This is a genomic window from Limosilactobacillus sp. (genome assembly GCF_022651205.1).
Classification (GTDB): Bacteria; Bacillota; Bacilli; order Lactobacillales; family Lactobacillaceae; genus Limosilactobacillus.
On the sequence record NZ_JALCQI010000010.1, the window covers coordinates 1 to 42995 of the forward strand.

The 42995-nt window shown below is 41.6% G+C and carries 38 protein-coding genes and 2 tRNA genes; 19 read left to right on the forward strand and 21 right to left on the reverse strand.

Features of this window, described 5'->3' with window-relative positions; translation table 11 throughout:
- Positions 1-182: 182 nt before the first annotated feature.
- Together LKJ51_RS03500 and LKJ51_RS03505 are read right to left on the reverse strand one after the other, a co-directional pair.
- Positions 183-1115, reverse strand: coding sequence for an L-lactate dehydrogenase (locus LKJ51_RS03500; protein ID WP_291980102.1), 933 nt, complete (start codon positions 1113-1115; stop codon positions 183-185).
- A 96-nt stretch (positions 1116-1211) separates the two neighbouring features.
- A complete protein-coding gene (locus LKJ51_RS03505) occupies positions 1212-2060 on the reverse strand; it encodes a DUF3737 family protein (protein WP_291980103.1) in 849 nt (282 codons plus the stop codon).
- 118 nt (positions 2061-2178) lie between these two features.
- Between LKJ51_RS03505 and LKJ51_RS03510 the strand changes: the two genes are divergently transcribed.
- The gene (locus LKJ51_RS03510) at positions 2179-3339 is read left to right on the forward strand and encodes a MalY/PatB family protein (protein WP_291980104.1); all 1161 of its coding nucleotides are present in this window, start codon (positions 2179-2181) and stop codon (positions 3337-3339) included.
- A 118-nt stretch (positions 3340-3457) separates the two neighbouring features.
- A complete protein-coding gene (locus LKJ51_RS03515) occupies positions 3458-4480 on the forward strand; it encodes a cation diffusion facilitator family transporter (RefSeq protein ID WP_291980105.1) in 1023 nt (340 codons plus the stop codon).
- An 80-nt stretch (positions 4481-4560) separates the two neighbouring features.
- On the opposite strand, the gene LKJ51_RS03520 is transcribed toward LKJ51_RS03515, so the two are convergent.
- Positions 4561-4632 (reverse strand) — tRNA-Gln (locus LKJ51_RS03520).
- Positions 4633-4638: 6 nt separating this feature from the next.
- Positions 4639-4710: transfer RNA gene (locus LKJ51_RS03525), tRNA-Glu, on the reverse strand.
- A 186-nt stretch (positions 4711-4896) separates the two neighbouring features.
- Here LKJ51_RS03525 and LKJ51_RS03530 point away from each other — a divergent pair.
- Both LKJ51_RS03530 and LKJ51_RS03535 read left to right on the forward strand, forming a co-directional pair.
- Entirely contained in the window at positions 4897-5454 is a 558-nt protein-coding gene (locus LKJ51_RS03530; protein WP_291978477.1) for a PepSY domain-containing protein, read from the forward strand.
- Positions 5455-5595: 141 nt separating this feature from the next.
- Positions 5596-6516, forward strand: coding sequence for a prenyltransferase (locus LKJ51_RS03535; RefSeq protein ID WP_291978478.1), 921 nt, complete (start codon positions 5596-5598; stop codon positions 6514-6516).
- A gap of 60 nt (positions 6517-6576) precedes the next feature.
- On the opposite strand, the gene tpx is transcribed toward LKJ51_RS03535, so the two are convergent.
- The 13 genes from tpx to rpmH form a co-directional block, all read right to left on the reverse strand.
- Complete coding sequence (gene tpx / locus LKJ51_RS03540; protein WP_291978479.1) at positions 6577-7071, reverse strand: thiol peroxidase; 495 nt, start codon at positions 7069-7071, stop codon at positions 6577-6579.
- Positions 7072-7138: 67 nt separating this feature from the next.
- On the reverse strand, positions 7139-8500 hold the full coding sequence (gene brnQ / locus LKJ51_RS03545; RefSeq protein WP_291978480.1) for a branched-chain amino acid transport system II carrier protein: 1362 nt from the start codon (positions 8498-8500) through the stop codon (positions 7139-7141).
- A 358-nt stretch (positions 8501-8858) separates the two neighbouring features.
- A complete protein-coding gene (locus LKJ51_RS03550) occupies positions 8859-9863 on the reverse strand; it encodes a DUF1002 domain-containing protein (protein WP_291978481.1) in 1005 nt (334 codons plus the stop codon).
- A gap of 153 nt (positions 9864-10016) precedes the next feature.
- Positions 10017-10622: a signal peptidase I gene (gene lepB / locus LKJ51_RS03555; RefSeq protein WP_291978482.1), complete on the reverse strand. Its 606-nt coding sequence runs from the start codon at positions 10620-10622 to the stop codon at positions 10017-10019.
- An 87-nt stretch (positions 10623-10709) separates the two neighbouring features.
- Positions 10710-12248 carry a UDP-N-acetylmuramyl-tripeptide synthetase gene (gene murE / locus LKJ51_RS03560; protein WP_291978483.1) on the reverse strand — a complete coding sequence of 513 codons (1539 nt, stop codon included), beginning with the start codon at positions 12246-12248 and terminating at the stop codon, positions 10710-10712.
- Positions 12249-14156, reverse strand: a complete 1908-nt coding sequence (asnB, locus tag LKJ51_RS03565; RefSeq protein ID WP_291978484.1) for an asparagine synthase (glutamine-hydrolyzing) — start codon at positions 14154-14156, stop codon at positions 12249-12251.
- Positions 14157-14173: 17 nt separating this feature from the next.
- The gene (locus LKJ51_RS03570; RefSeq protein ID WP_291978485.1) at positions 14174-15415 is read right to left on the reverse strand and encodes a carboxylate--amine ligase; all 1242 of its coding nucleotides are present in this window, start codon (positions 15413-15415) and stop codon (positions 14174-14176) included.
- Positions 15416-15557: 142 nt separating this feature from the next.
- The gene (gene mnmG / locus LKJ51_RS03575; RefSeq protein WP_291978487.1) at positions 15558-17456 is read right to left on the reverse strand and encodes a tRNA uridine-5-carboxymethylaminomethyl(34) synthesis enzyme MnmG; all 1899 of its coding nucleotides are present in this window, start codon (positions 17454-17456) and stop codon (positions 15558-15560) included.
- Between the two features lie 10 nt (positions 17457-17466).
- Positions 17467-18855: a tRNA uridine-5-carboxymethylaminomethyl(34) synthesis GTPase MnmE gene (mnmE, locus tag LKJ51_RS03580; protein ID WP_291978488.1), complete on the reverse strand. Its 1389-nt coding sequence runs from the start codon at positions 18853-18855 to the stop codon at positions 17467-17469.
- A 186-nt stretch (positions 18856-19041) separates the two neighbouring features.
- The gene (jag, locus tag LKJ51_RS03585; RefSeq protein ID WP_291978489.1) at positions 19042-19848 is read right to left on the reverse strand and encodes an RNA-binding cell elongation regulator Jag/EloR; all 807 of its coding nucleotides are present in this window, start codon (positions 19846-19848) and stop codon (positions 19042-19044) included.
- A 138-nt stretch (positions 19849-19986) separates the two neighbouring features.
- Positions 19987-20817, reverse strand: a complete 831-nt coding sequence (locus tag LKJ51_RS03590; RefSeq protein WP_291978490.1) for a YidC/Oxa1 family membrane protein insertase — start codon at positions 20815-20817, stop codon at positions 19987-19989.
- 3 nt (positions 20818-20820) lie between these two features.
- Positions 20821-21177: a ribonuclease P protein component gene (rnpA, locus tag LKJ51_RS03595; protein ID WP_191683583.1), complete on the reverse strand. Its 357-nt coding sequence runs from the start codon at positions 21175-21177 to the stop codon at positions 20821-20823.
- 128 nt (positions 21178-21305) lie between these two features.
- Entirely contained in the window at positions 21306-21440 is a 135-nt protein-coding gene (gene rpmH, locus LKJ51_RS03600) for a 50S ribosomal protein L34 (RefSeq protein ID WP_003665227.1), read from the reverse strand.
- Positions 21441-21932: 492 nt separating this feature from the next.
- Between rpmH and dnaA the strand changes: the two genes are divergently transcribed.
- The 15 genes from dnaA (at position 21933) to LKJ51_RS03675 (ending at position 39579) form a co-directional block, all read left to right on the forward strand.
- The gene (gene dnaA / locus LKJ51_RS03605; RefSeq protein ID WP_291978491.1) at positions 21933-23252 is read left to right on the forward strand and encodes a chromosomal replication initiator protein DnaA; all 1320 of its coding nucleotides are present in this window, start codon (positions 21933-21935) and stop codon (positions 23250-23252) included.
- Positions 23253-23435: 183 nt separating this feature from the next.
- Complete coding sequence (dnaN, locus tag LKJ51_RS03610) at positions 23436-24575, forward strand: DNA polymerase III subunit beta (RefSeq protein ID WP_291978492.1); 1140 nt, start codon at positions 23436-23438, stop codon at positions 24573-24575.
- A 207-nt stretch (positions 24576-24782) separates the two neighbouring features.
- Positions 24783-25004 (forward strand): S4 domain-containing protein YaaA, encoded by a 222-nt coding sequence (gene yaaA / locus LKJ51_RS03615; RefSeq protein ID WP_291978493.1) that lies wholly within the window; start codon positions 24783-24785, stop codon positions 25002-25004.
- An 8-nt stretch (positions 25005-25012) separates the two neighbouring features.
- A complete protein-coding gene (gene recF, locus LKJ51_RS03620; RefSeq protein ID WP_291978495.1) occupies positions 25013-26137 on the forward strand; it encodes a DNA replication/repair protein RecF in 1125 nt (374 codons plus the stop codon).
- On the forward strand, positions 26134-28080 hold the full coding sequence (gene gyrB / locus LKJ51_RS03625; protein WP_291978496.1) for a DNA topoisomerase (ATP-hydrolyzing) subunit B: 1947 nt from the start codon (positions 26134-26136) through the stop codon (positions 28078-28080). The genes recF and gyrB overlap by 4 nt, the downstream gene beginning before the upstream one ends.
- A gap of 81 nt (positions 28081-28161) precedes the next feature.
- On the forward strand, positions 28162-30636 hold the full coding sequence (gyrA, locus tag LKJ51_RS03630; protein WP_434737674.1) for a DNA gyrase subunit A: 2475 nt from the start codon (positions 28162-28164) through the stop codon (positions 30634-30636).
- Between the two features lie 200 nt (positions 30637-30836).
- The gene (rpsF, locus tag LKJ51_RS03635) at positions 30837-31133 is read left to right on the forward strand and encodes a 30S ribosomal protein S6 (protein ID WP_291978498.1); all 297 of its coding nucleotides are present in this window, start codon (positions 30837-30839) and stop codon (positions 31131-31133) included.
- Positions 31134-31168: 35 nt separating this feature from the next.
- Positions 31169-31720 carry a single-stranded DNA-binding protein gene (ssb, locus tag LKJ51_RS03640; protein ID WP_291978499.1) on the forward strand — a complete coding sequence of 184 codons (552 nt, stop codon included), beginning with the start codon at positions 31169-31171 and terminating at the stop codon, positions 31718-31720.
- A 30-nt stretch (positions 31721-31750) separates the two neighbouring features.
- The gene (gene rpsR / locus LKJ51_RS03645) at positions 31751-31987 is read left to right on the forward strand and encodes a 30S ribosomal protein S18 (RefSeq protein WP_003716302.1); all 237 of its coding nucleotides are present in this window, start codon (positions 31751-31753) and stop codon (positions 31985-31987) included.
- Positions 31988-32167: 180 nt separating this feature from the next.
- Positions 32168-34192: a DHH family phosphoesterase gene (locus LKJ51_RS03650; RefSeq protein WP_291978500.1), complete on the forward strand. Its 2025-nt coding sequence runs from the start codon at positions 32168-32170 to the stop codon at positions 34190-34192.
- Positions 34193-34197: 5 nt separating this feature from the next.
- Positions 34198-34650 (forward strand): 50S ribosomal protein L9, encoded by a 453-nt coding sequence (gene rplI, locus LKJ51_RS03655; RefSeq protein WP_291978501.1) that lies wholly within the window; start codon positions 34198-34200, stop codon positions 34648-34650.
- Between the two features lie 27 nt (positions 34651-34677).
- The gene (gene dnaB, locus LKJ51_RS03660) at positions 34678-36078 is read left to right on the forward strand and encodes a replicative DNA helicase (RefSeq protein WP_291978502.1); all 1401 of its coding nucleotides are present in this window, start codon (positions 34678-34680) and stop codon (positions 36076-36078) included.
- A 158-nt stretch (positions 36079-36236) separates the two neighbouring features.
- The gene (locus LKJ51_RS03665; RefSeq protein WP_291978503.1) at positions 36237-37439 is read left to right on the forward strand and encodes an MDR family MFS transporter; all 1203 of its coding nucleotides are present in this window, start codon (positions 36237-36239) and stop codon (positions 37437-37439) included.
- Positions 37440-37568: 129 nt separating this feature from the next.
- Positions 37569-38558, forward strand: coding sequence for an asparaginase (locus LKJ51_RS03670; RefSeq protein ID WP_291978504.1), 990 nt, complete (start codon positions 37569-37571; stop codon positions 38556-38558).
- Between the two features lie 136 nt (positions 38559-38694).
- Positions 38695-39579, forward strand: a complete 885-nt coding sequence (locus LKJ51_RS03675) for a PPK2 family polyphosphate kinase (RefSeq protein ID WP_291978505.1) — start codon at positions 38695-38697, stop codon at positions 39577-39579.
- Positions 39580-39745: 166 nt separating this feature from the next.
- Here LKJ51_RS03675 and LKJ51_RS03680 read toward each other — a convergent pair whose 3' ends face one another.
- The 4 genes from LKJ51_RS03680 to LKJ51_RS03695 form a co-directional block, all read right to left on the reverse strand.
- Positions 39746-40381: a Crp/Fnr family transcriptional regulator gene (locus LKJ51_RS03680; RefSeq protein WP_291978506.1), complete on the reverse strand. Its 636-nt coding sequence runs from the start codon at positions 40379-40381 to the stop codon at positions 39746-39748.
- A gap of 11 nt (positions 40382-40392) precedes the next feature.
- Entirely contained in the window at positions 40393-40944 is a 552-nt protein-coding gene (locus LKJ51_RS03685) for a DNA-binding protein (protein ID WP_291978507.1), read from the reverse strand.
- Between the two features lies 1 nt (position 40945).
- The gene (locus tag LKJ51_RS03690) at positions 40946-41173 is read right to left on the reverse strand and encodes a heavy-metal-associated domain-containing protein (protein WP_291978508.1); all 228 of its coding nucleotides are present in this window, start codon (positions 41171-41173) and stop codon (positions 40946-40948) included.
- A gap of 63 nt (positions 41174-41236) precedes the next feature.
- A partial coding sequence (locus LKJ51_RS03695) for a heavy metal translocating P-type ATPase (protein ID WP_291980106.1) occupies positions 41237-42995 on the reverse strand: 1759 nt, incomplete at its 5' end.

The window sequence follows — 42995 nt, forward strand, 5'->3', positions numbered from 1 at the left end:
ACTTTGCCTTAGACTTCCTTCAGATTCCACCTCACAATGGACACCCTTGTCCTCAGCTCATGGTTCCGACTACTACGACCCATAGCGGACTTTCACCGCCTAGCTAATACCCATGCCGGGCGCACTACAAAAAATACGCCACAGGAGTACCTGGCCTCCTATGACGTACCATACTTTAAGAATTATTTCCCTGCTTCCTTGCTTTCCTCATACTTCTGCTTTATAAAGTTAGCGGAATTTTGGAGTTTTTGAAGCTCTTCATCGGTTAGGTCTAATTGACATTGCTTAACGATCCCTTGACGACCAACAATTGCTGGGTAAGAAAGGTAAACCCCGTATTCTTTTCGGAAATTAGATACAGGGAGTTCAGTTTGCGCATCACTTAAGATCACGTTAACTAAGCGAACCGCTGCTGTTGCGACTCCATAACTCGTGTACTTCTTTCCCTTAAAGACGTACCAACCACCGAGTTTTGATTCCTTATCAAGCTCTTGGAGATCGATATTTTGTTCTGCGGCCAACTTTGTAATCGGTTGGTCAAGAACCCGAACCGTTGACCAAGCGGTGAATTGAGAATTACCGTGTTCACCAAGGTTATAACCACTAACAGAACGTGGATCAACGTTAAATTCATCCGCGACAACCCGCTTCATTCGTGCTGAATCAAGCAGCGTTCCCGTTCCAATTACCTGGCCCTTTGGCAATCCAGTCAATTTCTGGTACAGGGATGTAATCACATCCACTGGATTTGAAATGACTACGATCTTCCCGGAGAAGCCACTTTCCTTAATCTTAGGGGCAACGTCATTAACCGCCTTCCAAGTGAATGGTAATTCAACGAACCTGTCCGCTTGGGGCTGATCCTGGAGCTTAATGTTCCCCACTGCGGAAACAATTACATCGGTGTCCTTTAATGCCGAATAATCATTTACCACAATATTCGTGTGAAATGGTAAGTTTGGCATTGCGTCCTTAAAATCAAGGGCATCAGCATTAACTTTGTCTTCGTTTGAATCAATTAATACCAAATCATCCGCAAAGCCATTTGCAACAATGTAGTGCGCAACCGTTGAGCCAACATGCCCCATTCCAATAACAGCAACTTTTCGTGACATTAAGAGGACTCCCTTCAAATATTAAAATAACATTAGAATTTTATTATATTAACAATATTACCTTTAATTGTTTCGATCTTCAATAATTATTCTTGTCTACTTTATATCCTTTTGAATAATTTTAATCTTACTTTGATCAATCTTTGGATCATCCATAATGATCTCATCGACGTGATCAACCTTAATTTGTCCACTGATCGGATTCTTAATACTCATAATTGATCCCTTAATTTCAGCATCGACGTTACTACATAATTCGAATGCTAGATCAGTCCGCAACGTCCGGCAATTTTTCATTGTTAAATGGTCGACATAACACAGGCCCTGATCACTTTCGATTGTACAATTAACAAAGGTAATATTTTTAGTATTCCAAGCAAGGTACTCACCACTGATTTTCGAATCATAGATCGTGACATTTTCACAGTTCCAGAAAGCGTCCTTTGAAACCAGCCGCGAGTTATGAACCTCAACGTTTTTAGCGCCATCAAAGAGGTAATTACCAACAAGATCCAGGTGATCGACATAGATATTTTCACTATTCATCCCTAAATAGTCGCCATTAGCATAGACATCATGCATCTTAATGTTCTTACAGTTCCACATTGTTTCAGCAGCATCAGAAAAATGAACATCATCAAGCGTAATCCCATCACACCGCCGGAATTCCTTTGGTGCCTGGATAGTGCTGTTAGTAATCTCAATATCATTGGTGTACCAAATGCCAGAACGTGACATCTCTTCAAAGATAGTATCCGTGACTTTAATGTGTTCTGAATACCAGAGCGGATATTTCCAAGTAAAGAGCACCCCGTTAAGATCCAAATTTGCGGTTTCCTTTAACGGCGACTCTCCCTTACCAAACGTTGTGTTAATTAGTTTTGCGTCATGAATGCCGTAAAGTGGCCGTTCACCATCATAATATCCGTCCTTGATTTCTTGCATGTTAATATTCCCCTTTACCGAAGCTCTATTTTCGTTTCCTCTTTATTAAAAATAATCCTAAAGATGTACAATCAAAGGTAAACAGCACATCGTTTAATAAGAAAAGGATGGTTACAACATGAAATACGATTTTGATACTATTCTCGATCGGCGTCACACTAATTCGGAGAAGTGGGATGTTAAGCCTAACGAATTACCGATGACTACCGCTGATATGGACTTCAAAACGGCACCTGAAATCATGCAGGCAATGAAGGATAAAATTAATTCTGGTACTTTTGGTTACGAATATCCAAGTCAAGAATATTTTGATGCGGTTGCTCATTGGTATCAAACTGAACATAATGCCAAGGCGGAAACTTCCTGGATGCAATTTTCAACTGGTGTTATCCCTTCAATTACCGCTAGCGTCAACCACCTCAGTCACGAAGGCGATAACGTTCTTTTAATGGAACCAATCTATAATACCTTCTACAACTCAATCTTAAATAGTGGTCGCCACGCCCTAGCTAGCCAAATGATTTACGATCGCTCCACTTATACCTATTCTGTTGACTGGAATGATCTTGAAGAGAAAATGAGTGATCCACTAACGACCTTGATGATCTTGTGCAACCCCCACAACCCAACCGGCTACGTTTGGACCCGTGATGAACTAATTAAGATCATTAAATTAGCCCAGAAGCACGGAATCATTGTGATTAGCGATGAAATTCATGGCGATCTGGTTCTTAAAGGTCACGACTATACCCCAACCTTCTCCCTACCAGAAGATTGTCGGCAAAACCTTGTAACTCTTGTTTCAACAAGTAAGACTTTTAATGTTGCTGCTCTTCATGCCGCTACTGGGATCGTCGCTAATCCAATCCTACGGGAACGCTTTACCCGAGCAATCAATAAGTACGAGGTTGCTGAACCAAACTTACTCGCAATCCCAGGAACCATTGCTGCTTACACTAAGGGTGCTGATTGGCTCCACCAGCTCAAGAATTACTTATTGGGTAATCGGGAATACCTCGAAAAGTTTATCAGTGATCAGCTTCCGCAACTCCATGTTGTACCAGGAACTGCAACTTACCTGGTCTGGATTGACGTTGGTGAAGTTACTGATGATAGTGCAGCTCTCGCACAACAAATTCGGGAAAAGACGGGGCTGATTATTAATCCGGGAACCTATTACCATGGGAACGGTAACCACTTTATCCGGATCAATATCGCCTATCCGCTTGCTCAAATTAAGGATGGCTTAAACCGATTAGCTAAGGCCATTAACGATTAAATATACGATAAGAGACGAAATAATAGGCGAATACTTATCATTTCGTCTCTTTATTCTCCATTAACCTAAATTAGCGTTATGATAGTAGCTAAACTGTAATTTTAGGGAGTATCACGAATTGAGTAAATTAAAAAAACATATTAATCGTGAAATGAACCTTTGGGAACATAACCAGGCAAATGAGTTAGCCAAAATTCGGGCATCACAGCGCCATTTAATTTTTAACCTGGTCGCTTATGTTTCAATTTCTATTATTGAATACTGGTTAGCCGAAGTTAGTAAATCACAAACTTTGCGGGCCGACGCCTTCAATAACCTCTCTGGAATCATCTCAACTTTTCTCTTGATGATGGGTCTGCACATTGCCCAAGATATTGATGATGATGACATTGCCGGTGTTGAAATGCCGGAAGAAAACGAAAATATCCTTGGTGGTGACCAGCGAATGCAATTCATTCGGTGGCGTTATGAAACGGTCTTTTCATTAGTAACGGCAGTCATCATGCTCGTAATCGCCTTTGACGTTGTGATCGATGGAATTAAGGCCCTACTTAATCCCGCAAGTCGGGTTGTCCCCCAACCAGTTGCCATTATCGGTGCTGGAATTGCATCGGTAATCATGATTGTCGTTTGGTACATGAACCGGCGAGCAGGACAACGATTGCAAAATGCCGCCCTCTTGGCATCTGCACAGGATAGCCTTGCTGATGCCTTTACCAGTATTGGAACCATGATTGCTATTTCCGGTGCTCTCCTATTTGATCTTGCCTGGCTTGATGGAGTCACCAGTATTATCGTTGGTTTCTTCATCCTTTATTCTGGACTGAAGATCTTCTTCCAAACTAGTTTGAATTTAGTTGATTACTTTGATCCCAAAGCTGAGAAAGAGTACCGTGATGCAATTTTAGGCGTAAAAAAAGTCAAAAATGTTGCCGAACTAAAAGCTCACTATAACGGGAATGTTGTTTCACTGGATGCTACCGTATTGGTCGATGCTAAAATGACGATTCTTGAGAGTTACCAACTTTCAGAGAAGATCGAACGGGCACTCAGAAAGAAATTTGGAATTGTCGATACTGATATTTCCTTTATTCCTGATCCCAAAAGCTTTTCTGATAAAGATGTTAAGGGTCACTTTTAACGTGTGTTTCATATGAAACATTTGAATTTACAAAAAAAGGATTGCGAGAAAATCGCAATCCTTTTTCATTGCTATATTAATTGGGCTAGCTGGATTCGAACCAGCGCATGACGGTACCAAAAACCGTTGCCTTACCGCTTGGCTATAGCCCAATAAAGTGACCCGTGCGGGATTTGAACCCACGATACCAGCGTGAAAGGCTGGTGTCTTAACCACTTGACTAACGGGTCATACTATAACACAGCACAAATAATAATATCAAGTCTTTCCTCAAATTACAAGCATATTTTGCATTTATTTATGAATTTACCCGTTTCTCAATCAGCTTAAGAAATAAATAAGAATTATTACACAAAAACGATCACTATTAAATGTATAATTAAGTCAACATAAAAAACAATCACTAGGAGGTTATTATGAAAAAACAATCACTCAAGAAGCAACTCACTCATTTATTAGCAGTTACTGTCTTAACCACTAGTTCCTTAGGTGGCGTCGCTCTGGCTACAAGTCCAACTGTCTCTGCCGCTACCGTTTCAACCAGTAAAATTAAACTTAACGAAAAGGCCGCTGTAAAGAAATTCCACAAGCAATTCAAGAACGTTAAGGTTGATGAAATTCAATTAGAAACTAAGGGCAATAAGTTTGTTTACGAAATCTCTGGTGCTGACAACCAAAAGGAATACTCAGCCGATATTGACGCAAAGTCCGGTAAAGTTACCAATACTAAGTCAGAAGCACTAGATAATGGCGAGCAAAAAACAAACCTTGACTTAGATAAAGCCATTAGTCGGAAGCAAGCCAACAAGATCGCTGAAAAGGCCGCTAAAAAGGGACAGGGGCAATCTTGGACCCTTGAAAACGACAATGGCACCCCAGTATGGGACGTTGAAGTTGTCAACGGCCACAAGTCAACTGAAGTTAAGGTTAATGCACAAAATAAGAAAGTTATTAGCGTTGAAGCTGATGACTAACAATCCACTTAAAGGATAAAAACGCCTCCAGATTAGTTAATTACTAATTTGGAGGTGTTTTTATGCATTATTTTATCAACTGTGGGGTGGAATAAGCTAAAATAGGCATTGATTAATATCAGAAAGGGAGAAGATAAATTCATGGATATTCCAACCCACCGACAGCAATTCAAAGCTCTTGTTCAAGCACAAACAACTGTCATTTCGGCGCTACCTTACTTATTAGGTTGTGCCTTCACCTATTTTTATTATGATCACTTCAATATTGGCGATGCCGCTCTCCTCTTTATTGCGGTTATCTGTTTCCATCTTGCCGTTAACGGTCACAATCAATATACCGACTATAAGCGGTTTAATGATAGCGGATCGGTTTCAGAGAACAACATTATTGCCAAATTTAAAATCAGCCTTCCTTGGGCCCGATTAATCATCGGCAGTCTCGTTCTCCTTTCGGCAGCAATTGGGATCTATCTGACATTTAAGACTGGCTGGCCGCTACTTTTGATCGGTCTCTTAAGTTTCTTGATTGGATACGCCTACTCTGGTGGTCCTCACCCGATTCTTAAGACCCCTTTAGGTGAACCTGCTTCTGGAATTACAATGGGCTATAACATTACCCTACTCGCCATCTACATTAATATTTATAACAGTCCTCAATTTGACCCCTTCTTCTGGGTGAAGGGTCTCATCGTTGCTCTGCCGGCAATCCTTGTAATTAGTAACGTCATGCTTGGAAATAATATTTGTGACCGGGACGAAGATATTCAAATCGGCAAACACACCCTTGTCTACTACATCGGTCGTTCCGCAGCTATGAAGGTTTTAATCGACTGCTACGTTCTAAGTTACATTATGATTATCGCTGCAGTTGTCCTTCACTACTTACCTGTGTTGACCCTGCTAAGCCTTGTTACCATCCCCATCGTTTACCGACGAATTAAAGTTTTTGTCCAGCATCCCGATAAAATGACAACATTTTTTAACATTCTGATTAGCCTTCAATTAATCCTAATCAGTGAAATCCTTTTTACAATTGTTGGCATTATTATCAAGGTCATATAAGACAGTTAAAGGACCCCTGGTAAAAGTCTCAACTGACTTCTATTAGGGGTCCTCACTTTTTTACAATAACTTTTTCAATGCAGCTAATGCCTGATCGTAGTCGGGTTCATTAGTCAATTCTTTTACAATTTGCCGATATGCGACTTTCCCTTCCTTATCCAGGATCCAAACTGACCGAGCCAGGACTCCCTCATCCGGAATCAGCAACTTAGATTCGTAACCAAAGGATTCCTCCCTGTCAGATACCAGCTGCATATTTTGCACACCCTCAGCCGCACACCACTTTTGTTGCTCTTCAATGGTATTGGTTGAAATCGTTAGAAAGTTAACGTCCGGGAATTGATCCATCGTTGAGTTAAACCTCTTCGTCTGAATACTACATACTGGAGTATTGATGTTAGGAACAACACTTAATAACGTCACTTTCCCGAGTAATTGGCGGGTTTTGATCTTATCATTATTCTTATCAAAAACCTTAAAGTGCGGAAACTCATCGCCAACTTCTGGCGGATTACCAACTAATTGCCGAGCTTCACCATTAATTGTGATTTCCATTCTGATCTACTCCTTCTATTCTTAATTGAATTTAGTATAACTAAGAATAGCCAAAATTTCATTCATTTTAGCTTTTCTTTTTCTCCCGTTGATTCCGAACCAGGCAAATTCCAATCCCAATGACAAATCCAGCAACGGCAAACGGAATCCACGAGAAGCCCAGTGAAAAAAGCGGAAAGTGTTGTTGAGCAAAGCTAATCATCCCCTGTGCAACCACTGTCTGTCGCAGAACTAATGGCAAGTTGTTGACCAAATCAAAGACTGCCGGGATCAGTGTCAATCCCGTCGTAATTCGATAAACAACCGGGTCGGTCTTAAATAATGGCGATGTGATTCCCAAAAGCGTCAGGGTTATCGCTAACGGGTAAAGAAACATTAACATCGGTGTCGACCAAGTAATGATCTTATCTAACCCTAAATTGGCCACTAGGAATGAGAAAAGGCAGTTGAACAAAAGAAAGGCTTTATAAGGAACCCGAGGAAATAACTTATGAAGGTCCTCTGAAAAGGCTACTGCGAGTCCCATTGCCGTTGTTAAACAGGTAATGGAGGTTAAGGTTGCCAATAACGCATTCCCCGCAATTCCCATGTAATAGTAGGCAACATGGGCAAGAGTTATTCCTCCATTATCCGCAATCTTAAATTCATGAAGGCTCGTCGCACCAAGCCAGATTAGGCATATATAAATAACGGCAATTCCCATGATCCCGATCGTCCCACTCTTGGCCGTGGTCCATGAAATCGTCCTCGTTTCCTTAATCCCCAGCTCCTTGATCGCACTAATTACGGCGACCCCAAAGGCAAGACATCCCAAAATATCCATTGTGTTATATCCCTGAAGGAAGCCACTCGCAAATGCATGAGTCGTGTAGTCCGCTGTAACTGAAGTCGTCTGGGTACTTCCCATTGGCCGGAGAAAGGCAAGAAAAAAGATAACAAACAGTAAAACCAGGAAAACAGGATTAAGAATTTTTCCGATCAAGTCTGTAATTTTAGCTTCGGTAACGGTCAGGCCAAAAACGATCGCAAAAAAGATCCCGGTATAAATTAATAACCCAATAACATTTCCACTCGCAGAAATATGCGGCGCAAACCCAATCGTATACGGAACAGTTGCCGTTCGGGGCATCGCAAATAGTGGCCCCAGTGTTGCTTGAACCAAGATTAAAAAAGTTAACGCATAGTAGTGACCATTCGGCCGTGCTAAATCGTAAATCCCGTTAGAGCGCGTAATACTGATTGCTAATAATGCCATTAGCGGTAAAAGAACACCGGAAATTAGAAATCCAGTACTCGCACTTAACCAATGGGCGCCTGCTAGCTGTCCTAGATATACCGGAAAGATTAAGTTCCCGGCCCCAAATAATACCCCAAAAATTAAAGAGGCAATTACTAATGTCTGTCGTCCTGTAACCCTTGTTTCTGTCATTCCAATTCCCCCAAGTATATTTCTCTTAACAATTGTTTTACTAAAAAACGCCCTTTAAGCAGACTGCTTAAAGGGCGCCGAAGCGTGTTACCACCTTTTATTCACACCATTATCACTAATGGTGCCTCTACACGTACATAAATCATCTTTAGATACGATGACGCTATAACGGGCGCTCCCGGTTAGAACTTCCTTGGTCGCCCTAACCACTCAGCGGTTACTTTCGCCCAGGTCTAGTTAACCCGCTTTCACTCACTCGGGTTCGCTATCTTAACTAGTTCAAAGGCTACTTTCCTCATCACTGTGTTTCTAATTATCGTTTATTAATATACAAAAGCTTTTTAGGTTCGTCAATCCTTTAATTAAAGAAACCTTGGATCCAGTTCACAAACCGATCCCACCAAGAATGAGCCTGCTGCTGAGCTGCTTGACCATCTTTTGAATTCAAAAACTGCTTAGCCTTATTCATCATGTCTCCGGTTGAGTTCTTAACATTATTGATTGTGTCGCTCACGTGAGAGCTGTAGTCCTTGCTTGAACTAATTGGTGCATTATTAAATTGAACTAAGGCATTTACAATCGTGGTCGTGTAATTCTTTGTTTCATTGTAAATATTTTGCTTCTTTAAGTTCTGATTTAATGTTGCCTCAATTTGAACTTGAGTTGGTTGATCTCCTTGCCGCTTTTGCTTATTAATCTGCTTAGTCGTATCACCAACTGCTGCCATTAACTTGCCTGGGTAGCTACTGTCATCCTTATTGGCATCAATTGCCTTATTCGTCGCACCAAGCATCTGGTTAGCAGACTGCGTATTTTGGCTATTAAGGTTAATCCCATCTTCATTCAGTGCCTTGTAAACCCCGGTCAGGGCCGATTCACCAGACACTGGTCGGTTGGCAGAAACAGTAATTGTAACGTCCGTTACCCCCGCCATTTGCGCAACCATCGCATACTGTTGAGCAGTTACCTTGGTGATATTACTTTGCCCGTTAAACTTCTTAACATTTACCTTTACTCCAGAACCCGGATCAGTCGGCACAATTGACACTGAACTAACCATCGCTGCATTTGTTGTTGAGTCATTCGGATTAATGTATTTTTGATAGTCGCTAGCCGTTGCCGTCAATGTAGTGAAATCATCGCTAACACCAAGAATATTACTTAATTCACTCTTATCTGCGGCCCCTGCGCCATAGACAACGTACGACTTATTAATCGTGTGTGTCTGGGTTGCTGACGCTGAATTCGAGCTTGTTGTCGTTTGCTGATCAGCATGAACAACAACCTGTGAGACAGGTGTCGCTACTAATGCCATTGTTAATGTTGTGGCCAATAAAATTGTTGATAGTTTCTTTGAACGCATTATTATTCTCCTATCTAAATCGGATTAACAATCCTCGATCCTTCTCAAATAGAATAAAAAAACTGTTCTAAAAATACTAGTTATTTGCCAGAATCTTTAGAACAGTTTATAAATTTTGATAATTTCGTTATTTGACCATCATAGGATCAATCCTTAGTTAGCCCAATAATGTTTCCATTCTTTATTGACGTTGTAACGGGTCGTAGCTGTTCCGGTCCATGAAGGAACCTTTACAACCCCATCAATCTTACTCTTTGGTACAAAGCCCCAGTAACGTCCATCATTAGAAACGCTCCGGTGATCCCCAAGGACAAAGTATTCGCCCTGCGGTACCTTCGTTGCACCACTGTTTCGCAACCAGTTATTTTGAACGGAAACGCTCTTCAGCGTCCAGTTACCGGTTCCAGAAGTTCGTTGAGTCTTGTTAATGTAATCCTGGTTAACCTTCCGTCCATTAACGTAAATGTTACCATTTTGGGACCGGACAGTGTCTCCCGGGACACCGATAACCCGCTTAACGTAATCGGTCTTCGTCGCAACCTGAGGATCCACTCCGTTAGCATCGAAAACAATAACGCTCCCACGATGAATCTTGGCTGTCTTTAAGCAAAAGACCCGTTCATTATTTTGTAAGTTTGGCTGCATTGATGGACCATCAACCCGCACAATTTGGAATAGGAATTGCTTAATCAATAAAGCGATTAATAATCCAATTACGATTGGGATTATCCAACTCATCGTTTGACGAAATGTTTTCATTACCTGTATCCCTCGATTTCAATAATCATTATAAAGCTAAGAAAAGTTTACCATAAAATTGATAAATGGCGTAGCTTTCCTCACCTGTTATTTATCATACTCTTTCATTAACTTTTGGGACAACTGGTAATCACCCACGTAAGGAATATCTTGGCCCTTTTCGTGCATGAACTGTTCGCGTCCCTTGGCAGCCATAAACATTGCATCCCCTGGTTTAGCCATTTCAAATGCTTGCTTAATCGCTGCTACCCGATCAACATTGATAATTACCTTAACGTTCGGGTTTGTAATGTGTTCCTTAATCGCTTCATCAATATGATGAGGATCTTCAAAGAAGTTATCCTCACTGGTTAAAATTGCAACATCTGCATATTCGGAAAGGGCACGGCCAACATCCTTCCGCCGTGACTCTGCTTTACCACCAGCAGCACCAATAACCACGATTAACTTGCCATTCGGGTATTCATGCTTCATAAACTTAAAGCTTTCGGATAAACTCAGGTAATTATGAGCATAATCTACGCAGGCTACCAATCCCGCATGATTCTTCAAAATTTCCATTCGACCAGGGACCTTTGTTTCCTTCAATCCCTGAGCAAAATCGCTGGTATCGTCCTTCAACTGGGCGCTAACCGTAATTGCTGCCAAAGCGTTACTGTAATTAAAGTGTCCCGGAATCATTACACGGAATTCACCCTTAACGGCTGGTAAATTGACATTGTGTGTTGAAACATCAAAGTAACCATGGTCCTTACCATGATAGCGGTAGTCCGCATCGCTTTCATCACTACCAAAGGTGATTAATTTCTTCCCTAGCTCCTGCGCCTTTTGAGATAGCAATTCATAGTAGTTCATATCCCGATTTAGGATCACAGTATCGCTATTCACGATGATCTGGCTCTTACACCAAAGGTAATCATCAAATGTCGGGTGTTCAACAGGACTGATGTGGTCAGGTGAAATATTTAGGAAGACGCCAATGTTGAAGTGGAGACCATAGACCCGAGACTTCTTGTATGCCTGACTTGATACTTCCATTACTAAGTACTTCATCCCATTGTCAACGGCTTCCCGCATCATCCGGAAGAGGTCCAACGATTCTGGTGTGGTCAGGTGAGCTTCAATAAAGTTTTTACCATCAACACATTCATTAATTGACGAGAATTGACCAATAATTGGTCCAAATTCATGCGCCAAAATATGACGAGTAAAGTAAACCGAGGTTGTCTTCCCCTTGGTTCCCGTAAAGCCAATTAATTCCAGTTTTTCATCTGGACAACCATAGAAATGGCGGGCAATAACGGCCATTGCCTTTTGAACGTCAGTAACAATGATTTGCGGTGTTGACTGGGCTGGCTGATCGAGTTTGTCAGTATAAACAAGCTCAGCAATAGAAGCCGTTGCCCCCTTCTTAATTGCACTTACTAAATATTCAGGATTGAATTTCAATCCTTTGCAGAAAAATAGTGTTCCTGCACTGATCTTCCGTGAGTCGTAAGATAAATCATTAATCTCAGCAGCCGCTTCTTTTTCCGGAACGGTGTAGTACCAATTACCACCTACAATTGTTTCTTTGTAGAGGCCATTTTCCTTTAGTAAATCAGTAATTTCCTTTAGCGTGAGCATTTATTCAGCCACCTCGTCAAGCTTCTTTACTTCTTCTGGAATAAAGTCATCAATAAAGTATTGCTTGTACCATACCAAGAAGGTATAAATTGTCCAAATCTTCCGCCGACCATCGATCTTGTCATTGAAGTTATCGTCTAACAACTTCAAAATCTTATCTTGGTCAAAGAATTCCTTAACAAAGTCTTGCTCAAAGAGTTCCCGTACTTCTTCATAGTACTTCTTTTCCCGTAACCATGCCCGAACTGGAACAGGGAAGCCCATCTTTGGCCGCGTTGCCCATTCTTCAGGAAGGTGACGGTTAGCAGCCATCCGGAAAGCCCACTTAGTTCCATGACGGTTGAAGAGGTACTTAGTTGGTGTATGACCAGCAACTCGCATTACTTCACGGTCCAATAGTGGTACCCGCAATTCTAGTGAGTTTGCCATACTCATCTTATCCGCCTTTAAGCAAATGTCACCAGGCATAAACTTGTGGATATCGAGGTACTGCTTCTTTGCAACTTCATCAATATCTTTATCTTCAACATTCTTCAGGATTGGATCAATAATATCGTCAATTGTTGGTCCACAGTTATAATCGTCTTGCAAAATATCTGCCGCTTCATCAGGTGAGAAGATGTAGGCTTGACCGATAAACTTAGATTCACGAACTGGTGCCAATGCCCGGAACATATGTAATTGTCCGTGGAAGTGCTTGCCATCCAGCCATTTAGCAATCTTGTATCGCTTTGCTTGTGGCAATTCACGGAGCTTATCAGTGAACCAGCGAATCAACATTGAATTAGAGTTGAACCCATAATCAATGTAACCAGCAAATAATTCATCGGCCCCTTCACCAGAAAGCATGGCCTTATAGCCGTTTTCCTTTGCTAGCCGGGTCAAGAAGTATAATGGAATAACTGATGGATTTGAATCAGGTTCATCCAAGTAGTATTGAATCAATGGGAAAGTATGGAAGGCTTCCTCATTAGTTAACTTGGCATCAGTGTTCTTGAGATCAAGCTTAGCGGCTAATTCGCGGGCCTGCTTAGTTTCATCGTAAGTACTGTCAAAGCCAATTGAGAACGTATTATCTGGCCGCATCATGGCAGTAACGTAACTAGAATCAACCCCTGCGGAAAGGAAGGAACCAACTTTAATTCCCTTATCAGCAAATGAGTGGGCTTTAACTGAGTCGGTCACGATATCCTCAATATTATCAACGGCCTTATCAAACCCTTCATCTTGAGGATCAAAGTCAGCATCCCAGTATTCCTTCATGTTGAATTGACCATCTTTATAGTGGAAGCAGTGACCCTCTGGCAACTTGTAGATCCCTTTAAAGAAGGTTTCTTGAGTTGCTGAATACTGGAAAGTCATGTATGGCTTTAGGGCGTTCTTATTTAATTCCTTATCGAAATGCGGGTGGTCAATAAAAGCCTTAATTTCAGAACCAACAAAGAATGTCCCGTTCATCTTGCCATAGTAAAGCGGCTTGATCCCAAAGTGATCCCGTGCTCCAAACATATCTTTATTTTTGAAGTCCCAGATTACAAAGGCAAACATCCCCCGGAGTCTCTTTAGGACATCGTCACCCCATTGTTCATAACCGTGGAGAATTACTTCCGTATCGGCATGGGTCTTAAAGGTATGCCCCAAATCAATTAATTCTTCCCGTAATTCCTTAAAGTTATAAATTTCACCGTTAAATTCAATTGCCATGCTGTTATCTTCGTTAAAAATTGGCTGGTTACCACTCTTAACGTCAATAAAACTCAGTCGACGGAAACCAAGGGCAACATTTTCATCTACATATTGTCCTTCCGAATCTGGTCCCCGGTGAATAATCCGGTTTTTCATTTTCCGGATTAAACTATCTTTAATTTTAGGATCTTCATTATCAACAAATGCAACAATTCCGCACATATCTAATGCTCCTTTACTTAACGTTGAACAAAGTACTTTTGGTAATTCTTGTTAATCAACCAGAATGAATAATGCATTAATAGTCGTTGCTTCAAACTATCATTCTTATCAAAAGCAGTCGTTCCCCATTGCCCTGCTTCGAGCAACTTCTTTGCCTTCTCTTTGTATTGGTTTTCTTTAGCGTACCGATAGAACACTTTCTTCGGTGCATTTAACCATAACTTATTTCCTTCAGCATAGTCAGTTCCGGTAAATGGCTTATGATCAATCACGTCATCAACCACGTACTTAGCTAAGTTATAGCCGTTTAAAGTACAGTAATAGCTACTCCGTCCTTGGCGAAGGTTAATTTCGAAAATCTTGAATTGCTTGTCCCGCCGGTCGTACTTCATGTCAAAGTCCGCAAAGCCAACGTATTTTACCTCTTCCAAGAACTTTTGGATCGTCTTGTAAATTGTCATATCCTTTTCCGGCAAAATCACCATGTAGTTACCAACCGCAACTGGAGAAGGATCTTCCAATAACGGATGGGCAAGACTGATCATCCGAACGTTATGGTCAGAGTCAACGTAGGCGTTAACGGTCCGCATGTTAGAGTCATCACCTGGAATAAAGTCTTGGGCAATCATTTTCCCGGTGTAGCCAGCTTGGTAGATTTTTGGCATTAATTCATCAAACTGTTCACGTTTATCTAAGACATACGCTTTTTTCCGTCCTTCAAATTGGACATCCAGCCACTCAACACTATCAGATGGCTTTAACGCAACTGGGAAATCAAATGGTAGTTGAATTGGTTCTCCCGATTCAACTTCTTCCTTAGTGATGATCTTTGTCTTTGGATAAGGTAATCCATACTTTTCCGCTGCTTCATAGAACGTTTCCTTCGTCCCTAATTTATTAAATAGGTCGGCATCAACGTATGGACAAATGAAGTGCTCTTTCAGTTCATCCAAGTGGTTAGCAATCAATTCGGTATACCCATCCCCACACGAAAGAAGTAAATACTTCTTCTTTGGATCAAGGTTTGCCGCAATCTTTCGCATCGTTTCAATAAAGATCGGGTCTTCACTAAAGCCTTCAACAACATGAACATCTACCAACTTAGTATAGCGAGTTGGTGCCATGTGCATTACTCCATAGGCAATACTCTTAATACCATATTGTTGGTAGAATGACCGTGCCATTCCGTAACAATTAAAGTCAGTTCCCAAAAGGATTGGTTGAAAATCTTCTCGGGGTTTTTTAACCATTTCACTCATCTCTACTTGCCTCGTTTGCTTTTTAAATCAATCTTCAGTATAGCGATTCTCTGAATATTTGTAAATGAAATAAAGTGAGGCGTAAGTCAAATTTAACTTTGCACTACGTCTCACTTTACTTTTAATTTCCCGGGAAATAATCCTATTTCCGAATATAAACACTAAGAATTGCCAAGTCAGCTGGGTTAACCCCGCTAATCCGAGATGCTTGGGCAAGTGTTTCTGGACGGATCTTCTCCAGCTTTTGCCGACCTTCAGTTGCTAACCCATCGATCTTTTCATAATCAATATTAGCAGGAATTCGCTTAGCTTCCATCCGCTTTAACCGCGCAACCTTTTCTTCTTCCTTCTTAATGTAGCCAGCATACTTCAGTTGGATTTCTACTTGTTCGATTACGTGACGATCAAGTTTTTCGGCTGGTTCAGGAATAAACTTCATTAAGGTCTCGTAGTCTACGTATGGCCGCTTAATAAAGTCAGCTGCCGTAATCGCATCCTTCAACCTGTTATCACCATGTGCTTCGATGAATTCGTTCACTTCGTCATTATTTGGCTTAAGCTTTTCACTCTTCAAGCGAGCAATCTCTTTTTGAACCTGCTCCTCTTTCTTCTTCATCTTTGCATAACGTTCATCACTCACTAAGCCAATTTCATGACCCTTCCCCATCAAACGGAAATCTGCATTGTCATGGCGAAGGATTAGGCGGTATTCGGCCCGACTAGTTAGTAGCCGGTATGGTTCCTTAGTTCCCTTGGTTACTAAGTCATCAATCATGACCCCAATATAAGCATCTGATCGTTTAAGGACAAATGGTTTCTTACCAAGTGCCCGTAATCCAGCATTAATCCCGGCGATTAGTCCTTGACCAGCAGCCTCTTCGTAACCAGATGTTCCGTTAGTCTGACCAGCAGTATAAAGGTTCTTAACTAACTTAGTCTCCAAGGTTGGGTGAAGCTGGTATGGTGCCACAACATCGTATTCAATTGCGTATCCCGGGCGCATTAATTGAGCATCTTCTAACCCCTTAACGGAATGTAAGATCTTCTGCTGGATCTCTTCTGGCATCGAAGTTGATAGTCCATCAACATACCATTCATCCGTGTCACGTCCTTCTGGTTCAAGGAAGATTTGGTGACGACTCTTATCCGCAAAGCGAACAATCTTATCTTCAATTGAAGGGCAGTAACGCGGACCAACACCCTTAATTACTCCAGAGAACATCGGTGCCCGGTCAAGATTATCACGAATTATCTTATGGGTACCCGGATTAGTGTAGGTTAACCAACAAGAAATTTGTTCACTTAATGATAGGTAGTGATCATCAGGCGTATCAAAGCTAAAGTGGTGAACCTGCTTGTCTCCTGGTTGTTCTTCAGTTTCATTGTAGTGGATCGTATTACCATTAATCCGTGGTGGTGTTCCTGTCTTAAACCGTTCAAGATCAAAGCCAAGTGACTCAAGGTTCTCAGAAAGCTTAACAGCTGACTTAGAGTTATTCGGACCTGATTCATATTGGAGTTCCCCAATAATAATCTTTCCCCGTGCTGCCGTTCCAACGGTCAAGACAACCGCCTTAGCGCGGTAACGGGCACCCGTATTTGTGATAACTCCCTTGCAAACACCATCTTCAACGATCAACTGATCAACAGTGGCTTGACGAAGATCTAAATTAGGTTGTCTTTCAATCGTTTCCTTCATTGAACGGTGGTAGGCATGTTTATCAGCTTGAGCCCGAAGCGCCCGGACAGCAGGGCCCTTACCGGTATTGAGCATCCGCATTTGGACATACGTCTTATCAATGTTATGTCCCATTTCACCACCAAGGGCATCAATTTCCCGGACAACGATTCCTTTAGCTGGTCCCCCAACAGATGGGTTACATGGCATAAAAGCCACCATATCAAGGTTAATCGTTACCAAAAGAGTCTTATTCCCCATTCTTGCAGCAGCTAGGGCAGCCTCGCTCCCTGCATGACCGGCACCAACAACTATTACATCATAGTTGTCGCTATCGTATTGTATTGCTTCACTTGTCTGCATTTTCTTCCTCCTACTTTCCTAAACAGAACTGGCTAAAGAGCTGATCAAGCAACTCATCCTGATAACTGTCACCAGTAATCTCACCAAGAAGGTCCCAGCACCTAGTCATATCAATCTGAACTAAGTCAACCGGCATTCCCTCAGCAATCCCCTTAAGCACATCACCAAGGGCATCATCAGCCTGGTGTAACAGCCCGATATGACGAGCATTCGTTACCATTACACTATTCTGGTTATTTTCAATTCCCTCTTCAAAGAACATCTTACTGATAGTTTCACCAAGCTGATTCATCCCTTCATTCTTGACGATTGAAGTCTCGATCAACTTATCACTACCAACTAGCTTCTTCAGCTCGTTCCGGTCAACATTATTTGGTAAGTCGGTCTTGTTCAGAATTACAATCCGTTGCTTATCCTTAGTGGCATCTAAAAGTTCGCGATCCTCGGCAGTTAGGGCTTCTGAATTATCAATTAGCAACAGAATAAGGTCCGCAGCATCCAACGCCTTCCGACTACGTTCAACACCAATCTTTTCAACCTGATCCTTAGTATCACGAATCCCTGCAGTATCAATTAACTTCAATGGCACCCCATCAACGTTAACGTATTCTTCAATCACATCACGGGTTGTTCCGGCAACGTTAGTAACAATTGCCTTATCTTCATGTAATAACGAATTTAATAAACTAGACTTACCAACGTTTGGCCGCCCAATAATCGCGGTCGCCAACCCCTCGCGGAGAACTTTCCCCTGCTTTGCGGTCTTTAATAGGGCTTCAATCCGTTGACGGATTTCAGTAGCCTTTTCCTTCAGCATCTTCGTTGTCATTTCTTCAACAGCATCATACTCAGGATAGTCGATATTAACTTCAACCTGTGCTAAAACATCTAGGATATCCTTTCGTAACTTCCTAATTAGGTGAGAAAGATTCCCGTCAAGCTGGTTCAACGCTACTTTCATTGACTTGTCGGTTTTTGCCCGAATTAAGTCCATGACAGCCTCTGACTGGGATAAATCAAGTCGCCCATTTAAGAACGCCCGCTTTGTAAATTCACCAGGCTCTGCCATCCGTGCACCATAGCTTAGTACTAATTGAAGGATCCGGTTAGTTGCGAGCAACCCACCGTGGCAATTAATCTCAACCACGTTCTCACAAGTATACGTATGTGGTGCCCGCATTACTGATACCATTACTTCATCAACTTCTTCACCGTTATCTAGATCGATAATATGACCATAGTTAATGGTGTTAGTGTGCACTTTAGCAAGATCCTTTCCCCGATAGATCTTTTGTGCGACTGGGATCGCATCATCCCCGCTAATTCGGATAATTGAAATTCCACCCTCGCCAACCGGGGTCGAAATTGCCGCAATCGTATCATTATCAGTATTTGCCACCACGAAGACTCCTTTCTAATAAAAAAAGCGCCCTCCACGTCATCCACCAATTATCCTGGTAATCACATGGTCAAAGCACTTTCACTACTTTAACAAGTATCTTAATTTATATTAACCGCAATTATTTTAATTTCATCAGTCAAAAAAGTCAATAGATTGGCGTTCATCACTCATTAATTGACTTGACTAATTCTTGGGTGCAATAACAACGCTCCGGTAAGGCTCACGACCATGAGAATACGTCTTCACATGATCATTATCTTGGAGTTCCTGGTGTAGTAGTTTTCGTTCACGCGCCGGCATTGGATCTAAAAAGACAGCCTGACCCGTTGAAACAACCTCCATTACGGAATGTTCAGCTAACTGCCGTAATGATTCTTCACGTCGTTGCCGATAATTCGCCGTATCTAAAATTACCATCGTCTTTTCTGCACCATGATAATTCATAAAGGCATTGCTTAACTGCTCCATCGCGTTAATTCGTCGTCCATGGTGACCAATAATCCGTCCTGATTGTTCACTTTGGAGATCAATCTTTACTTCATGAGAACGGACCTCAGTAACACTTGGTTCGACCGGAATTCCTAATTCAGCAAACACGTCCTTTAAATATTTCGTCAGCTCGTGGCTAACCTTCTCGACGTGCTTAACATTTTGTTCATGGCGTCGTTTCATCTCGGCTGGATCAACTTGTGTGTCCTTATCTTGTTCATGATGCTGATTTTGTTTTTGTTGGTGATTTTCCTGTCGTTTGTTCTGTGACCGTTTTTGTTTTGGTTTATTGGTATTTTTCTTAACGTCCTTTTTTACTGGCGCTGATTTTGAATCCTTTTTAACCTCAACTTGAATAATTGCTTCTCGACGACCAATTCCCAAGAAACCGTGACGTGGCTGTTGGAGTACCTTCACATTTAACTTTTCTGTTGCTACCCCGAGTTTCTTGCTTGCAGAGGCAACTGCTTGTTCAACAGTTTCTCCTGTAAAACGTCCCATCTATTTTTCATCTCCCAAAATAAATACTCGTTCTATTTTACAACAGATAGGTAAGCTGCGCCAAATCCACCTTGAAGAACAAAAGACGCTAATAAACCGAAAGTTCATTCAGAATATTAACGTCTTTTATTTAATTCTTTACTTCCGCCGGCTACTGTATGCCCGACGTTTTGCTTTTTCTAACTTCCGCTTCTTGGCCTTTTCTTGCTTTTCCTTTGCTTCACGTTCCCGACGAATCTTAAATGGATTCTGTAATAGGAGCGTTTGGACAACTTGGAAAGCATTAGAAACTACCCAGTATAAGGTAATCGCTGATGAGAAACCTAATGCCATGAAGAATACCATGATCGGCATGAACCATGTCATTGCTGAAGTCATTGCATTCTTTTCTGGCATCGAAGCCATTGAAAGCCATGAGCTTAAGAAGGTAAACAGGGCGGCTAAAATTGGCAAGATGTAGTAGGGATCCGTGTGTCCCAATTGAAGCCAGAGGAAGGACCCATGCCGCAATTGTGGGGTTCGCCAAATTGCTTGGTACAAAGCCCACATGATTGGCAACTGAATAATCATTGGCAACATCGAAGCCCAAGGATTAACCCCCGCTTCCTTGTATAGCTTGCTAGTCTCTGCTTGCATCTTCATCATGGATTCACGATCTTTTGATGAATACTTCTTTTGAATTGCCTTTAACTTAGGCGTTAATTCCTGAGTCTTTAACATTGACTTCGTTTGGTAGAACATCAATGGCAATAAGAGAACCCGAATAATAATCGTGAAGATAATGATTCCCATACCATAACCACCACAATTATTTGATAGCCAAATGATAAACCGAGAGAAATTATAAACGATATAGTGATCCCAGAGGCCAGTACTATGACTCGTCACTGGCTTATTTGAACATGCTGCCAAGAAAAGCGTCAGACTTCCAATTGCAGCAAGACTTAGGGCACGCTTTGCCTTTTTCATTGATTAACGATCCTCACTTTTTTCTTCTAGTAAATGTGCTCGCTTAAGAACATGCACAAGATTCTTCTTTGTTTCCGCCATCTCCAGGCCATCCGCAGCTGGACGAGCAATTACCAAGAAATCCACGTCCTGCCGTAGATAAGGCTTTACTTCAAGTAGTGTCTGCCGAATACGACGTTTTACCCAGTTCCGATGCACGGCATTTCCGATCTTTTTCCCTACAGAAATACCAACTCGAAAATGCTTTTGACCTGGCTTTGCCATTTGGTAGATGACAAATTTATGGTTGGCGACGGAATTATGGGTTTCAAACACGCGTTGAAACTCACTTTCCTTTTTTACCCGGTATGATTTTCTCATAATAATGTAGATCTCCAGCCTTATTAAATATAAAAGGGCCGGACATTGCAGCTCCAACGAAACGATAGCTCGTCAAGCTGACTGCCCTGCCCTTGCAATAAAAAAAGCCACTATAAAAGTGGCCGTAATTATGCAGATAATACTTTTCTGCCCTTTTGACGCCGACGTGCTAATACCTTACGGCCGTTACTGGTGCTCATACGCTTACGGAAGCCATGGACACGTGCACGGTGACGCTTCTTTGGTTGAAACGTGCGCTTCATACGATGCACCTCCTATTCATTCTGAATGGTTTGGTTTTTATAGTCTAAAAAGACGATCTCTTCAAACATACCCTGGAAGTATAACATACTTTTCGCAAATATTAAACTTGAAATTTTTTTGAGATTTTTTGATTATCCACAGAAAGGTAAAAATAATCCACAGCGTTGTGTATTATTCATTCCTGTGGATAAGTTGTTAACTGTTAATTCACAGCATTTTTCACCAATTCACATCTTGTTAATAAAGTTATCCACAGCCCTGTTAAAAACTGTTTATAACTCTCAAGATCCCTTTCATTTCAACGATTAGTTATCCACAGGAAATGTGAAAAACTTCCTTCTTTCATTATTTTCCCCTAATTCCACACTCCATTTCCCAATTTACACACAGTGTTGTGTAAATTTTTTTAGATTATCCACTTCCCTGTGGAAAACTTTTTTTCATAATGATAAAATGTCGTTTGTAATTTAATAATCTAGGGGGGAACTATTTTGACTGAGCTCGATTCTCTATGGGAAGCGATCCAAAATTCATTTCGTCAAAGTAAAAGCCAAGTTACCTTTGACACATTAATTGCTCCGGCAAAACCACTCTCTCTCTCTCAAAACCAACTAGAAATTGAAGTACCAACAAGGGTTCATCGTGACTTTTGGGAAAAGAACTTAAAGGGCGAATTAAAACAATACGCCAAAGCAGTTATTAACCAAGATATCGAACCTCACTTCGTTCTTGAGGGAGAATTTGATCCTTATCAAAATGATCAGCCAGCAGACAGCAATAATTTTGAAATGGATACACCACTTAATCCACACTACAACTTCAAAACTTTTGTTGTTGGTGAAGGCAATAAAATGGCCCATGCCGCGGCTTTCGCTGTTGCAGAAAGTCCGGGTGGGCTCTATAATCCGTTATTTATTTATGGTGGAGTTGGTCTCGGAAAAACCCACTTAATGGAATCAATTGGTAACCACATGCTGCAACTTAATCCAGCAGCCAAGGTGAAGTATGTTACCAGTGAAGAATTTACCAATGACTTTATTCATTCTATTCAAAATAATTCAACCGAAAGTTTCCGTGAAGAGTACCGTAATTTAGACCTTCTATTAATTGATGATATTCAATTTTTAGCAAATAAAGAGGGAACACAGCTCGAATTTTTTAATACCTTTAATGCCCTCCATGACAATAAGAAACAAATTGTCATGACCTCTGATCGAATTCCAAATGAAATCCCAGAACTCCAGGATCGTCTTGTTTCTCGATTCCGTTGGGGTTTAACCGTTGAAATTACTCCACCTGATTTAGAAACTCGAATCGCTATTCTCCGGAGTAAGGTTGAGGAAGACCATATTAATATCGGTAATGATACTTTGAACTATATTGCTGGACAAATCGATACTAATATTCGTGAACTTGAAGGGGCATTAACCAAGGTTCAGGCATTTTCTAACCTAAGTAAGGAACCAATTACGCCGCACCTTGCTTCACAAGCGCTCCGTGGTTTACAGAGGAATACCAAAACAACAATCACAATCGCTACAATTCAAAAGAATGTTGCTGACTTTTACAACATTACCCAAAGCGACATTATCGGCAAAAAACGGGTTAAGCAGATTGTTGTTCCGCGACAAATTGCAATGTACCTTTCTCGAGAACTAACCGACTTCTCTCTACCTAAAATTGGCAAAGAATTTGGCGGAAAAGATCACACAACTGTTCTCCATGCGATTGATAAGATTGAAGAAGAACTTCAAACTGATAAAAATCTTCAAGAACAACTTAATACACTAAAAGCAAAATTGAAGGCATAGTTGTGGAAAAGTTTAAAGTTATCCGCAATCTTATCCACAGGTTATCCACAGCCGGATTTGCTGATTTAAGTAAGTCGAACATAGTTATCCACAGTATTAACAGTACCTACTACTTCGACTATTATTTAAAGTATTAATATAAATATAAATATATATGAACTACCAAACAAAGGGGTATTGATAATGAAATTCACTATTAATCGTTCTGCATTCATTAGCCAACTTAATAATGTTCTTCGTGCCATTTCATCTAAAACAACTATTCCAATTTTAACGGGATTAAAGATGGTTGTTGCTAGTGACAATATTACTTTAACTGGAAGTAATTCAGATATCACTATTGAAAGTGTTATGGCAACCAGCAATGAAGACTATGAACTAGAAATTGAAGAACCGGGTGCTATTGTGCTACCTGCACGATTCTTCAGTGAAATTGTTAAAAAGCTGCCAGACAAACATGTAACTATTGAAATTACTAGTGGATTCCAAGCAGACATTACTTCTGGAAATGCAAAGTTCCAAATCAATGGACAGGATGCTGAAAACTTCCCTCACTTACCAGAAGTTGAAGCTAATAATACAGTTGTCCTTGCTAATGACATGCTAAGAGAAGTCATTCGACAAACCGTAATCGCTGTTTCTAAACAAGAAAGTCGGCCAATTCTGGCGGGGATCCACGTTATGTTGCACGATGGATTGCTTACGGCAGTTGCCACTGATAGTCACCGTCTTGCACAACGGAAAGTGACGTTAGATGGCGTTGGTGACGTTAACTATGATGTCATTATCCCAGGAAAGAGTATGGACGAACTTTCAGGAATGATCACTGACGTTGATGATGACGTGAAGATGCAGGTTACGGATAACCAAGTACTTTTCGTTTTCGGTAATACTCACTTTTATTCCCGACTGTTAGAAGGAAATTACCCAGAAACAAGTCAACTGATCCCAGATAGCGCGGATACGACGGTTGAGTTAGATGCAGGAACTTTCTTATCTTCAATCGATCGGGCATCATTGCTTTCACACGAAAGTCGAAATGATGTTGTTAAGTTAACGATCAAGCCAGAAGAAAATCTTGTTCGGATTAGTGGAGATTCTCCGGATATTGGGATGGTAGAAGAAGATGTTGTCACAACAGCCGTTGAGGGTAATGATCTAGAAATTTCCTTTAACCCTAATTACATGAAGGATGCATTACGTTCGTTCGGTCAATCAACGGTTAAGATTTCGTTCACTTCACCGTTACGGCCATTTACATTGGTTCCGACTGAGGATACTGAAAACTTTGTTCACTTGATTACACCAGTTCGAACATTTTAACTAAACGAGGATTATGATAAGGGACTTGTCATAACCCTTTTTTATTTTAAATTTCGACAGGAAGCGACTTTTAAGCAAATTACGCGAGTTTAACCTAATTTTGACAAAAATGGCTAATTACAGCTAAAAAGCCTAAAAAAGGCTATGTGTCCGTTTATGGCCCTTAAATGTGGTATAATAGTATTTGTGAAAAGTAGGTGATTAAGTGTGGAAACCAAAACCATAAAAATTGATCGACCGTTTATCACGTTGGGACAATTGCTTAAAGAAGAAGGGATTATCCCTACTGGTGGAGCGGCTAAATGGTTTTTAAAGGAGCATGATGTTCGGGTTAATAACGAACTTGATGATCGGCGAGGGCGGAAATTATACCCAGAAGATGTTGTGATTATTCCTGAACATGAGCCAATTATGATTAAGAGTAAGTAGGAAATTGCATGATTCTTTCAGAATTGCACTTGCATAATTTTCGTAATTATGAGGATCTAACAGTTCAGTTTGCCCCAGGAGTTAATGTCCTTATCGGCCACAATGCACAGGGAAAAACGAATATGTTAGAGGCAATTTATGCATTGTCATTAACGAGAAGTCACCGGACTAACAACAACCGGGAGCTGATCAACTGGCAGCATAAATCAGCAACGATTAGCGGAATCGTTCAGAAAACAAGTGGACGAGTTCCGCTAGAACTAGAATTCACTCCTAAAGGAAAGCGAGCAAAGGTCAATCACCTTGAACAGGCTCGCTTATCAACATATATTGGCCAACTAAATGCCATTCTGTTTGCGCCGGAGGACTTGTCCCTCGTGAAGGGGGCACCAGCACTGCGGCGTCATTTTATGGATATGGAATTTAGTCAGATGAGTAGTAAATACCTTTATAACGCTGGACAATACCGAACCCTATTACGCCAGAGAAATAAGTACCTGAAGCAACTGAAATATGGCCAACAACATGACAAGGTTTTGCTTGGGGTGCTTTCGGATCAACTCGCTGCATATGGTGCGGAAGTTATTATTGCGCGTTATCAGTTCCTAAAGCATTTAGAGAAATGGGCTTCACAGCTTCATCAAAAAATTTCGCTAAACGCTGAACAGTTAAGGTTAGACTATGCTACCCAATTAAAACTGAGTCAGGATACGACTGTTGAGCAGGCCTACCAAGAATTACTTAATCTTTATCAGTCCCATGCTGATTGGGAAATTGATAAGGGGACCACAATGTATGGGCCACAACGCGATGATATTCATTTCATGGTTAACGGGAAAAATGTTCAGTCCTTTGGTTCACAGGGGCAACAACGAACAACGGCCTTGTCCGTTAAGTTAGCAGAGATTGACCTAATGAAAGAACAAACTGGGGAATATCCGTTACTACTTCTTGACGATGTCCTATCTGAACTAGATACGATTCGTCAAACACACTTATTAACTGCCTTTCAGGATAAGGTCCAGACCTTCCTAACAACAACAAGTCTTAATGACGTTGCTCGGCAGCTAATCCATCAACCGAAAATCTTTGAAATTGAACATGGTACTTTGAGCAAGGGGGAAACACAGTGAGCGACGAGCAAAAAGAAACAAAAGCTGAGTTAGCGAGCGAGTATGATGCCAGTCAAATTCAGGTCCTAAAAGGGCTTGATGCGGTACGAAAGCGGCCGGGGATGTATATCGGTTCGACCTCGGCTCAAGGACTACACCATTTGGTTTGGGAAATTGTCGATAACGGAATTGATGAAGCCTTAGCAGGATTCTGTGATGAGATTAATGTGGTTGTTGAACCGGATAATAGTATTTCCGTTACCGATAACGGTCGTGGTATTCCAGTAGATACCCAAAAAGAAACTGGTAAGCCAGCGCTTGAAACTGTCTTTACCGTCCTTCATGCCGGTGGTAAGTTTGGCGGTGGCGGATACAAGGTTTCTGGTGGTCTACACGGTGTTGGTGCATCTGTCGTTAATGCTTTATCGACAGAACTTGATGTTAAAGTTGCCCGTCAAGGCAAGCGTTACTACATGGACTTCGATCACGGTCATGTTAAGACCTCGATGAAGGTTATTGACGAAAACGTACCGGAAGATGTTCATGGGACAACCGTTCACTTTAAGCCAGATCCGGAAATTTTCCGTGAAACGACAACGTACAATATCAAAACATTAACCAATCGTCTCCGTGAATTAGCCTTCTTGAATAAGGGACTTAAGATTACGATTGAGGATAAGCGTGACGAAAAACCAGAACGGCAAGAATTCCATTACGAAGGTGGGATTCGACACTACGTTGATTTCTTGAATGAAGGAAAGACGACTCTTTTTGAACCGCCAATTTATGTTGAGGGAAAGGAAAACGGCATTACAGTTGAAGTTTCCCTTCAATATACGGATTCATACCGGAGCGAATTATTAACGTTTACTAACAATATCCATACCTACGAAGGTGGGACGCACGAGACCGGGTTCAAGATGGCCTTAACCCGGGTAATAAATGATTATGGCCACAAGGCAGGTGTCTTAAAGAATAACGAGACGCTTTCTGGTGATGATGTGCGTGAAGGATTGACAGCGGTTGTTTCGATTAAGCACCCTGACCCACAGTTTGAGGGACAAACGAAAACAAAGCTGGGTAATTCAGATGCACGGACCGCAACGGATCATGTCTTTGCTGCAACCTTTAACAGGTTCTTGCTTGAACACCCTGATGAAGCGCGACAGATCATTGAAAAGGGGCAATTAGCTTCTAAGGCACGGGTTGCTGCTAAACGAGCTCGGGAAGTTACCCGAAAGAAGAGCGGATTGGAAATCAGCAACCTGCCAGGTAAGTTAGCTGATAATACAAGTAAGGATCCAAATATCTCTGAACTGTTTATCGTCGAGGGGGACTCGGCCGGTGGTTCTGCAAAACAGGGACGTTCTCGGCTGACTCAAGCTATTTTGCCAATTCGGGGGAAGATCCTGAATGTTGAAAAGGCAACCCTTGACCGGGTCTTAGCAAACGATGAAATTCGATCCCTTTTCACAGCATTAGGAACTGGCTTCGGTGAAGATTTCGATATTACTAAGGCCAATTACCATAAGTTAATTATCATGACCGATGCCGATGTTGATGGTGCACATATTCGAACACTGCTCCTGACACTCTTCTACCGGTTCATGAAGCCAATGATTACTCATGGTTATGTTTACATTGCCCAACCACCTCTATATCAGGTTCGTCAAGGTAAATTCGTTAGATATATTGAATCAGATGAAGAACTCGATCGGGTTGTTAATTCCCTTCAGCCAAGTCCTAAGCCAGTTATCCAACGGTACAAGGGTCTTGGTGAAATGGATGCCGAACAATTGTGGGAAACCACAATGGATCCCGAAAAGCGTCACCTGCTTCGGGTTAACCTCGATGACGCTAAGGCAGCAGAACAAATCTTCCCAATGCTAATGGGGAATAAAGTTACACCGCGTCGTGAATTTATCGAAAAGAACGCCAAGTTTGTTGAGAACCTTGATTTGTAAAAAAGCAAAGGAGGAACAAAGATAGTGGCTGATAATGAACTATCAAATAGCCGGATTACGGACGTTAACTTGACTAGTCAAATGAAAAATTCATTCCTTGACTATGCCATGAGTGTTATCGTCTCCCGGGCGCTGCCTGATGTACGGGATGGGTTGAAACCAGTACAGCGACGGATCCTGTACGGAATGAATGAATTAGGGGTTACTCCTGATAAGCCATACAAGAAGTCTGCCCGGATTGTTGGGGATGTTATGGGGAAATTCCACCCCCACGGTGACTCTTCAATTTACGAAGGGTTAGTTCGGATGGCTCAGGATTTTAGTTATCGGTACATGTTAGTTGATGGTCACGGTAACTTTGGTTCAATTGATGGTGATAGCCCTGCCGCCATGCGGTATACCGAAGCAAAGATGAGCAAGATTGCTGTTGAAATGCTCCGGGATATTAATAAAGACACTGTTGATTTCCAAGATAACTATGATGGAACTGAAAAAGAACCAACTGTTTTACCGGCTCGTTTTCCAAACTTGCTTGTTAACGGTGCTTCAGGAATTGCCGTTGGGATGGCCACGAATATTCCAACCCATAATTTAGGAGAAGTAATTAGTGCAATCCACGTACTAATGGATAACCCTGATGCAACGACTGAGGACCTAATGAAGGTCTTACCAGGTCCTGATTTTCCAACTGGCGGTGTTGTCATGGGTAAGTCAGGTATTCGGAAGGCTTATGAGACGGGTCGCGGGACAATTATTGTTCGGGCTAAGGTTGACATTGAGGAACGGAAAAATGGTCGACAACAGATTGTCGTTCATGAAATTCCGTACATGGTTAACAAGGCGAAGTTGATTGAACGGATCGCTGATTTGGCCCGGAATAAGGAAATTGAAGGAATCACTGACGTTAACGATGAAACTGACCGTGAAGGGATGCGGATCGTGATTGATGTGCGTCGTGATGCCAGTGCCGAAGTGATCTTAAATAACCTTTACAAGATGACTTTGATGCAAACGACTTTTAACTTTAATATGCTAGCGATCGTTAACGGTGCACCAAAGATTCTTAGCTTAAAGGAAATCCTTAAGTATTACCTCGAACACCAAGAAAATGTTGTTCGTCGGCGGACACAATTCGAGTTGAAGAAGGCTGAAAACCGGGCACATATCGTTGCCGGTTTGCGGATTGCTCTAGACCACATTGATGAGATTATTAATATCATCCGGAACTCACAAACAAGTGAGATCGCGAAGAACCAGTTGATGGAGAATTATGGTTTGTCAGATCGACAAGCACAGGCAATCCTTGATATGCGGTTGGTCCGGTTAACCGGATTAGAGCGGGAAAAGATTGAAGCTGAATACAAGAAATTAATGGCTGCAATCGCTGACTATAAGGATATTCTTGCTCACCAAGAACGAATTAACAAAATTATCTATGATGAACTGTTAGAAATCCAAAAGAAGTTTGGTGATAAGCGGCGAACTGAGCTTCAAGTTGGTGACATTACCAATATTGAAGATGAAGATTTGATTGAAGAAGAATCAATCATTGTTACCTTGACACATAATGGCTACATTAAACGGCTACCGGTTGATGAATTTAAATCTCAACATCGTGGTGGTCGTGGTGTTAAGGGGATGGGAGTCCACAAAGACGACTTCATTGAACAATTGATTTCTAGTGATACGCATGACCTTCTTCTCTTCTTTACCAACTCTGGAAAGGTCTACTCCATGAAAGGGTATGAAATTCCAGAATACGGTCGTTCCGCACAGGGAATTCCAATTATTAACTTGTTGGGAATTGACAATAAAGAAAAGATTAGTGCTGTGATTAACGTTTCACATGAAACCAATGACGACGATAAGCTTCTCTTCTTTACCACCAAGAAGGGAACTGTAAAACGAACTCCGGTTACTGAATTTAAGAATATTCGGAGTAATGGTTTGAAAGCAATTAACCTCCATGATGATGACGAATTGATTCATGTTGATATTGTTAAGGATCAGCAGAACATGATTATCGGAACTCATCATGGTTATGCGTTGAGCTTTAACTCATCAGTAGTACGGTCGATGGGTCGTTCAGCTGCTGGGGTACGAGGAATTCGTCTCCGAGATGAGGATTATGTCATTGGCGCAGCACCACTTGATGATGACAGTAATGTTTTAGTAATTAGTGAGTTAGGTTACGGTAAGCAAACCCCTGCTAACGAATACCCAATTAAGGGTCGTGGTGGCTTAGGTGTAAAGACCGTTAACGTCACAAAGAAGAACGGACCACTAGTTGGCCTTACAACTGTTAAGGGTGACGAAGATATTATGCTGGTTACTGATCATGGTGTGATTATCCGCTTCGGTGTTGAGACCGTATCACAGACTGGTCGTTCAGCATTAGGTGTTCACTTAATTAAGATGGACAAGGGAACGCATGTTGCTACGATTGCAAAGGTTGAAAAGGAAAGCGATGAGGAAGATGATTCTTCATCAAATGAAAACTCAACCAGCAATGATGAACAAGAAGTAGAAACATCTGCACCCGAAAAAGATGAATAAATAAAATATAAATCCTGAATTATTACGTCTTTATTAATTAGACCGCAAATTCAGGATTTTCTTGTTACCTGTTCCTTGTTTTAAACCAATGTCTGTGGTATATTTTATTCTTGTGAGTATACGTAACAGACGTCTACTCTCCTTGTTCTTCTTAATTTATTAACGGGAAGAGCCAGAGTCCATAAGGAGGTGTAACATTCATGGAAACACGTAAATATGAAATTACTTACATCATTCGTCCTGACATGGAAGAATCTGCAAAGAGTGATCTTGTAGCTCGTTTTGACAAGGTTCTTGAGGACAATGGTGCAACTATCGCTGATTCCAAAGATTGGTCAACACGCCGGTTTGCTTACCCAATTGACAAGTACACTGAAGGTACTTACCACGTGGTAAACCTTACTACCGACACTGACGAAGCCTTAAACGAATTCGATCGTTTAGCTAAGTTCAGCGATGATATCCTACGTCACATGATCATCAAGCGTGAAGCTTAATTTGATCTTCAATTAATAGAGAGGAGACGAGATCTATGATTAATCGTGCAGTACTTACTGGACGCTTAACAAGAGATCCTGAGTTGCGGTACACAACCAGTGGAACAGCTGTTGTATCCTTTACACTAGCTGTTGATCGTCAATTCCGGAACCAAAACGGTGATCGGGATGCTGACTTTATCAATTGCGTCATTTGGCGTAAATCCGCTGAAAACTTTAGTAACTTTACTCATAAGGGATCCCTAGTTGGAATCGAAGGACGGATTCAAACCCGGAATTACGAAAACCAACAAGGAAACCGGGTTTACGTTACTGAAGTTGTTGTCGATAATTTTGCACTGCTTGAACCACGGCAAAATGGTGGTAGTCAACAACAATATGGCAACCAACAACCATTTGGCGGTCAAGGTCAACCACAGTACAATAATAATCAACCACAACCTGGAAATAATGCTCCTCAAGCTAATTCGTCAAACAATGGCTTTGGTGGTAACAATAACCAATCAAGCCAACCAGATAATCAATTCCCTGATAGTGGGGATGACGGTCAATCCATTGACCTATCTGATGACGAATTACCATTCTAAAACTTTTTAACCAGATAGGAGGGTAATTTCATGGCACAACAACGTCGTGGCGGCCGTCGTCGTCGTAAAGTCGACTTTATCGCCGCAAACCACATCGACTACATCGATTACAAAGACACTGATTTATTACGTCGGTTCATTTCTGAACGGGGTAAGATTTTACCACGTCGGGTTACTGGTACTAGCGCCAAGAACCAACGTAAGTTAACTATCGCTATCAAGCGAGCTCGGATTATGGGTCTTTTGCCATTTGTTGCTGAAGACTAATTCCGTAGAATTAATAAAGAATCGTAGCAGATTATTGTTGCGATTCTTTATTTTTAAAATATTTTCCCTATTCGGTAAGTCTCAAGATGTAGTTAAATAAGGCAATGTGATATTATAGATATTGATTTATTTAACAAAGATTAAGAATTAGAGAAAATGTTAAACATCGGGAGGACCAGTATGAGAGATCTTTTTAGTCGAGAATACTGGCGAGAGCTGTTTAAGCAGCCGGCAGTTCGTTGGAATTTTATTTATATTTTAATTTTGACAATCCTTAGTTTGGTACTAGGATTTTGTATTAGCTGGCTTTTAGGAATTGTAATCCTAATTGCGGCAATTTTTGGTAGTCAGGTTAGTATCAGGCGTTTACGGACAATCGTGGATGATGCTCATGAATACTTAGCAGATTTAACTTACCGGGTTGAACAGGGCCAGCAAGAGGCTTTGCTTAAGATGCCAATGGGAATCATCTTGATGAATAAGCAGGGAGAAATTCAATGGATTAATCCTTACATGGCAAAGTACTTTGAACTCAAGATTGTTGTGGGTAAAAAGCTTAAGGAAGTTGATGTCGAACTCGCTAAATTAGAAAATGTTCATCGTAATGACAAGTTGCCTAAAATAGTTACCTGGCAAAATCGGCAGTTTGAGTTTCTTGTTCAACGGGACAATCACGTTATCTACCTGATGGATGTAACGAATTATGAGGAAATTAATAAACGTTACAAGCAGCAACAAATTTTCTTGGGGAATATTTACCTGGATAACTATATTGAGTTAACCCAAGGAATGAGCGATTCTGACGTTTCTAACCTTCATAATTACGTAACTTCGGAGATTAGCAAGTGGGCCGCAGAGAACCACTTGTTGATGAAAGTGATTGATGACGATAATTACTTAATTATTGGTCACCAGGCTTCATTGAAGCAATTAGAAGAAAAGAAATTTAAGATCCTTGATATTATTCGGGAAAATACGTCAAAGCAAAACTCACCGGTAACGCTAAGTGTGGGAATTGCTTATGGTGAAAACAACCTGGTTAAATTAGCTGATACTGCTCAGAACAACCTTGATCTTGCTTTAGGTCGAGGTGGTGATCAGGTGGTTGTCCGTGCTCACGATTCAGAGGCTCGGTTCTACGGTGGGAAGACTAACCCAATGGAGAAACGGACTCGGGTACGTGCTCGAATGATTAGTCAAGCGCTCCAAGAATTAATGGCCCAAGCAGATCAGCTCTTTGTAATGGGGCATAAGAACCCTGATATGGATTCACTTGGGGCTTGTTTGGGAATCAGGCGAATTGCTGAAATGAACAATCGTGAATGTTGGATTGTTATCGATGATGAACAGACCCATTCAGATATTCAGCGGCTTTTGAAGCAAATGGATAACTATCAGGAAATTAAGGAGCACATTATTACTCCTGAAGAGGCTTTGGAAAAAGCAACTCCTAATAGCCTACTAGTAATGGTTGATCATGCTAAGAAGGGGATTACGATTGCTCCAGAGCTTTATGAGCGATTACAGAACCGGTTAGTGATTATTGATCACCATCGGCGCAGTGAGGAGTTCCCTGAAAATCCATTATTGGTTTATATCGAACCATATGCTTCATCGACTTGTGAGTTGATTACTGAAATGTTTGAATACCAGCCACGGGAAGGGAAAGGCTTAAATAAACTGGAAGCAACAGCAATGTTGACAGGAATTCAGATTGATACTAAGTCGTTTACCAAGAGTGCCGGGACACGGACATTTGATGCAGCAAGTTATTTGCGGTCAGCTGGTGCCGATGGAATGATGATTCAGATGTTTATGAAGGAGAATGCGGATAACTTCATGAAACGGAATCATTTGATCTCTCGGGCAGAGTTAAATAATTCGCTTGCAATTTGTGCGGGTGAGGAGGATCAGATTTATGACCCTGTTACGGCCGCCCAGGCAGCTGATATGCTCTTGCAGGTTAATGGTGTTGAAGCAGCATTTGTTATCACTAAACGAGTCGATGGGATTGTCTGCATTTCAGCTCGATCCATGGGGGACGTAAACGTTCAAGTAATCATGGAGAGAATGGGTGGCGGTGGTCACCTGGCCAATGCTGCAACTCAAATAAAGGGAAAGACAATTGAGGAAGTTAAGCAAACGCTAATTGACCAATTGAGTAAAACAGAGGATGATAGTAGTGAAGAATCAACGGAGGAGTGACTAGGATGAAAGTTATTTTTGTTCAAGATGTACGTGGTCGCGGTAAGCGGGGCCAAGTAAAAGATGTTCCTGATGGCTATGCTCAGAACTACCTTATTAAGCGTGGCTTGGCTAAGCAGGCTACTCATGCTGCGATGAGTCAACTGGCTGGTCAACAACGGGCAGAAGAGAAGCACGCTGCTGAAGAACTTGCTGAATCAAAGAAGCTCAAAAAGATTCTTGAAGATGACAAGACAGTAGTTGAGCTAAGCGGTAAGGCTGGGACTGACGGTCGGATGTTCGGTTCGATCTCTACTAAACAAATTGCAACCGCATTGCAAAAGCAGTTCAATGTTAAGATTGATAAGCGGAAGATTGAACTTGCAGCACCAATCAAGGCGTTAGGTTATGTTAACGTGCCAATTAAGTTGCACCCACAAGTAATGGCTGAAATTCGGGTTCACATTGCTGAAAAGTAAGCTCATTGATTAAAGGAGCGTATCGTCATGGATAATGCACCAGTGCAAGAAGAGCCACGTGACATTGATGCGGAAAAGGCAGTTCTTGGAGCTGTCTTTTTAAGTAAAGATGCCCTGGCCGATGCAATGGAATATTTGGAACCGCGCGATTTTTACCGTAAGGCCCATCAGATTATTTTTCAGAAGATGGTTGATCTTAATGAAGAGGATCAGCCGATTGATGTGGTAACGATGCGGAGTGCATTGGACAAGGACAATCAGACTGAAAATATTGGCGGGGTTGCCTATATTGCAGAACTTGCTACGGCAGTGCCAACTGCAGCTAATGTTGTCTACTATGCCAAGATTGTCCATGATAAGGCAACGCGGCGGCGCCTAATTAATACTGCTACTAAGATTATTAATAATAGTTATGCCGATAATGATAGTATTTCTGACCTGCTTGATAGCGCTGAGCAGCAGATTATGCAGGTTTCACAGGATAATACACAAAATGGCTTTCAAAGCATTAAGGATGTCCTTGAGGATTCCTTAAAGCATGTTAATGACCTCTCTAAGAATGATAGTGAGGTTACTGGATTATCGACTGGTTACCAGCAGCTAGACGAAATGACGACTGGGCTGCATAAAGATGAATTGGTAATTATAGCGGCACGACCAGCTGTTGGGAAGACCGCCTTTGCATTAAACATTGCGCAAAATGTGGCAACTAGTTCTGATACCGCAGTAGCAATCTTTAGTTTGGAAATGGGAGCCGAATCCTTAGTTAACCGGATGATTTGTGCAGAAGGTAATATTAACGCCAATCACTTACGAACCGGACAACTAACTCAGGACGAATGGAATAGTTTGTTTATCGCTACGGGTTCGCTTTCGAAAGCTAATATTTACATTGATGATACTGCCGGGATCAAAGTGGCGGAGATTCGTGCGCGTTGTCGCCGTTTAGCAAAGGAAAAGGGCAACCTTGGATTAATTGTTATTGATTATCTTCAACTGATTGAAGGAACAAACCCTGATAACCGTCAGCAAGAAGTTTCTGAAATTTCTCGTCAGTTAAAAAAACTTGCTAAGGAACTAGAAGTGCCAGTAATTGCCTTGTCACAGCTTTCTCGTGGAGTTGAACAGCGACAGGATAAACGACCAGTACTTTCAGATATTCGTGAATCAGGTTCAATTGAGCAGGATGCGGATATTGTTAGTTTCTTGTACCGTGATGATTATTATGATCATGATGAAGATAGTGATGGCGAAGATAGTCAGAATAGTGGTCAAGCCGGTGATGATGATGACGGCTCAAACGTGAGTGAAGTTGAAGTCATTATTGAGAAGAACCGGAGTGGTCCACGGGGAACCGTTAAACTATTGTTTGCTAAGTCATATAATAAGTTTGCTTCTGTTTCATATATTCCAGAAGATAATAACTAATCGAATAGTAAGGGCATCTAAGAGAGATCGTAGGGGCCCTTTTGTGTGTTTTTAAAGAATATAAGCGTTCAGTTACCCCTTTGACAAGGAAAAAGGGTATAGTCAAAGTGAATGAGGCTTGTAAGTAAGCCGATCAAGGATAAAGGAGGAGGCGTAAGATGAACCGTCAAGGAATTGAATTAAAATGGTTGCTGCTAGGAATGTTTTTGGGGAGTATCGGTAATAGTTTTGTTTGGCCGTTAACTACCATTTATATGCACCAACAGCTTCATGAATCATTAACTGTTTCTGGGATTGTCCTGCTTTTGTATTCCGGTGCTAATGTTGTGGGGAGTTATATCGCCGGGACATTATTTGATAAGAAAAATCCGCGGCAATTAATGCTTGGCGGAACAGTTACAGCAACTGTAATCATGGGGTTATTAATTGCGTTCAATGGCTGGCCAGTTTATGGGATCCTACTAACTGGAGTCGGCTTTATGAATGGTTGGATAATCACCATGGTGAACTCTTACGGAACCCAGTCCGGACAAGATGGTCGGTATGTCTTTAACATGTTGTACTTTTCCAATAATTTAGGAATGGTGATTGGAACAACAATTGTGGGGCCGCTTTACCAGTACGCCCACGGTAACATTTCACCGATGTTTTCAATTACCACAGTCCTTTATGTTCTTTTTAGTGCCGTTGTCTTTTTCTTCTTTAAAGACAATAAGGGGACTCGAAGGAGTAATCGCGAAGTAGACGTGGAAGTCGAAGGTGGCGAGAAGCAAGCTAAAATGCCGGTTAGTAACCTTATAATTAGTTGGACCTTCTTCGCGGCTTTAATGATCATTTGGACGATGTATGAACAATGGGCAAGTAACCTTTCTGTATTCATGACAGATCAGGGAATTTCAATGACCAAGTACAGTCTTTTGTGGACACTTAACGGGGTCCTAATTGTGGTTATCCAGTTGATCATTACCTGGATTAATCGGTACCACTCAAATCTTTATTTACAGGTATTCCTCGGTATCTTTACGGTTGGCTTTTCCTTCGTGTTACTGTTATTCGCAAAGTCATATGTTTGGTTTGTGCTGGCAATGACTGTGCTGACAATCGGTGAAGCAACGGCCTTCCCGACCATGCCAGCAATTGTTAATGAGCTGTCACCTGTAAATATCAAGGGAAAATACCAGGGAATTTTGAACGCATTTTCATCACTAGGAAAAGCAATTGGACCACTATTTGGTGGAATTTTGATTGAGCTTTCTAGTTACCGAGCTCTGTTTATTGTTTGTGCTGCTGCTGTGTTTATTACGTTAGCAGTTGTATTAATCGTGGTGAGATCAAACCAGTCACGGACAGTTCGGTATTAAATTATTACCCGGGAAATATATTGGAAGTATGGAGTGAGATCTTTAGTGGATACTCCCATACTTCCTTTTTCTGTAGAGTGAAATAATGTTGTATAATCAAAACTAAACAAGATGATGGAGAAAAGGCAAATGAAAAAGATACTATTACTTTCTACTGGAGGAACGATTGCGTCAGTTGCTTCGGATTCTGGATTAGTTCCTAAAGAATCTGGGGAAGGTTTAATCAAGATGCTTGGCCAACTTCCATATAAGATTGAAGTTCGTGACATTCTCCAATTGGATTCTTCAAACATTCAGCCAGAAGAATGGGAATTTATTGCTAAAAAGATCTATGAATACCGGAATGACTACGATGGAATCGTTGTTTCTCATGGGACGGATACAATGGCTTATACGGCGTCCATGTTGTCATTTATGCTGCAAGGAATCAATTTGCCGGTAGTTCTTACTGGGAGCCAGGTACCAATTAACGTAATCTTGAGTGATGCTCCCGATAATTTACGGTTAGCCTTTGCGGCAGCCGCAACGTGTCGGCCAGGGATTTACTTAGCCTTTAGTGAGAAGGTAATGCTAGGTTGTCGGAGCGTGAAGGTACGGACAACGAACTTTAATGCATTTGAAAGTGTTAATGTCCCACCAATAGCTACTGTGACTTCAGATGGGTTAGTCCTTAACCCTCAGCAAGTTAATTTTCCTCATGCTGAGGAGTGCGTCTTAAACACAAAGATTGATCCGCACGTTTCACTGGTTAAACTATTTCCAGGGTTTGATCCGCAGCTTTTATTTGCGATGGTTAAGAATGGCTGTAAAGGGATTGTGATCGAGGGATACGGTCTTGGAGGAATGAACTTTATTCGGCGGAATATGGTTGGAGCAATTGGTGAACTGATTAAGCAGGGAATTCCCGTAATCGCAACTAGTCAGTGTCTGTATGAACGCAGTGACCTAACAAAGTATGAAGTTGGTCGAGAAGCCTTGTTGAAGGGAGCAATCAGCGCCCATGATATGACGTCCGAAAGTACGATTACGAAGCTCATGTGGGCTTTAGGGCAAAAGATGGATGTTCACCAGGTTGCTAAATTCTTTAATCAAAATATCGTTGGCGAGGTTAGCCTTTAATAAAAGAGATCCAAAACTCGGTAAAGTCGGGCTTTGGATCTTTGTTTATGCATTATATTTCTCGTTTTACCTGAGTGCTTTTATTAACTAAATTATTAGTTGTTTGCTATGATGAGGGTAAAACGAGGTGTTAATGATGAAGACAAAGAAATATCGTTATACAAAAGATGATTTTAAGCTTGACGAAGCACCAACAAAGGTTAAGGACTCCGCTGATGAGTTAAAGAAAATTAAAAAGCAGATTAAGAAAAATGTTAAAGCAATCAGAAAAGCACAAAAGATGATGTATGCGCGCCGCCATTTTGGTGTATTGGTGGTATTTCAAGCAATGGATGCTGCGGGAAAGGATAGTATGATCTATCATATCTTCTCAGGAGTTGATCCAGTCGGCTTTAAGGTTGCTAATTTCAAGCAACCAAGTAGCCGTGAATTACGGCATGATTACATGTGGCGGATTAATCGTGAGTTGCCAATGCGTGGTTGCATCGGGGTATTTAACCGCTCATACTACGAGGATGTGTTAGTTTCACGAGTCCACCCGAAGCTAATCCTAGATGCAAATTTGCCAGGAATTAAGACAATGAAGGACGTCAATAATCATTTCTTTGAGAGTCGGTATGAAGATATTCGCCAATACGAGAATTATTTAAACCGTAATGGATACTTGATTGTAAAGTTCTTCTTACACGTTTCAAAGGAAGAGCAAAAGCGACGGTTCCTTGCCCGGATTGATACTCCCGAAAAGAACTGGAAATTTTCAGCGGCTGATATTCGTGAACGGCAATACTGGGATGACTATCAAAAGGCCTATGAGAAGGCAATTAATGCTACGGCTACGAAGCAGAATCCGTGGTATGTCATTCCGGCCGATGACAAGTGGTATTCGCGGTTGATTGTATCTGATATTTTGACCAAAAAGATTAACAGCTTGCCACTAGCTTATCCTGAAATGGCTCCTAAACAAGAAGAGGAGTTACAGGTAGCGAAGAAAGAACTGTTGAATGAGGATAAAGAGGATTAAATGAAACTGGTTAATTAATAAAAATACCCGAAATCAATTTTTGAGTATTTAGATAAGCAGTAAGAACGATAATAACCCCCGAAAAGTAATTTTCGGGGGTTATTATGTTGAAGATTAGGTATGAAGATGCTGAAAATTAGATTTTTGGCGTTAGGGAACACCTCAACTAATCAACCACTGTTATTTGCCGGTGGTTACGAGTTATTTGACCGCTAGCTTGGAGCTGATTTAGTTGACGGGATAGCGTCTCAGGAGTCGTTCCTAAATAAGAAGCGAGGTCCTTTAGGCGCATTGGCAGGTTGACGGTTTGACTCCCTTGGTAAATTACTAGGTGGTGTAAATAAGCCATTAGCCGGTCTTCGATCGTTGGCAACCCCATTAACTGAGTTTGGTAGCGGAGATCTGCGATGCGGGCAGCCTGTTCCTCTAACAATTTAATGGCAATTTCGGTTTGTTCTTGAAGAAGCTGCATAAAGTCGTGGCGGTGTAAAATGCAAATTTCGCTTTCGGTATCAACCTCCACGTAATTATTAGCATTATCCATCCCCAACAACCACGTTTCACCAACATACTCTCCAGTGGTAACGATTCGCTGGAGCTGCTCTTCTCCTGCAGGATTAAGTTGGTACAGGCGGACTCGTCCTTTTTTGACGATTATTAACCGTTCACTTGCGCCTGGTTGAATGATCACCGTGCCCTTAGTAACTGTTTGCTGGTGAACTAGGTGCTCAATTTGGCGTTGCTTGGAAATATCTAATTGATTAAATAGCGGCACTAATTGCACACATAATTCTTCAGCCATTTTAATGCTCCTTAAAAGTCGTCATCCTCATCGTCTTCTTCAGTATACAACCCGGTTCGTACTTCGTGGCCTAAAACGTGCTGGGTTAAGGCAATTTGTTCTTTTATCCAGGTAAGAAAATTAATTAATGCCGTTTCTAATTCTGGCCACTGTTCGTTGTGGGCCAACGGGATCGCTTTATTGATGAAAAGAATTTGAGTATCAAAATCTTGGACTAAATGGAAGAGCTGTTCACTACCGGCGAGGTACTTGTCAGCCCCATTTTCTTCTAACATCGTAAATTCTTTTATTTGGTCGATCGTCGTGGGAATTGCTTCACCATTATTAACTAATAATTGACTTAGGCGGTTAAATTTTGCTTGCTCAAACTGAATCCAGTCGTCCGCATGATCAGCTAAAAAGACTGCTGCTAAATCATGGGCAAAAAACTTTGCCTGGGAAATTTTTAGGGTATGGATTAATAAGTTAGCGATGATGTGACCAGTCATTGCCCCGGCGGTCGGGGTGTGATGGTCAATTTCGCTTTGTTTTAATTCTTGCTGAAATCGTTCTTCACTGGTCATCTTAAAGCTCCTTTGTTTTAATTCCTTGAACTGTGTAACCCATTTTTTCAATGCCGGTCTTAATGTCGTCGGTAGTTGATTGGGTTGGGTCTAAGTTAAACTTAACTTTACCGGCGTTGAAGAGGACCTTAATCCCGTCAGTTCCGGCAGCACTTTCAACACTCTTCTGAATCTTTGTTAAACAAGATGGGCAGCTTAAGCCACCGAGTTTCATCATTACTTTTTCCATTGATGGACACTTCCTTTTTGTCTTAATTTTAACGAGTAACAGCAGTATAAAAATTGACGGTTATCAATTTTGCGCAGAAAAATGAATTAACCGCATACTATTTAGGATGACGATCAGAATACTTAGCTCGTGGATCAACATTCCAGAAGCCATTTCGACGTAGCCAACAAATAAGCCGATGAACAACAGGATGACAGTGATTAACGCAATAATAATATTCTCATTCATGTTCTTAATCGTGTGCTTGGCTAATTTCAGCCCGCGAACAAGGTTGCTTAAATTTGAGTTAACCAGTACGAGGTCGGCAACGTCCATTGCCACATCGGTTCCAGAGCCCATTGCCACGGCGACGTCCGCTTGGGCAAGGGCAGGACTATCATTGATTCCATCACCGACAAAGGCGACTTGGTGCCCCTGTTCTTGCAGTGATTTGACAAAACTAGCCTTATCTTGTGGGAGCATCTGGGCATGAACGTCATCAAGTGGTAAAGCGGTGGCAATCTGATTAGCTGTTTCTTGGTTATCTCCCGTCAGCATAATCAAGTTTGAGATACCGAGTTGCTTTAATTGTTGTAGTGCCTTAGTGCTGTCAGGTCGCAGCTGATCTTTAATCCCGAAGACTGCGAGCTCGGTTTGACTAGCGTTCGCAAAAATTACAATTGAGTTTCCTTCCTGGCTTAGTCGGCTAACAGTCGCTTGCAGAGCTTGATTATCACCGAGAAAGCTCGTTGCTAAATTAAGATTACCTACCATGTATTCGTGGTCCGCAATTTTTGCTTGCAGCCCACGGCCCTTAATAGTTTTACTCTCGCTGACGATTGGTGATTCAGTAGTTGTTAATTGTTGAATCGCCTTAGCTAGTGGATGATCGGACTGTTGTTCAATCGCTACCAATTGGTTAATGATTGTTTGCCGATCACCGTTGATAACTTCAACCGCGGCTACTTTTGGTTGGCCGGCTGTCAGGGTTCCGGTTTTATCAAAGACCATGGTGTCAACCTTGTGTAGGCGGTCCATTACATCGGAACCCTTAAAGAGAATCCCATGCTTGGCACCATTACCAATTCCGGCAACCGTTGAAGCAGGCACCCCAATTACTAGGGCACCGGGGCAGCCTAATACCATGACGGTAATTGCAAGGCGAACGTCCCGGGTTAAGAGTCCTACGAGTAGTGACACAACTAACACGAACGGGGTGTAATATTGTGAGAACTTGTCAATAAACCGTTGTGTCTTAGTTTGCGAGTCCTGGGCTTCTTCGACTAATTCAATAATCTTGCCGAAGGTCGTATCATCACCCGCAGCGGTTGTGTTAACGGTAATTACGCCGTTCTCAACGATCGTTCCGGCAAAAACTGATTCGCCTGCTTGTTTTTGAATTAATTTTGCTTCACCGGTAACGCTTGCTTCATTTAAGAGCGCCGTTCCGGTCAATACTTGACCATCGACGGGGACTTTTGCACCGGTTTTAATTAAAACGTGAGTTCCGGGATCAATAAAGTCGACATCTTCTTCCTCAGTACTGCCGTCATCATTTAGAACGAGGGCGGTCTGGGGAGCTAGTTGGGTCAATTGTTGCACGGCATTTCGTGTTTTTTGCAGGGTGATATTTTCCAAAACTTCACCGAACATAAATAACCAGGTAACGATTGCGGCTTCGTTATATTCGCCGATGATAAAAGCCCCAATTACCGCGATTGAGACGAGAACATCAATTGAAATTAATTTGACCCGCAGTGACGAAATTGCGGTAAGCAAAATGGGGATGAGGCCGATTAAGCCAACCACCGCCATAATAACTTGATAGGGAAGATTCATCACA

Coding starts and splice junctions, on each gene's coding strand:
- LKJ51_RS03500 (WP_291980102.1), bottom strand. CDS start 1,115: ATGTCACGAAAAGTTGCTGTTATTGGAATGGGGCATGTTGGCTCAACG.
- LKJ51_RS03505 (WP_291980103.1), bottom strand. CDS start 2,060: ATGCAAGAAATCAAGGACGGATATTATGATGGTGAACGGCCACTTTAC.
- LKJ51_RS03510 (WP_291980104.1), top strand. CDS start 2,179: ATGAAATACGATTTTGATACTATTCTCGATCGGCGTCACACTAATTCG.
- LKJ51_RS03530 (WP_291978477.1), top strand. CDS start 4,897: ATGAAAAAACAATCACTCAAGAAGCAACTCACTCATTTATTAGCAGTT.
- LKJ51_RS03535 (WP_291978478.1), top strand. CDS start 5,596: ATGGATATTCCAACCCACCGACAGCAATTCAAAGCTCTTGTTCAAGCA.
- tpx (WP_291978479.1), bottom strand. CDS start 7,071: ATGGAAATCACAATTAATGGTGAAGCTCGGCAATTAGTTGGTAATCCG.
- brnQ (WP_291978480.1), bottom strand. CDS start 8,500: ATGACAGAAACAAGGGTTACAGGACGACAGACATTAGTAATTGCCTCT.
- LKJ51_RS03550 (WP_291978481.1), bottom strand. CDS start 9,863: ATGCGTTCAAAGAAACTATCAACAATTTTATTGGCCACAACATTAACA.
- lepB (WP_291978482.1), bottom strand. CDS start 10,622: ATGAAAACATTTCGTCAAACGATGAGTTGGATAATCCCAATCGTAATT.
- murE (WP_291978483.1), bottom strand. CDS start 12,248: ATGCTCACGCTAAAGGAAATTACTGATTTACTAAAGGAAAATGGCCTC.
- asnB (WP_291978484.1), bottom strand. CDS start 14,156: ATGTGCGGAATTGTTGCATTTGTTGATAATGAAGATCCTAAAATTAAA.
- LKJ51_RS03570 (WP_291978485.1), bottom strand. CDS start 15,415: ATGAGTGAAATGGTTAAAAAACCCCGAGAAGATTTTCAACCAATCCTT.
- mnmG (WP_291978487.1), bottom strand. CDS start 17,456: ATGCAGACAAGTGAAGCAATACAATACGATAGCGACAACTATGATGTA.
- jag (WP_291978489.1), bottom strand. CDS start 19,848: ATGGGACGTTTTACAGGAGAAACTGTTGAACAAGCAGTTGCCTCTGCA.
- LKJ51_RS03590 (WP_291978490.1), bottom strand. CDS start 20,817: ATGAAAAAGGCAAAGCGTGCCCTAAGTCTTGCTGCAATTGGAAGTCTG.
- rnpA (WP_191683583.1), bottom strand. CDS start 21,177: ATGAGAAAATCATACCGGGTAAAAAAGGAAAGTGAGTTTCAACGCGTG.
- rpmH (WP_003665227.1), bottom strand. CDS start 21,440: ATGAAGCGCACGTTTCAACCAAAGAAGCGTCACCGTGCACGTGTCCAT.
- dnaN (WP_291978492.1), top strand. CDS start 23,436: ATGAAATTCACTATTAATCGTTCTGCATTCATTAGCCAACTTAATAAT.
- recF (WP_291978495.1), top strand. CDS start 25,013: ATGATTCTTTCAGAATTGCACTTGCATAATTTTCGTAATTATGAGGAT.
- gyrA (WP_434737674.1), top strand. CDS start 28,162: ATGAAAAATTCATTCCTTGACTATGCCATGAGTGTTATCGTCTCCCGG.
- rpsF (WP_291978498.1), top strand. CDS start 30,837: ATGGAAACACGTAAATATGAAATTACTTACATCATTCGTCCTGACATG.
- ssb (WP_291978499.1), top strand. CDS start 31,169: ATGATTAATCGTGCAGTACTTACTGGACGCTTAACAAGAGATCCTGAG.
- rpsR (WP_003716302.1), top strand. CDS start 31,751: ATGGCACAACAACGTCGTGGCGGCCGTCGTCGTCGTAAAGTCGACTTT.
- LKJ51_RS03650 (WP_291978500.1), top strand. CDS start 32,168: ATGAGAGATCTTTTTAGTCGAGAATACTGGCGAGAGCTGTTTAAGCAG.
- rplI (WP_291978501.1), top strand. CDS start 34,198: ATGAAAGTTATTTTTGTTCAAGATGTACGTGGTCGCGGTAAGCGGGGC.
- dnaB (WP_291978502.1), top strand. CDS start 34,678: ATGGATAATGCACCAGTGCAAGAAGAGCCACGTGACATTGATGCGGAA.
- LKJ51_RS03665 (WP_291978503.1), top strand. CDS start 36,237: ATGAACCGTCAAGGAATTGAATTAAAATGGTTGCTGCTAGGAATGTTT.
- LKJ51_RS03670 (WP_291978504.1), top strand. CDS start 37,569: ATGAAAAAGATACTATTACTTTCTACTGGAGGAACGATTGCGTCAGTT.
- LKJ51_RS03675 (WP_291978505.1), top strand. CDS start 38,695: ATGAAGACAAAGAAATATCGTTATACAAAAGATGATTTTAAGCTTGAC.
- LKJ51_RS03680 (WP_291978506.1), bottom strand. CDS start 40,381: ATGGCTGAAGAATTATGTGTGCAATTAGTGCCGCTATTTAATCAATTA.
- LKJ51_RS03685 (WP_291978507.1), bottom strand. CDS start 40,944: ATGACCAGTGAAGAACGATTTCAGCAAGAATTAAAACAAAGCGAAATT.
- LKJ51_RS03690 (WP_291978508.1), bottom strand. CDS start 41,173: ATGGAAAAAGTAATGATGAAACTCGGTGGCTTAAGCTGCCCATCTTGT.